We start from the raw sequence: 54819 nt of genomic DNA on the forward strand, positions 1-54819 counted from the left end.
CGGACACCGCGGTCGCCGACGCGGGCAACGACCTCGAACGCCGCGTCGCCGAGGTCTACGTCGAGTACCAGCGGCGGCTGAACCAGGCCAACGCGTTCGACTTCGACGACCTCATCATGCGGACGGTCGAACTCCTGCAGACCTTCCCGGACGTCGCCGAGTACTACCGGCGGCGGTTCCGGCACGTGCTGGTCGACGAGTACCAGGACACGAACCACGCGCAGTACACGCTGGTCCGCGAACTGGTCGGGACCGAGAAGAACGAGGCCGGGATCGAGCCCGCCGAACTGTGCGTCGTGGGTGACGCGGACCAGTCGATCTACGCCTTCCGCGGGGCGACCATCCGCAACATCGAGGAATTCGAACGCGACTTCCCGAACGCGCGGACCGTGTTGCTGGAACAGAACTACCGCTCGACCCAGACGATCCTGAACGCGGCGAACGCGGTCATCGCGCGGAACCCGAACAGGCGCGCGAAGCGGCTGTGGACCGATTCCGGCGACGGCGAGAAGATCGTCGGCTACGTCGCGGACAACGAGCACGACGAAGCGGCGTTCGTCGCGGGCGAGATCGACGCGCTGGCGGACAAGGGCGAAGCGGACTACTCCGACGTCGCGGTCTTCTACCGCACCAACAACCAGTCCCGTGTCTTCGAAGAGATCTTCATCCGCCTCGGCCTGCCGTACAAGGTCGTCGGCGGCGTGCGGTTCTACGAGCGGCGTGAGGTCCGCGACATGCTCGCGTACCTGAGGGTGCTGGCGAACCCGGAGGACACGGTTAGCCTGCGCCGGGTCCTCAACGTCCCCAAACGCGGCATCGGAGACCGTGCCGAAGCGGTCATCGCGACGTACGCCGAGCGGGAGCGCATCTCGTTCGCGCAGGCGCTGCGTGGCGCCGTCAACGGCGAGATCCCGTTGCTGAACCCGCGTTCCGCCAAGGCGATCACCGGTTTCGTCGAGTTGCTGGACGAGCTCGGCGAGGTCGTCCAGAGCGGCGCCGAAGTCGCCGACGTCCTCGAAGCTGTCCTGGAACGCACGGGCTACCGCGCGGAACTCGAAGAGTCCGACGACCCGCAGGACGCGTCGCGGGTGGAGAACCTGACGGAACTCGTCACCGTCGCGCGGGAGTTCACCGAATTCACCGCCGAGGTCGCCGGTCCGGACGGCGAACTGCCCGAGCCCGACCCCGGTGTGCCGGAGCCGGGCTCGCTGCCCGCGTTCCTGGAGCGGGTCTCGCTGGTGGCGGACGCGGACTCGATCCCCGCGGCCGACGGTGGCGACAGCGAAGACGGCGACGGGCACGACGCGGGAGTGGTCACGCTGATGACCGTGCACACCGCGAAGGGCCTGGAGTACCCGGTCGTCTTCGGCACGGGCTGGGAAGACGGGATCTTCCCGCACATGCGCGCGCTCGGTGACCCGACCGAACTGGCCGAGGAACGCCGGCTCGCCTACGTCGCGATCACGCGGGCCAGGAAGCGGCTGTACGTCTCGCGTTCGATGGTCCGCTCGGCCTGGGGGCAGCCGCAGATGAACCCGGCTTCGCGGTTCCTCGACGAGCTGCCCGCCGAACTGGTCGACTGGCGCAGGCTCGCGCCTTCTTCCTCCTCCGGCGGTTTCGGTTCTTCGGGCGGCTCGCCTCGGGCCGCGACGACGTGGGGAAGCCGCGGTGGCGGCTCGCCCTCGGCGTCGAGGACGGCGAGCACGAGCCCGTTCGGCAAGGGCTGGAAGGACACCGTCGCGCTCAAGCTCGACGTCGGCGACAGGGTCAGCCACGACAAGTACGGGCTCGGGACGGTCGTCGCCTGCGACGGCGTCGGGCCCCGTGCCACGGCGACGATCGACTTCGGCGCCTCCGGCAAGGTCCGGCTGATGCTCATCGGCAGCGTCCCGATGGTCAAACTGTAGCTCTGACCTGCGGTTTCCTCGCCGCCTTCGAAAACTGTCGGACCCTTCCCGTATACCTGTGCCATCGAACACGAGTTCGATGCGCTGGGGTATGCTGGACAAGCCGGTGTACCCCGATCAGGGGAGGGGGCGCACGGTGTGGACGGGGTCTTGTTTGGGGTTCTCTCGAGTGGGGTACTCGAGTACCTGCGGGGTGTTGAAAAAGGGGCGGGGCCGGATCGGGGTCCGGAACCGCCGGAAGTGCTCAGGCTGGTCGCGGCCTGGCGCGCGTTACTGCGGACGCACGAACCGGACGGGGCCGGACGGTGCGTCGTATGCGGGCACGCGCGGCGATGGCTGTTCGGGCCGCGGCCAGCCGGGTACCGAACTCTTCCACGGGGATTTCTCGGGGGACTTCTCGCCGGATGGCGGCCGATCGAACGGCGCCCGGCGGGCCTCTGCACCGTCTGGCAGATCGCCGTGGGGTACTTCATCCGGAAACTGCCCGACGGCGTCGCGTGAGGGCGTTCAGGGCCCGGAAATCCACCCGCGCTCCGAGCCGGAGGACCTACGACGCTTCCCGATGTCCTCGAAGGGGGAAGCGGAGGGCCTGAAGGCGCGCCAGAGCGTCATTGCCCGGCGCGCCCTGGGAGCGGGCGGGATCACCGGTGTGGTGAAGGGACTGCACGGTGGAAGACAACGCGACGAAGCGAAGGGCTTCGGTGAGCGGAAAGGCGAGGCTCGATCAGCCGACGTTGACGCCGCGGGCGGCGAGCCACGGGCGCGGGTCGATCTTCTTCGTGCCGTTCTGCCACACCTCGAAGTGCAGGTGCGGGCCGGTGCTCTGACCGCGGTTGCCGACCTCGGCGATCTCCTCGCCGCACTTGACCTTCTGGCCTTCGCGGACGGAGAACGAGTTCATGTGGCCGTAGACGTGGACCGTGCCGTCGGAGAGCTGGACCTTGACCCAGAGGCCGAAACCGCTGGCCGGGCCGGCTTCGATGACCGTGCCGTCGGAGGCCGCGACGATCGGGGTGCCGATCGGGGCGGCGAGGTCGATGCCGAGGTGGCTCGTGCCCCACCGGGCACCGAAGCCCGAGGTGAAGGTGCCCTTGGCCGGCATGCAGGTCTTGGGCCGCTTGGCCTCTTCTTCGGCCTTGCGGGCCGCTTCGGCCTCACGCTTCACGCGGGCCTGGGTGATGCTGTTGTTGTCCGAGAGCTTCTGGGCCTCGGCCGAGGCGTTCGCCGACTGGCTGGTCGGCAGGAGTTCGGGAGCGCCACCACCGGCTCCGCCACCGAGGGCGAACGAGGCGCTCGCGTCCTGGGTGCTGGCCAGCGGGGTGACGGCGGCGTCGGAGGAATCCGAAACGGACTTCAGGGTCTGCCCGGCAGCGGCGGCCGCGAAGGCGCCGGCGGCGACGGCCGCGACCACGACACGGCCGCGAAGGGCCGAGGACGGGGGCGACAGTCGGTGCGAGCCCCGGACGCGAACGACCGCACCATCGAGTGCGTTCTCGAGCGCCGGGGAAGGAGCTTGGCCGCCGGGGGAGCGGTGTGAAGCCAAGACGGGGCCTTCCGTGTTCGGGGAGTCGGATCAAGAGCCCGGGCGGGGGAACCCGGTGAAGAACCTCGGGGGTGGTTCGTTCGGTGCTCTCATTCGTGATCTGACTGTAATGGGGACCCGGGGACAGTAACGAAGCGGCACCCCGGTCAGCAAGATCTGGCGGCGCTCTCGGCCGATCGGGCGACGGTGATCTGGCCGTTATCCAGTGAAGATTACCCAAAGTTAGAGGATGTTTACTCTTAACCTTGTGATTTGCGTTACAAGATCATGCGGCCGTTCGGGGGTACCGGAGGGCCGGAAAGGAGGCAGACGAGGGAAATAACCGGTTGCCCGGTGATGTTGAAGGACGCTTGCCCGCTCTCGGCCGTCTCCGAGGCCGCTGGCGCCCCTGCTGGCGGGCCCTGCCGGGTCCGGCTTGCTAGCGTCGCCGTCGATGACTTCGCGCTCACGGCACCCCGGCGCAACCGCCGGGCAGGCCGTCCCCGGGACCGCGTCCGCCGAACTTCTCCGGAGCGAACCGGGCGCCCGCCCGCGAGCGCTCCTGCTGTCGGCGGGGCTGGTGTCGGCCGGTGCGGTCGCGCTGGCGGTCGGCTCGCTGATGCCCGCCGTGCGGGGTGGTTCCCCCGGTTTCACGTCCGCTCCGTTGCTGGTCGTACTGGCCTTGGCGCCCGCGGTGGCCGTGCTCTACGCGGTGACGACGGGACGTCCCGGTCTCGCGGCCGGGCTGGTGCTCGGCCTGACCGCGCTCGCGCCCGGACGGCTGCTGCTGGACCTGCAGTTGCTCGCGGACGGATCCCTGGCGTCGCGTCCGGAACTGTTCCTCGCCGACAGGCTGCTCACCTTGCCTCCGGCCGGACCCGGGTTGTGGCCGCTGGTGGCGGGCCACCTGCTCACGCTCGCCGCCGGGGTGTTCGCCGCCGGGACCGCCCGCGACGAGGCGGAGCTGGCGGGCGAACTCGACGGACGGCGTCGGTGGCGGCTGCTCGGGCCCGTGCTCGGCGTGGCGGCCGGGGTCGGCCTGCTGCTCGCGCCCCTCGGTTCGGGCAACGCGTACCTCCTGGCCAAGAACGCTTTCGAGGGGCCGACGGTCGCCATGGCCGGTTACCTGCTGCTCGCCGCGATGCTGCCGCTGACCGTGCTCGTGGCGGTGAGCTCGCCCTCGGCCGGGGTCGGCAAGGGCGGATTCGCCGGAGCCGGGCTGGCGGCGCTCGCGGTCGGCGTGCCGCCGGTGGTCGCGGGGCTGGTCGTGGACCGGCTCTCGATCGCGCCGGGTTCGGTGCTGGTGACGGTCGCGGGCCTGGTGCTGGTCGGGCTGGCCTTCACCCGGTTCGACGTCGTGGAAGCGGACGACGAGGTGACCGGCGACCTGGCGGGCGAGGCCAGGCTGCCCGGGCTGTTCTGGTGGCGGCTGGCCACCGGCGGGCTGGCGTTGCTCGCCGCCGCGGCCGCGGCGGCCGGCGCGCTGACCCCGGTGTTGAAGGCCAACGGTCCGACGCCGGTGCCCGAGACGCCGTCGCGCTGGCTGCTGCTCGGAGCCGCCGTCGTGCTCGCGGTGCCCGCGCTGTTCGTCTTCGTGCCGCGGCTCTCGGCGTTCGCCAGGGGAGTCGTCGCGGCGACGTGGGCGGGTGTCGTGCTCGCGGGGGCGGCCGTGCTGAGCGCGGCCCTGTCCGTGACCGAGGACAAGGCGGTGGACCCGGCGTCGTTCGGTGTCGACCTGCCGCTGCCGTTGCCGGACAAGGTCGGCTTCTCGGCGGGCCAGGGCGTCACGTGGACGTTCATCGCGCTCGCGCTGGCGGCCGTGGCCGCGCTCGCGGCCGTGGTCACCGGAGTCGTGGAACGCGACGTCAGCGACGAAGCCGCCGGGATGGACGTCGAGTCGGACGGGTCACGGGCCGACGGCGCCGTGCTGACCCCGGTCGTCGCGGCGGCGGTGCTGGCGATCGCCGCCTTCGGCACGCCGGTGTTCACCGCGCCCGGCTACACCGCTCCCGGCCTGTGGTCGAACTTCGGCGCGGCGTCGTGGGGCCTGCTCGGCGCGCTCGCGGTCGTCCTCGGCCTGTACGCGCTGGTCCCGCGTTCGCGGCCGGCCGCCTCCGCGGCCGCCTTGGCCGGTGCCGCGCTGGTGCTCGGCCTGCGCGCGGCGGAACTGCCGCTCGTCGGCCCGGGATACGAAGGCTCGTCGGCGGGGATCGGGTTCTGGCTCGCGCTGGGCGCCGCCGTGGTCTCCCTCGTCGCGGGCGGCATGGCCGTCGCGGGCTCACGGCGGTCCGCGTGACCCGTCGTCTCCTTCGCGTCGTGCTGGCCGAGTTCGATGTCGAAGAAGGCGCGTCGGTCGCGCTCGGGAGAGCGCTGCGCGACGACGGCGTCGAGGTCGTCTACGCCGGGCGTCTCGAAACCGCCGAACAACTGATCCGGACGGTCGAACAGGAGGATCCGGACATCCTCGGCGTCGTGCGCGGCGCGAGCGAACCGGAGGGACTCGCCGGAACGCTCCCGGGCGTCCTTCTCTTCGCGGTCGGTAACGGCCCGAGCGGATTCGAGAACGCCTTCGAAAGCCTGGAAGAGGCGTCGAACTGGGTCTCCGGTGTGCGGTCTCACACCGTGGAAACACCGTCTGACCGCGTACGGTGACCGACTTCACCAGGTGCGGAGTCCCCTGCTTCTGCGCAGGTCGCTAACCTCGACTGGTCCGACAGCGCGGTCCGGCAACGGACCACCACAGTGGCGTGTCGTCAGGAGACTGGAGTAGTGGACCTCTACGAGTACCAGGCGAGGGATCTCTTCGCCGCCCACGGAGTACCGGTTCTGCCGGGTGCCGTGGCAAACACCCCCGAAGAAGCCAAGGCCACCGCCGAGAAGATCGGCAACCAGGTCGTCATCAAGGCGCAGGTCAAGACCGGCGGCCGCGGCAAGGCCGGCGGCGTCAAGCTGGCCCAGACGCCGGACGAGGCCGCGGAAAAGGCCGAGGCGATCCTCGGTCTCGACATCAAGGGTCACATCACGCGTCGCGTGCTGGTGGCCGAAGCCTCGGACATCGCCGAGGAGTACTACTTCTCCTTCCTGCTGGACCGTGCGAACCGCACCTTCCTCGCGATGGCCTCGGCCGAAGGCGGCGTGGAGATCGAGCAGCTGGCCGTCGAGCGTCCCGAAGCGCTCGCGAAGATCCCGGTCGACGCGATCGTCGGTGTCGACAAGGCGAAGGCCGTCGAGATCCTGACCGCGGGCAAGTTTCCGGAGAACGTGGTCGACGAGGCCGCCGACGTCGTCGTGAAGCTCTGGGAGACCTTCGTCTCCGAGGACGCGACCCTGGTCGAGGTCAACCCGCTGGTCCGTGACCCGCAGGACAAGATCATCGCCCTCGACGGCAAGGTCACCCTCGACGAGAACGCCTCGTTCCGTCAGCCGGGCCACGAGGCCCTGGTCGACAAGGACGCGGAGAACCCGCTCGAAGCCAAGGCCAAGGCCAAGGACCTCAACTACGTCAAGCTCGACGGCGAGGTCGGCATCATCGGCAACGGCGCGGGCCTCGTGATGTCCACGCTGGACGTCGTGGCCTACGCGGGCGAGAAGCACGGCGGCGTCAAGCCCGCCAACTTCCTCGACATCGGTGGCGGCGCTTCGGCCGAGGTCATGGCGGCCGGACTGGACGTCATCCTCAACGACACCGACGTGAAGAGTGTCTTCGTCAACGTCTTCGGTGGCATCACCGCTTGCGACGCGGTCGCGAACGGCATCGTCGAGGCGCTGAAGATCCTGGGTGACGAGGCCACCAAGCCGCTCGTCGTGCGGCTGGACGGCAACAACGTCGTCGAGGGTCGCCAGATCCTCGCCGACGCGAACCACCCGCTGGTCACCGTGGTGGACACAATGGACAACGCGGCCGACAAGGCCGCCGAGCTCGCCGCGGCAGGTGCGTGAGATGTCGATCTTCATCAACGAGAACAGCAAGGTCATCGTCCAGGGGCTCACCGGCTCCGAGGGCATGAAGCACGCGACCAAGATGCTGAAGTCCGGCACGAACATCGTGGGTGGCGTCAACGCCCGCAAGGCAGGCCAGACCGTCTCCATCGAGGGCAAGGACCTCACCGTGTTCGGCACGGTCGAGGAGGCCATCAAGGAGACCGGCGCCGACGTTTCGGTCATCTTCGTGCCGCCGAAGTTCGCCAAGGACGCGGTCATCGAGGCGATCGACGCCGAGATCCCGCTCGCCGTGGTGATCACCGAGGGCATCCCGGTGCACGACTCGGCCTACTTCTGGGCGCACGCCGTCGCGACCGGCAACAAGACCCGCATCATCGGGCCGAACTGCCCCGGCGTGATCAGCCCCGGCAAGTCGAACGCGGGCATCATCCCGGCCGACATCACCGGCGCCGGCCCGATCGGTCTCGTGTCGAAGTCCGGCACGCTGACCTACCAGATGATGTACGAGCTGCGTGACATCGGTTTCTCGACCGGTGTCGGCATCGGCGGCGACCCGGTCATCGGCACCACGCACATCGACGCCCTCGAGGCGTTCGAGGCCGACCCCGAGACCAAGGTCATCGTGATGATCGGCGAGATCGGCGGCGACGCCGAAGAGCGCGCCGCGGCCTACATCAAGGACAACGTGACGAAGCCGGTCGTCGGCTACGTCGCGGGCTTCACCGCGCCCGAGGGCAAGACCATGGGCCACGCCGGCGCCATCGTCTCCGGTTCCTCCGGCACGGCCGCCGCCAAGAAGGAGGCCCTCGAGGCCGCCGGCGTCAAGGTCGGGAAGACCCCGAGCGAGACCGCCGTCCTGGCACGCGAGCTGTACAACAGCCTCTGATCTTCGGAGACTGAGCTTTCCCCGGCGGGCCGGGCACCACACCGGTGCCCGGCCCGCCTGCTTCTGCCCCCACCGGATCGCGTTCAGCCCGCTAAACGCAGTCCGGGGCCGCGTCGACTTTCGCGGGCTAATCGCGATCCGGCGGGCGGGTCGACTTTCGCGGGCTAATCGCGAAGTGGGGCTTCGCGAGGGGTTTCGTGGGGAACCCGATCGGGTGTACAGACGTCTCAGAGCCCGAGGCGTGGGGTGACCGCGTGTGCGCTAGCGTTCGAGCATCACAGCCGCCTCGTTTGTCCCGGGAGTTCCGCGCGCCCCGGGGTGCCGGTCGAACGACAGGAGAGCATTCGGATGTCCTATCCCAGCGGTGGGCCCGGCTACCCCCAGCAGGGTGGCGGCCAGCAACCCCCTCAGTCCCACCCCGGCTCGGGAGCCTTCCCACAGCAGCAGGCGCCGTCGGCCCAGCCGGCGCCGCTGAACCTGGCGCTGCTGCTCGCGCTCGCCGTCACGGTCCTCGGCCTGGTCCAGTTCTTCATCGGCTTCTCCGACGAGGCCGACGCCGCCGGGCAGGTCTCGGTCTTCCTCCTGGTCAGTGGTCTGCTCGCGGCACTGCACGCGCTGCCGCGCGGCCCGAAGACCCTGCCGTTCGCGGCGCTGTTCAGCGTCCTCGGCGCGTTCGGCGCGCTGGACCTGATCATCGGCTACGGCAGCGGTCGTTCGGAGGTCTCGGTCCCGGGCATCCTCACCGTGGTGCTGATTCTCGGCATCCTGCAGATGCTGGTCGCGGTCGCGGCGCTGCTGTTCGAGCACGACGTCATCAAGCTGCCCGCCGCGAAGCCGCAGCAGCAGGCGCCGCAGGGCCCGTACAGCCAGCAGTTCCCGCAGCAGGCCCCGCAGGGACCGTTCGGTCAGCAGGGCCAGCAGGGTCCGGCCGCCACCCAGGTCCAGCCGTTCCCCGGCGCGGGCCAGCAGGGGCAGCAGGCCCAGGGCGAGCCGTCCGGCCCGTTCGCGCAGCCCGGCGGATTCCAGCCGCCGGTCACGCAGCCGCCGGGCCAGCAGGCCACGACGTACGCGCCGCAGCAGGGGCAGTTCTTCCAGCAGCCGCCGTCCTCCTCTCCGGAGCCGGGCCAGAACCCGGGTACGCCGCCGGGTGGTTTCGGCCAGCAGAGCTGATCTTTCAGACCTGAAAACACCCGCTGTGACTCTTCGTGTCACAGCGGGTGTTTTTGCTTTCCGGGTTACCCGACCGGGTGGGTTGGGCCACGTGCGCCGTTCGGCGGCGGCGTGCCTCACCCGGACGGAGCAGCACGGATGTCATGGTGCGGATCATGAAGATGCTCACCCGCGACGAACGCCCGCCGGGCGAAGAGCCGGTGAGCGACCTCGTCCCCGAGCCGGAGGTGTCCAGGGCGAAGCGGGTTCGGGTGTTGCTCGCCGCGGCCTGCTCACCGCTGCTCTTCTCCTTCACCGCCGTCGCGTTCGTCCTCGCGGTGGTCGCGTTCACCGCCGACCGGGCCCGGTTCTCCGCCACCGGCGCCCTGCTCGCCGCCGGGCCGGGCTGGCTCGCCTCGTGGCAGGTGGAACTCGACCTCGGCGGGCATACGCTCGGCGTGCTGCCGATGCTGCCGACGCTCGTCGTCGCGTGGCTCGTGGCGCGGTCGGCCGCGCGGGCCGTCCGCCGGATCGGTGGCCGGACCCCGGCGGACGCCGTCCCGGTGGTGACGGTGATCGCCGGGGCGCACGCGCTGTTCGGCGTGCTCATCGCCTTGCTGACCGGCGGATCGCCGATCGGGGTCAATCCGCTGACCGCCTTCTGCGTCCCGGGACTGTTCGCCGGGCTCGCCGCCGTCGCGGGAGTCGCCAAGGTCTGCGGGCTGCCGGCCACGGTGCGGGACCGGTTCGACCCGGTGGCCGTCCACGGCCTGCGGGCGGGCGCGCTCGGCCTCGCCGCGCTGATCGCCTGCGGCGCGGTGGTGTTCACCGCGGCCACCGCGCTCTCTTGGTCCACTGTGGACAGTTTGTTCGAGCCGGGCTTCGGTGCGAGCTTCGGCATGTTCGTGCTTTCCGTCGCCTACCTGCCGAACGCGGTGGTCGCGGCGCTTTCCTTCGCCGCGGGGCCGGGCTTCTCCGTCGGTTCGCTGACCGTCGGGATGTTCGGCTATCAGGAAGGACGGCTGCCGGGAGTGCCGGTGCTGGCGGGGATCCCGTCGCACCACGCCGTGTGGTGGCCGGCGTTGCTGCTCCTGCCCGCGCTGGTCGGGGCGCTGGTCGGCTGGCGGATCCGCGCGATCGACGAGGATCCGATGCTGCGGATGCGGGCGGTCGCCGTCGCGGGCGCGCTCGTCGCGTTCGGCTGCGTCGTCCTCGGGACCCTCGCCGGCGGCAGGCTCGGCGACGGGCCGTTCGACCCGGTCAGCGTGCCGGTCGGGGTCGCGTCGGTGATCGCCTTCTGCTGGATCGTGATCCCCGGCGGGTTCGTCGCGTTCTTCGCCGGAGCACACGAGCCTCCCGAACCGCCAGGGGAGCCCGGGGTCGAGATCGTCGCCGAAGCCGATGAAGACGTCGTCGAGCCCGAAACGGACGAAGCGGCGGAAACCGAGGAAGACGCCGAAGCCGAACTCTCCGAGGAAACCGAGGAATTCGACGACGAGGCCGAGGCGGAACTCGCCCGCGAACTCGGTGAGGACCTCGACGAGCCCCCGGCGGAAGAAAGGCCCGAACCCGAGCCCGAGCAGGACGTCGCTGTGACCGAGTCCACCGAGGGGTCCGGCGACGAAAGCGCGCCCGGCGGCGACCGTTAGGGTTGTCGCGACCAGGTGAAGCGCCGTACGCCCGAGTGCGTACCGCCGTGGCAAGGAGCCCGTTCTGGCTAGTCGGTTGGACCTGCCCACTCCGGTGAAGCTCGTCGTCCTCGCGTCCGGTTCCGGCACGCTGCTGCAAGCCGTGCTCGACGCGGTCGAAAAGCCGAATTTCCCGGCGAGAGTGGTCGCCGTCGGAGCGGACCGCACCGGGATCGAAGCGCTCACGCGCGCCGAGCGCGCCGACGTGCCGTCGTTCACCGTGCGGATGGCCGACCATCCGGACCGCGCGGCGTGGGACAAGGCGATGACCGAAGCCGTCGCCGCCTACCAGCCGGACCTGGTCGTCTCGGCGGGGTTCATGAAGATCCTCGGCGCCGAATTCCTTGCGCGGTTCCCCGGCCGCGTGATCAACACGCATCCGGCGTTGCTGCCGTCGTTCCCCGGCGCGCACGCCGTGGCCGACGCGCTGGCGATGGCGGTCAAGGTCACCGGGTCGACGGTGCACTTCGTCGACGCCGGAGTCGACACCGGGCCGATCATCGCGCAGGAGCCGGTGATCGTGGAGTCCGACGACGACGAACACGTCCTGCACGAGCGGATCAAGGCCGTGGAACGCAGGCTCCTGGTGGAAACGATCGAGAAACTCGGCCGGAGCGGGTGCTCGGTCGAGGGACGAAAGGTGAGGTTTTCGTGAGTACCGCACAGGGACAGCGTCCCGTCCGGCGCGCGCTGATCGGTGTCTCGGACAAGGCCGGCCTGCTCGAACTCGCCACCGGGCTGCACGCGGCCGGCGTCGAGATCGTGTCGACCGGAGGCACGGCGAAGGTCATCGCGAACGCCGGCGTGCCGGTGACGCCGGTCGAACAGGTCACCGGGTTCCCCGAGTCCCTCGACGGCCGGGTCAAGACGCTGCACCCGCGCGTGCACGCGGGCCTGCTCGCCGACCGCGACCGCCCGGAGCACGTCGAGCAGCTGAAGCAGCTCGACATCGCGCCGTTCGACCTGCTCGTGGTCAACCTGTACCCGTTCACGCAGACCGTCGCCTCGGGCGCGAGCCCGGAGGACTGCGTCGAGAACATCGACATCGGCGGCCCGGCGATGGTGCGTGCCGCGGCGAAGAACCACAACAGCGTCGCCGTCGTGGTCGACCCTTCCCGCTACGAGTGGGTGCTGGAGCGCGTCGCCGCCGGCGGTTTCGAGCTGACCGACCGCAAGCGGCTCGCCGCGCAGGCCTACGCGCACACGGCGGCGTATGACACCGCCGTCGCCGCGTGGTTCGCCAACGTCTACGCGCCCGCGGACGACTCCGGTTTCCCGGACTTCACCGGCGCTTCGTGGGAGCGCGGCGACGTGCTGCGCTACGGCGAGAACCCGCACCAGAAGGCCGCGCTGTACAAGCACTGGCGGCCGGGCCTCGCGCACGCGGAACAGCTGCACGGCAAGGCCATGTCGTACAACAACTACGTCGACACCGACGCCGCCCGCCGCGCCGCCTACGACTTCGACGCCCCGGCCGTCGCGATCATCAAGCACGCCAACCCGTGCGGGATCGCGGTCGGCGAGGACATCGCCGAGGCGCACCGGAAGGCGCACGCGTGCGACCCGGTCTCGGCCTACGGCGGGGTGATCGCGACCAACCGGCCGGTGACCCGCGAGGCCGCCGAACAGATCTCCGAGGTGTTCACCGAGGTCGTCCTGGCGCCGGACTTCGACGCGGAGGCGCTGGAGATCCTGCAGCGCAAGAAGAACGTGCGGCTGCTGAAGCTGCCCGCGATCACGTCGCCGGATCCGATCGAGTTCCGGCCGATCTCCGGCGGCATGCTGGTGCAGACCGTCGACACGATCGCGGCCGAGGGCGACGACCCGGCGAACTGGACCCTCGCGACCGGCGCGCCCGCCGACGAGCGGACGCTGGCCGACCTCGAGTTCGCGTGGCGTTCGCTGCGCGCGGTGAAGTCGAACGCGATCCTGCTGGCGAACGACGGCGCGACCGTCGGTGTCGGCATGGGCCAGGTCAACCGCGTCGACTCCTCGCGGCTCGCGGTCTCACGGGCGGGCGACCGGGCGAAGGGCTCCGTCGCCGCTTCGGACGCCTTCTTCCCGTTCCCGGACGGGCTCGAGGTCCTGCTGGAGGCCGGTGTCCGCGCCGTTGTCCAGCCGGGCGGATCGATCCGCGACGCCGAGGTCATCGCCGCCGCCGAGGCCGCCGGGGTCACCCTGTACCTCACCGGCACGCGCCACTTCGCCCACTAGCCCCGCGACCTCCGTTTAGCGGGCTGATCGCGATCTGGAGACGGATCGAGTTCAGCCCCCTAATCGCGATCCGGGGGTGCCCGCGGACCGCACTGTGGGCATTCCCGGTGCCCGGCCCCGGTCGCCGTGCCATGCTGACCGCGTGTCGCCTTTAGCGGGCTAATCGCGATGCGGAGCGTACGCAAGGGATCGGTAGGAGGATCGGTGCACCAGCCGCCGCAGGGGTATGGCCAGGGGCCGGGGTACGGGCCGGGAGGCCAGCCTGGCTACGGGCAGCAGCCGGGTTACGGACCGCCTCAGCCAGGCGGGCCGGGCCACGGCCAGCAGCCCGGATACGGCCAGCAGCCCGCGTACGGTGCGCCTCCCGGTTACGGCCCGCCGCCCAAGAAGAAAAAGACCGGGCTGATCGTCGGCCTCATCGTGGGCGGCGTGGTGCTGCTCGGCCTGGGCATCCCCGGCGGCATCTTCGCGTCGGAGTACTACTCGTCGGTCGGCAAGGCGCCGGTCTCCGAGCAGCCGCCCGCCGAATGCGCGATCTCCCCGGAGGTCCTGAACAAGACGCTCATGACCAGCTTCCAGGGCTCCCGCGAGAACGAGATCAAGGCGCTCGAGATCGTCACCAAGCAGCGGGGTTGCTCCTGGCTGGCGCCGGACGGCGACAACGTCCACGATCGCGCCCTCCAGGTCACGATCTATCGCCACGAGGGGCCGGACGCCGAAAAGCGCGCGGCGGAGTCGTCGACCGGATCGGCCGCGCCGTCCGAGCGTCAGCAGCAGGTTCAGGGCATCGGGGAGAAGGCGGTCCTCGTCTCCCTCGACACCGACAGCGCCTTCAGCGGTGCCGAACTGCGATACACCCAGGGTGTGTACGTCGTCATCGTCACCTACAAGGGCTGGGACAAGGGGTTCTTCACGAACTCGCCGATCCCGCCGGCGGAGTCCGCCGAAGCGGCGAAGTCCGTCGGCGCCGACATCGCCAAGAAGCTGCCCCGCTAGGCGTACAGGCCGTTCAGCCAGGCCGTCCACGCCTCCTCGGCCTTGTCCGCTTCAGCGTCTTCGGCGAACAGGTGGTGCCCGATGCCGACAGGCCAGCCCCAGACGTTCCGGCCGTAGAAGCGGTACAGCGCGTCTTCGGTCCGGAGGCCGATGAAGGCCGACGTCAGGTAGTCGACGACGCCTTCGATGGTGTCGACGCCCGGCACCTCGAAGCGCGCCTGGCCGCCGGCGACCGTCGCGCCGATCGCCGTCCGCACGACCTCGAACGCTTCGGGAGCCTTCGACGCTTCGGGCGCGTCGGTCTTGAAGTACTTCGCCTCGCGCCGGTTGAAGTGCGTCAGGTACTCGCCCAGCGAGTGGTAGTAGAACGCCGTGTGCCGCTTGCACGCGTCGTACTCCACGTCGTCGAGCACCGTGTTGTGCTCGTAACGCAGGTACGTGCCGCCGTCCTTCGGTTCGAGGACGTATTCGAGCGTGTTGAACCAGCCGCTCTCGTCTTCCGCGTAGGTGACGAAGCGCTGTGACGGTTTCCAGACGGTCACCATCCCGCCGTTCGGGGTGAGGCCGGACTCGGCACCGCCGTCGCGCGGTTCGTACCGGATCGGCCAGAGCCAGCCGCCGCTGCCCGTGGTGATCGCGGCCCAGGTGTCGGCGGGAGTGGTGGGCATGAAGCCCTCGAAGCGGACCTCGGATTCCTTCGCCATGTCTGTCCTTTCTCGTGTGCCTTCACAGACGCGACGCCTGGCCAGGGCCCGTTTCGACAAACAGATCGAGATTTGCCCGCGAAAGTCGAAGTGACTCAGGTCACATTCCGGGGTGTCGAGGTGGGCGGGACAGCGGCGTCCCTGGGGTGTCCGCGAAGAAAGCGACCCGAGGAGAGCGACATGCAGCAGAGCGTGATCGACGAGATCCTGAACCGCCCGCTCAGCCAGGAGCTCCTGGCCCGTGACCTGGCCCGGCTGGCCTACACCGCGCTCGACGGCACGCCGCGGTCGATCCCGATCGGCATCCACTGGAACGGCCGGGAGATCGTCATGTGCACCCCGACGAACGCGCCGAAGCTGCCGTCGTTGCGCCGCAACCCCGCCGTCGCCCTGACCATCGACACCGAATCGCACCCGCCGAAGATCCTGCTCCTGCGCGGCACGGTCGAGCTGGACTACGTCGACGGCATCCCCGACGAGTACATGCAGTGGAACGGCACCTACGAGATGACGCCCGAACAGCGGGTCGAGTGGGAAGCGAACGTCCGGTCGCTGTACGACGGCATGGTGCGCGTCGTGATGACCCCGACCTGGGTCAAGCTCATCGACTTCGAGAACACCCTGCCCACCGCCGTCGAAGAGCTCCTGCAGCGGCAGGCAGCGCGTCAGAACGCCTGAAAGGAACCCGTCATGAAGCTCGAACACGTCGGCGTCGTCGTCCACGATCTCGAAGCGGCCAAGGCCTTCTTCACCGCACTCGGCCTCGAACTGGAAGGCGAGGCATCCCTCAAGGGCGACACGGTCGATCGCCTCACCGGTCTCGAAAAGGTCCGGACGGACATCGCCGTGCTGCGGCCGCCGGACGGTCACGGAGGCGTGGAACTGATCAAGTATCAGTCGCCGAGCCGCGACGGCCATTCCCGCGTGCCGATGAACACGCCCGGCATCCGCCACTTCGTGTTCTCGGTCGAGGACATCGAGGACGTGCTGGAGCGCTCGCGGGCGCACGGCGGCGAGCTCGTCGGCGAGTTGGTGCAGTACGAGGACAGCTACCGGCTCTGCTACGTCCGCGGTCCGGAGGGGATCACCGTCGAGCTTGCGGAGGAGCTCGTACGCCGGGAAGCGTAGGCGAGAAGCCGCGTCTCGACGGATTCCCGCGAAGTCCCGCGCTGCCAGCATTTCCGTCATGACGCTGACAGGAATCCTGGCCGCCGCGCTGATCTTCACCGGCGCTCCCGCCCTCACCTCGGACGACGTCCGGGTGCACACCGGAGTGATCGACGGCGCCCGGTACCGGGTCGAGGTGCCGCCGAACTGGAACGGCAAGTTGTTGCTGTACAACCACGGGATCTACCCGCCGGGCTACGTTCCCGAGGTGGTCGAGCTCGCCAACCGGGAGGAGGCGAAATCCGTTCTCCTCGGCGAGGGGTACGCGCTGGCCGCGTCGCTCTACAGCAAGCCGAACGGCTTCTCGGCCCGCGAAGCCGTGCAAGACCAGACAGCGCTCCTGTCCTGGTTCGACCGCAACGTCGGCCGCCCGGCGCAGGTGCTCACCTGGGGAGCCTCCGGCGGCGGCCTCAACGCGGTCCTGCTGTCCGAACGGCTTCCGCGGCGGATCGACGGCGTGCTGGCGATGTGCGGCCCTGTCGCGGGCGGCGCCGCGCTGTTCGGTCAGGCGCTGGACCTCGGTTTCGCGGTCCGGACACTGCTGGCGCCCGAGCTGGAGGTCGTCCGGATCGCCGACCCGCCGGCGAATCTCGCGAAAGCCCATCAGGTGATAGCGAAGGCGCTGGAATCACCCGATGGACGGGCACGGCTCGCTCTCGCCAACGCGTTCGCCGACGTCCCCGGCTGGTCGACGGCGCTCCGTCCGCGCTCCGCCGACGTCGTCGAGCAGGTCCGTCAGCAGACGGAGTTCGTCCAGGCGGTCTACGACCAGTTCGCGTGGGGCGCTCATCGGGCCGACCTGGAGGCGCAGGCCGGTGGGAACCCGACCGGGAACATCGGAGTGGACTACCGCGGCCTGCTCGCGCGGTCGAGTGAACGCGACCTCGTGAACCAGGCTTACCGTGACGCGGGCCTGGATCTCGGCGCCGATCTCGCCAAGCTCGCCGTCGCGCCCCGCGTCGAGGCCGACGGCGCCGCCGCCCGATGGCTCGCCCGCATCGGAACGCCGACCGGACACGGCCGCCAGCCCGTCGTCACGCTGCATCCGATCGGGGACGGCGTCGCCCCCGGACACGAACGGAACTACGGCGACCGCGTCGATTCCGACCGGATCCGGCAGGTGTTCGTGAACCGGGGCGGGCATTGCCAGCACACCGCCGCCGAGGAGCTGACGGCGTTGCGGGTGCTGCGGGATCGCGTCGAAACCGGCCGCTGGTCGTCGACGTCGCCGGAGCGGCTGAGCGCCGAGGCGAACCGGTTCGGGCCGGAGCTCCACTTCCTTCGCGACTGGTTGCACGGTGACCAGGGCACCACCGCGCCCGCTTTCCGGCGGCACCACCCGGCTCCGCTGCCGCGCGTGGCTTGACGCCTCAGCCGTCGACGGGATGGCTCGCCTGGAAGGCCAGCCTCCCGTCGGCGTCCGCCGCGATCCGGTCGAGCAGGTCGTCCAGCGCCAGGAAGACCTCCCACGACGGCTGGCCGCTCGCGGCGGCCAACCGGTCGACCAGCAGCTGTTCCAGGTCGGTGACCCGCTTCGCCTTCCACACCTTGTCCGCGACGCTCACGAGCAGATCCTCGACGCCGACGTCCGCGCCCAGGCGGCGTGCGTCCGCGCGAACCGGGCCCGGTTCGCGTCGATTCCTTGGGAGACAAGGAGTTCGTAACCGGCCTGCTCATGCGCGGAGCCGGGGCCGGACAGCTCTTCGCGGTGGATCGTCTTGCCGACGTCGTGGACGGCCGCGCCGAACAGGGTCGCTTCGCGGTCGAAGGCCACGTCCGGGTGCTGCTTCTCCATCCAGCCGGCCAGCGAACAGGCCACCTCGTGGACCGCGCGCAGATGCGCGGCGAGCCGCGGGGGAGCGGACAGTTCCTCCAGCAGTTCGCTCACTTCGTCCGGCAGGGGACGGAGCGGCGGCTCGCCGGGATCGGTCAGGGCACGGCGCAAAGCAGGCGAGGGCATGACGTCCAGAATGACAGAAACCGCCGATCATTCCCCGTGATAGCGCAGGCCTGTGCGCTTCAGGACGACCCAGTGCTCACCGGGCCGGTCCACGACGACCGGATACCACCTCGGGGCGACGGCGGCGGTCAGTTCCTCGCCGCGGTCGACGAGCGAACTCACCGCGGGTTCACCCACCACGATGAGCGCGGACCAGTCGACGTGCGCCAGTAGGTTGTCCTCGGTGACCCCGAAGCGGTCGTCCAGGACGGTGACCAGGTCGTGCCCGGTGTCCGGACCGGACCGGACTTCCTCGACGTCGGGCACTTCGTCGATGTCGACCTCTTCGCACTCTTCATCCTCGTCCTCTTCGTCGTCTTCGCGTTCTTCGGACCACACGTGGTGGTCGAGCCGCGAGATGGCGTTGCTCAGGTCGAAGGCCTGCTCGTCGGTCATGCACAGGGTCACGGTGTGCCCGTCGGTCAGCGTGAACGTCAGTTCCGCCTCCGGGTAGCCACTGGTGCCGGGCTCCGCTTCGACCATGCCGGCGACGGTCCCGGCCAGCGCCGTGGGCGCCGGGCTCGTGTGCCAGTCGAGCGACGGCAGGTTCGCGGCCATCTCCAGGACGCAGGTCGCGGCGGTCCAGAACGCCTCCTTGTCCCGGAAGTCCTTGCGGGTGCCGGTCAGGGTCCGCCCGCTGCCCAGCGGTTCGGTGCGGGCGTCGATCCGGCCCCGGCCGGTCCCGTTCTCCCAGACCGCGGTGACCGTGACCCGGTTGGCCAGCCGTTTGCGGTAGTTCTCGATGTGGCCCTCCCTGGCGAGTTCCCAGCCGTTCACCGTCTCGGGCCAAGCGTCGTTCACTGCGGACTTTCCTTTCCGGCGAGGGGATTCCCGGCCTCGGACGTGACAGGTCCGGTGATCGTTCCCACCTCGCTTGACAACCGTCGCGGGACCCGGTCTACTGGAGTTATCGAACAAGCGTTCGAAGTGCCGCCTTCCCCGTGGCGCGTCCTGTTCCGTCCATAAAGGACGGTCTAGATGTCGTGGGGAGGCTGGTCCGTGACAGCGGAGGTGGTCGAGGCACGGGCCTTGCCGTTGGCGAGGCTGGCGGCCTTGCCGGGAGTGAGCACGGCCAGTGGCGTGGCTTCCGCGGCCGAACACGCGAGGACGACGGGAAGGGTGCTCCCGGTGTCCCCGGCGTTGTCCGGTCTGCTGCCCGCCGCGGGGCTCCGGCGCGGGAGCACCGTATCGGTGCTGGGGTCCACGTCACTGATGCTCACCCTGCTGGCCGCCGCGACCGCCGGCGGTGCGTGGGCGGTCGCGGTCGGCCTGCCCACGCTCGGGGTGGTCGCCGCCGCGGAACTCGGGGTCGAGGTGGGCAGGCTGGCGCTGGTCCCTCGTCCTGGCCCCGAGTTCCCGGCGGTGACCGCGGCCCTGCTCGACGGCTTCGATCTCGTGGTCGTCGGTCCGGGGCTCGCCCGGCCCGACGTGGCGAGACGGCTGTCCGCCCGCGCGCGCAACCGCGGTTCGGTCCTGCTCTCACTGGGTTCGTGGCCCGGTGCGGAGGTCGAACTGAGCTGTCGTCGCTCGCGCTGGACGGGTTTCACCGGTGACGGCGCGGGCTACCTGCGCGCTCGTGAGGTGGAGGTACGGACGGGTGGCCGGGGCGCGGCCGCCCGGCCGAGGTCGGTGTTGCTGCGGTTTCCCGGCGAGGGCGAGGTCCGGAAGGCCGACTTCCCCACGCCGGCCCCGGCGACCGTGGCGAGGTGGGGGACGGCGTGAACCCACCTCTGCGCATGCTGGTCTTGTGGTGCCCGGACTGGCCCGCGGTCGCCGCCGCGGCCGTCGCGGGCGAGGCCGTCGGCCGCCCGGCCGCGGTCTTCTCGGCGAACCGCGTGGTCGCCTGCACCGCGGTCGCCCGAGGGTATGGCGTCCGGCGCGGGATGCGGCGGCGTGAAGCCCAGTCGTGCTGTCCGGAGCTGGCGGTCTTCGGCGAGGACGACGGCCGTGACGCCCGGCTCTTCGAGTCGGTCGCGCGGGCGGTGGAAGAGCTGGCCGTCGGCGTCGAGGTGGTACGCCCGGGGATCGTCGCCGTCCCGGTCGACGGCGCGGCCGGGTACTTCGGCGGTGAACACGGTCTCCTCGAACGGCTGGTGGACGAGGTGTCCGTGGCGGCGGGAGTGGAATGCCAGGTCGGCGTCGCCGACGGCCTGTTCGCCGCGACGCTCGCCGCCCGTCGTTCGACGCTGGTCGATCCCGGTGGGACGGCGGAATTCCTGGCCCCGCTGCCCATCCGCGAACTCGACCAGCCCGAAGCAGGCCGAACCGGACTGGTCACTTTGCTCAAGCAGCTCGGCCTGCGCACGTTGGGCGCCTTCGCGGGGCTCGACGAAAGCGACGTCTCCGCGCGGTTCGGCATGGAGGGCGTGCTCGCGCACCGGCTGGCACGAGGGCGGTCCGAACGTCCGCCGTCGCGCCGTCGGCCGCCACCGGAACTCTCGCTCGCGAAGGCGTTCGACCCGCCGATCGACCGGATCGACGCCGCCGCGTTCGTGGCGAAAGGACTCGGCGAGCGCTTCCACGCCGGGCTTGCCGCGCACGGGCTGGCCTGCACCCGCCTCGGCATCTACGCCACCACCGAGACCGGTGAACAACTCGGCCGGGTGTGGCGCTGCGCCGAACCGCTGACCCCGCTCGGCGTCGCGGACAGGGTGCGCTGGCAGTTCGAAGGCTGGCTGAAAGCCCGGGACACCTCGGCGCGGCCTCGATCCGGTGTCGTCCGGCTGCGGCTGGAGCCGGAGGAGACCGTCGAAGGCCGGTCGCTGCAACTCGGGCTGTGGCAAACGGGTGCGACGGGCACGCTGCGCCCGGCCACCGAGGACGAGGGGCTGTCCGGCGAGCGGGCCGGCCGCGCCCTGGTGCGGGTGCAGGGGTTGCTCGGTCCGGAGAGCGTCTTCACCGCGGTGCTCGACGGCGGTCGCGATCCCGCCGAGCGCGTCCGGCTGGTGCCGTGGGGCGACAGACGGGAGAAGTCCGCGCAGGCGGACGCGAACTGGGCCGGGAGGCTCCCGTCGCCCTCCCCGGCGACGGTGTTCGCCCGGCCGGTTCCCGCTCAGGTGCTGGACAGGAACGGCCGCGTCGTGGAGATCACCGCGCGGCGCCGGGTCACCGCCGCGCCGTTCGTCGTGAGTTTCGAGGGCGAGGAGCCGCGCGAGGTCCTCGCCTGGGCCGGGCCGTGGCTGGTCGGTGTCCGGGCCGGTGCCGGTCACGCGCGGTCGGGGACCCGGATCCGGTTGCAGGTGCTGCTGGCCGACGGGCACGACGCCGAGGAGGCGGTGCTGCTCCGCTTCGAACACCACAGGAATCCGATGTGGACACTGGAAGGGAAGTACGACTGAACATGGACGAGGAGTACACGCGGCTGGTGCGGCGCTGGCTGGAGGAACCGGCCATCCCGGTGCAGCGTGCGGAGCTGGACACGGCCTGGGCGGCGTGCGTCCCGCGAGCGGAAGTGTTCGTCCCCGCGCCGAGACGTTCGACCGAGAACCGGTGATCCGATGGGCTGGGACAATCCTCCGCGGCCGTGGAGGGACCTCGCCCGCGAGCTCGCGGGCGAGGTCCACCCCGGAGACGGCGGTGACAGCCCTGCGTGGAGCGCCAAACGGGAGGGCTACCAGCGGCCCCCGGACCTGACGGGGCGGATCGGCGAGGACGACGGCGCCACCTCACACCGGGTGCCGTACGCCGAACTGCACTGCCATTCGAACTTCAGCTTCCTCGACGGCGCGAGCCATCCCGAGGAGCTGGTGGAGGAGGCCGCGCGGCTGGGTCTGGACGCGATCGCGCTCACCGACCACGACGGCATGTACGGCGTGGTGCGCTTCGCCGAAGCGGCCAGGGAGCTGGGTGTGCACACCGTCTTCGGCACGGAGCTCAGTTTCGGCCTGTCCGGGCCGCAGAACGGGGTCGCCGATCCCGAGGGCGAGCACCTTCTCCTGCTGGCCAAGCAGAAGGACGGCTACCTGAGCCTGAACCGCGCCATCACCGCCGGACAGCTGTACGGCTTCGACAGGGAGTCGTTGTCGCCCAAGGAAAGGGCGGAGAAAGGCAGGCCCGTCTACGACCTGCGCGCGGTCGCCGAAGAGGTCGACGGGCAGTGCGTCGTGCTCACCGGCTGCCGCAAAGGCGCCGTGCGCAAGGCGCTCGTCACCGAAGGCCCCGCCGCGGCCGTCGAGCGGCTGAAGGAGCTCATCGACTGCTTCGGCAGGGAAAACGTCTACGTCGAGCTCATCGACCACAGCCTTCCCCTGGACAGCACGCACAACGACCTGCTCAGCGAGATGGCCCACGAGTTCGGGCTCCCGACTGTGGCGACCACGGCCGCGCACTACGCCCGGCCGGAACGGGCCCCGCTCGCCGACGCGCTCAGCGCCATTCGCGCCCGGCGCGGGCTGGAGGACATGGAGGGCTGGCTGCCCGCCGCGGGGACGGCGTTCCTGCGGTCGGGGGAGGAGATGGCCGAGATCTTCAAACGCTATCCGGGCGCGGTGCAGCGGGCGGCGCTGCTCGGCCGGGAGTGCGCGTTCGAACTCCACCACATCGAGCCGAAGCTGCCGCCGTTCAAGGTGCCGGCGGGGCACACCGAAGCGTCCTATCTGAAGGAACTCACCCTTGAGGGCGCGAAGGAGCACGAGAAGAACAAGAGCAAGAGGTACCGGGACAAAGCGCGCAAGCTGATCGAGCACGAACTGGGGATCATCGAAGAACTGGGCTTCCCCGGCTACTTCCTGATCGTCTGGGACATCGTGCGGTTCTGCCGGGAGAACAACATCCTTTGCCAGGGCCGGGGTTCGGCCGCGAATTCGGCGGTCTGCTACGCGCTCGGCATCACCAAGGTCGACGCCGTGCGCTACGGCCTGCTCTTCGAACGGTTCCTCGCCCCGGATCGCGACGGCTACCCGGACATCGACCTCGACATCGAATCCGATCGCCGCGAGGAGGCGATCCAGTACGTCTACGGGAAATACGGGCGGCTGAACACCGCGCAGGTGGCGAACGTGATCACCTACCGGGCGCGGTCCGCGGTCCGGGACGCGGCGCGGGGGCTGGGGTACTCGCCCGGCCAGCAGGACGCGTGGAGCAAGCAGATCGACCGCTGGGGCGCGTTGCGGGCCACGGAGAAGGACCACGACCACGACATCCCGGAAGAGGTCGTGGAACTCGCTTGCGCGCTCGAAGACTTCCCCCGGCATCTCGGCATCCATTCCGGCGGGATGGTGATCTGCGAACAACCGGTGAGCGAGGTCGTGCCGATCGAATGGGCGCGGATGGAGAACCGCAGCGTCGTGCAGTGGGAGAAGGACGACTGTGCCGCCGCGGGATTGGTCAAATTCGATCTGCTCGGACTCGGGATGCTGTCGGCCCTGCACTATATGATCGATCTTGTCCGCGAACACAAAGAGAAAGAGGTCGACATCTCCGAATTGGACCTCAAGGACCAGAACGTCTACGAAATGCTCTGCCGCGCGGACGCGATCGGCGTCTTCCAGGTGGAGAGCCGCGCTCAGCTGGCGACCCTGCCTCGGTTGCGTCCCAAGAAGTTCTACGATCTGGCGGTCGAGGTCGCGCTCATCCGGCCCGGCCCGATCCAGGGCGGTTCGGTGCATCCCTACATCCGGCGCAAGAACGGGCAGGAGAAATGGGATTTCGACCATCCGAAGCTGGCGGGTGCGCTGGAAAAGACCCTCGGCGTCCCGTTGTTCCAGGAACAGATGATGCAGATCGCCCTCGACGTCGCCGATTTCACCCCGGCGGAAGCCGACCAGTTACGGCACGCCATGGGCGCCAAACGTTCCGAAAGGAAGATGGAACGGCTCAAACTGCGCTTCCTCGAAGGCGCCGCGAAGAACGACATCGAGGGTGAGCTCGCCGAGAAGATCTTCGGCAAGCTCAAGGCGTTCGCGAATTTCGGCTTCCCGGAGAGTCACGCGCTGAGCTTCGCCCTGCTGGTGTTCGCGAGCGCGTACTTCAAGTACTACCACCCGGACGCGTTCCTGGCGGGCCTGCTGCGTGCCCAGCCGATGGGGTTCTACTCGCCGCAGTCGCTGGTCGCCGACGCGCGGCGGCACGGGGTGCGGGTGCTCGGTCCGGACATCAACGCGAGTCTCCCGCACGCGACCCTGGAACCCCTGCCGGAAAAGGGAGAACTGCTCGCCGTGCGGGGCGGCCTGTCCACCGTGCGGATGATCGGCGAGAACCTGGCGAAGGAGATCGTCGAGGAGCGGGAACGCGGCGGCCCGTTCGCGGATCTGCCCGAGGTCGCCCGGCGGGTGCGGCTGACCACGTCGCAGGTCGAGGCGCTGGCCGCGGCCGGCGCGTTCGGCTGTTTCGGCGAGAGCAGGCGAAGCGCGCTCTGGGCGGCGGGCGCGGTGGCCGACGAAAGCCTGGAGAAACTGCCGGGGCTCACCACCGGGGCCAAGGCGCCGATGCTGCCGGGGATGGACGCGATCGACGTCGCGGCCGCGGACGTCTGGGCCACCGGGGTGTCGCCGGACAGCTTCCCGACCCAGTTCGTCCGGGAGAGCCTCGACGAACTCGGTGTCGTCACGGCGGAAGGCCTGCGCGAGATCCCTCACGGCGCGCGGGTGTTGACAGGCGGTGCGGTGACCCATCGCCAGCGGCCCGCGACCGCGGGCGGCGTCACCTTCATGAACCTCGAAGACGAGACCGGGATGATCAACGTCATCTGCACGGTGGGCGTGTGGCAGCGCTATCACCGGGTCGCCCGCGGCAGCCCCGCGCTGCTGGTCCGCGGCGTGGTCGAGCGCACCGGCGAGGTGGTGAACGTCCTCGCCGAACAGATCCGGCACCTGCCGCTGCGGATCACCGCCAAGTCCCGTGACTTCCACTGAATCCTCTTGACGATCACCCGGGGACCATGCTGAAGTTCCTCCAGCGTCGCAGTGCACCCGGCAAAGAGACCGTCGCGGGCATGGAGGCGCCGGACCATGGGAAATCATGGAAACCCCTTCTCGGACGGACGGCCGGTTGACGGCGTTCGGAAATCAACTCGTTCAGGTTCACAACTGGTTGCGTAAAGAGCTGGCCATGCTGCACGACGACCTCGAGTCGGTCGCGGAGGGGCGTGCCGAGCGGCTGCGCGACCTCCGGGCGCATTGCCTCACCTTCTGCTCGGCGCTGACCAGGCATCACACCGGCGAGGACGGCGGCGCTTTCCTCGTACTGGCGGACGAATTCCCCGGATTGCGGCCGTCGCTCGAAGAGCTCGCGCACGACCACGGGGTGATGACCGGGATCATCGAACGGCTCGAAGAACTGGTCGACGGTGTCGGCCCCGGGTCGACTCAGGACGAGATCCTCGACGTCTAGCGGGAACTGGACGGCCTCACCGCGATCATGGAGACGCATTTCCGCTACGAGGAGAAGCGGATCGTCGAGGCGCTCAACTCACTGGACATGCCGGAGTGGCGGGAAACGAAGCCCTCTTTCCTGCTGAAATCGCATTAGGACAAGAGCCGTCCCCTACGGGCGTGATCCTTCCTCGTGCGCGCCGGATGAACGACCCGAAGGTCATCGAGGCCATGGACCACGTGGCGAGCGCGAAGATCATCCCGAATCGCTGACTTCGGTAGGGTGGTGTTCGCGACGCGGAGGTGAGCCGGTGGAGCACCACCCACTCCGGGGCAACCCCGGGGAGTACGAAGACAGCGAGACGAGGCGCCCCGCGCGAGAGCGGCATGCTTCGCGTGCGGGTTCGCGCGGATGACAGGAGAAAGAGTCACCTCCGCGTCGCTCATCGGACCCATGCCGGTCTGGCGATGGCAGGTCGCCCGCTGGGCGACCTTCGAGGACTGCGCCGCCGCGCTCGACCTGACACCCGGCGAACTTTCCTGGTTCGCCGACGCGAAAGGCTGGAACAGGCGCGCGGCCGGGCCGGTCCGGCACTACGGCTACCGCTGGATCCCGACGGCGTCCGGCGGGGTGCGGCTCATCGAGCGGCCGAAGCCGCGGATGGCCGAACTCCAGCGCCGGATCGTGCGGCACGTCGTCGAGGCGCTGCCGGTGCACGAAGCCGCGCACGGGTTCCGGCGCGGACGTTCGCCGATGACCTGCGCCGCGCCGCACGCCGGTCGGCGGACCGTGGTCAGGATGGACCTCGAAGGGTTCTTCCCGACGGTGTCCGCGCGCCGGATCTCGGCACTGCTCGCGCTCGCCGGATATCCGCCCGCCGTGGCGGAGGCGCTGGCGGGCGTGCTCACCACGGCCGTCCCTCCCGACGTTCTCGCCACGGCACCTGGGGGACGGCGGGATCCGGCCCGCGTGCGGCTGCTGAACAACCTGGCGGCGACCCACCTGCCGCAGGGCGCGCCGTCCTCGCCCGCGGTCGCGAACGCGGTCACACATCACCTGGACCGGCGGCTCGACGGCCTCGCGCGGGCACTGGGCGCGACCTACACGCGCTATGCCGACGACCTGGCGTTCTCCGGGGATTCCCTGCCGCTGCACCGCTTGCTGCCCGGTGTCCGGCGGATCGTGACCGACGAGGGCTTCCGCCTGCGGGACGACAAGACGTCGGTCGCCGCCGCGCATCAGCGGCAACGGGTCGCGGGCCTGGTGGTCAACAGCGCGCCCGCCGCGACGCGCGCCGACTACGACGCGTTGCGCGCCCTGCTCCACAACTGCGCCCGCACCGGTCCGGAAGCGCAGAACCGGGCCGCGCATCCGGACTTCCGCGCTCACCTGCTCGGCCGCGTCGGCTGGATCGCCGCTTCCTCGCCGGCGCGGGCGGCGAAGCTGCGCGCGTTGTTCGACGGGATCACCTGGCCGTAGACCGGTGTGCGATCCTGGACGGGTGATCGAGACCGCCGAAGACTATCGAGAAGCCGTCCTTTCCCAGCAGTGGTGGGAAAAACGCAGTTTCGTCGGCTGTGATTTCACCGAAGCCGACCTGCGTGGCCTGCGCACCCAGGGCTGCACCTTCGACCAGTGCGACTTCACCAAGGTCGACTTCGAAGGCTCGCGCCACGAGGCGTCGGCGTTCCGGTCATGCACCTTCGACCGCAGTGTGCTCTCCGGCACCCGGTGGAGTTCCTGCTCGATGCTCGGATCATCCTTTGTGGACTGCCGGTTCCAGAAGATCGCGTTCACCGAATGTGATCTCTCGCTGGTCTCGCTGAGCCGTAATCGACTGTCCAAAGTGGATCTCTCCGGGCTGCGGCTGCGCGAGGCCAACCTGACCGAGGCGGACCTCACGGGCGCCGATCTGCGCGGTGCCGACCTCACCGGAGCCCGGCTGGCGGGCGCGAAACTCGACGGCGCCGACCTGCGGGGAGCGCGGATCGACGCCAACGGCCTGGTGCAGGCGAACCTCTCCGGCGTGCACGTGGACACCGAGACCGCGATCGCCTACGCCGCCGCGCACGGCCTCGTCATCCACTGACCGGTCCCGGATGTCAGGAAAGGGTCGTTCCTGACGAAAAACGTCAGGAACGACCCTTTCATGACACTTGAAGGCTAGTCGATCGGCGGTTCGCCCGGGTCCAGTTCGATGAGGTCGCCCTCGGCGAGCAACTCCTCGATGGACGCCGGCAGCAGGTACGCCGACCCGCCACCGGGCTGGTTGAACCACGGGATCGCGACACCGGCGAGCGCTTCGAGCGGCCGCTGCACGCGGTACACGTGGTACGGCCGGTTCACCCACTCCGGCACGAGCGAGCGCTCCTCGAACGGCGTCCCGGCCGCGTAGGTCAGGTTGCCGTTCGGGCCGCCGAAGCGGTCCAGTTCGCTGCCCGCGGGCAGCTCGCGCAGCTCCTTGCCGCGGAACAGCGTCAGCGGCGGTTCGCCGCCGAGCGGCGAGATCGGCCAGTTCTGCTTGGCGTCGGGGCCCCCGGCGTTCGCCGCGGCGGGCGGACGGGACGGTTCCTCGCGTCGCATCGGCGGCTGAGGCGGCGGCGCCACCGGCGGTTCGCGGCGCGGCGGGGCGGGCGGCGGGCTCGCCAGCACCGGGTTCGGCCGCCCCGGGGGCGCGGGCGGGACCGGCGCGGGCTCGTCGTCCAGGTCGTCCCCGAGCAGCTCCTCGGCCGTCGTGAACGCCGTCTGCTCCTGGGCCGGGATCGCCTCCCGCGGCGGCACCGGATGCGAACCGGTCGCGACCTCGGGGGACAACGTCGCCAGCACGGGGCGAGGCGGCGGCAGTTCCTCGGCGGGCGGCTCTTCGGCGACGGGCTCCTCCTCGAAGACCTCGTCCTCGGGCGGAGCACCGTTCGGGTTCAGCAGGACCTTGCCGAGCATGAACGCGGCCGCGTCCTCGGCGTCGCCGAACACGGCCGGGTTGGTCAGCTTCCCGTCGTACCAGCCGACCCGCCAGCCGCCGCCGTCCACCTGCTCGACGCTCCAGCCGTGGTCGGCGGGGCCACCGATGCGGTAGACGTCGTCGGGCACGTCGAGGTCGTCGAACTTCGCCTGGAGCTCGTTCAGCACCGGCACGGGGTGCTCGGCGCGGCGGGGCGCTTCCTCGCGACGCGGTTCGGGCTCCGGGCGGGACATCGGCACGGGGGCGGCCGCGGCGGCAAAGGTCCCCCGCTCCTGCGGCGGGGCGTCGACCTGCGTGACCTCGGAGTCCGACGGCGGCGGCACGTTCGGTTCCGCGTCGTGCGTCAGGAGGGGCAGCTCAGGACCGGCGTCGGCCTGCTCGACCGGCGTGTACCCGGTGGTCGTCTCCCCCTCGGGAGACTCGAACGGCTGGTTCTCCTCCTGCTGGGTGTAGGCGTCCTGCTCCTCCTCGTGAGGCTGCTCGTACGCGTCGACCTGCGCGGGCCGCGCGTACGTGGTGGCCTCCGGGTCGGCCGCCTGCGGCGCCGGTTCGGGCTCGGCGAGCTGATGCGACGCCTCGTCCTGCCGGTCTTCGTCGGCGTAGACGTCCTGTTCGGACTCGTGGAACTGCGCCTCGTCGTGCGCGTACGGATCCTGGTAGCCGTCTTCGTACTGCTGCTCGGCGGCGGCTTCGTGGAAGTCCTGCGCCTGATAGTCCTGAGTGTCGTAGTCCTCTTCGTACCGCTGGGCCTGCTCGGCCTGATCCGGGATCGTGGACTCGACGGCGGGAACGGCCGCCGCGGCGGCGACCGGTGCGGCGGCCGCGGCCGCTGCCGCCGCCGGGTCCGGGCCCGGCTGATGCGGCGGCGGGACGGGCGGCTGCGCGGCCTGGTTCGGGCCGGGACCCGCGGGGCCACCGGGACCGTGGGGGCCGGGCTGGTTGACCGCGGCCTGCTGCGGCGGCACCGGGCCGTTCTGGGCGAGGCCGTTCTGCGGCGGACCCTGCGGAGGCGGGCCGGCGGGAGCGCCGTTCGGTCCACCCGGGCCGTTGGGGCGCTGCTGCGGGGGCTGATTCCCCCTGGTGAGGTACCCCGCCGCGGCCTGCAGCGTCGGGGCGTCGACCTCGGGGAGCGCGAAGTCGTTCTGCCGGACGTGCTCGATCAGGTCGAGCTCCGGCGAGACGCCGTATTCACGCAGGTAGAAGTTGACGGCGGCGGGCCAGATCCACAGCCCGTCGCTGTGGAAGGCGACCGGGACGGTGGCCTCGGGGGTCTGCGCGAGCCGGTCGATGTCGTAGCCGCGTTCGGTGACCACCAGCGGCGCGTGATCGAGGTAGTCGAGCAGCCTGTCCTGCTCCTCGATCTCCAGGTCGGGCCGGTTGATCACCGGGCGCCCGGCCGGGCCGATGGTGTCGAAGATGCGGGCGATGCGGAAATGCGGTCCGGGCTGCTCCGGGCCGAGACCGGACATGCGCCGGATCAGCCATTCGGGCACGTTCTCCTCGGAACGGGGGAACATGCGCAGCTCGTCGGAGAGCGCCTGCGGAGGCGGCGCGAGGCGCCACTGGGGCTCGTCGCGGTTGTACTCGAGGTTGTAGCTGGACGGGTGGTCGAGCTGGTAACGGGCGTTGAACCAGGTGCCGCGGCCGTCGCGATACATCCCGGCGCGGAGCCTGCCGAACAGCGTCGCGATGTCGTGCGTCGCGACCCACTCGTGCGCCGAGCCGTCTTCGGTGATGATCTCGCCGGTCATCTCGTGGTACCTGCCGACGGCTCGGTACTCGGCGGTCACCTTCCGCCAATCGCGCGGCGCGGCCCGCAGCAGGGCGAGGCCGATCTGTTTGACCAGGGTGTCCTGCTCGGTCGCGTTCAACTGAGTCGTCGGTTGTGCCACGGTCACATTTTGACCGTATCCGCGCTTGTGTGCACCCCGCATGTGGGTTTTGCCGCTCTTGACAACCCGGAATAAGCCCTGACCTGCTGCCGCGTCACTCACCCGGGATACTGGACGGCGTGAACCGAATTGTCCGCGAGACCGTGAAGGACGAGGACTGATGGCGGTGGCCGGACAGCGGCGTGACCGTGGGGCACTGCTCCATCACCTGCCGTTCCTGCTGGTGATGCTGGTGGTGGCCGTCGCCGCCCTGCGGATCGGGCAGTACCACTGGCGGCAGGGTGCCGCGCTCATCGGCGGGGCGCTGCTGCTCGCGGGCCTGCTCCGGGCGGCGCTGCCCGAAGCCAAGGCCGGTCTGCTGGCCATCCGGGGCAAGCCGGTCGACGTCCTGACCTACGGCGCGCTGTCCGTGTTGATCCTGTTCATCGCCTTCACGATCACCGGTGGCCCGCTGTCCTGAGTGGTCAGGAGGCCATGGCGGGGGTGAGCCGTGCCTCGCGGCGGTCCAGGCCACCGGAGACCACGGCCAGCGAGAGTCCCAGCACGGCCAGCGACGCGCCGACCCAGTTGGGCGCGACCAGGCCGAACCCGCCCGCGATCACCAGGCCGCCCAGGTAGGCGCCGATGGAGTTCGCGATGTTGAACGCCGACTGCACGGCGGCGGAGACCAGCGACGGCGTCCCGCCCGCCTTCTCCATGATCCGGGCCTGCATCATCGGGCCGATCATGAACCCGGCGAGACCGACGAAGAAGATCGTCACCGCCGCGCCGACCTTGCCGTTCGCGGTGAAGGTGAAGATCGCCAGCACCGTGGCCAGCCCGAACAGCGAGACGTAGAGGCTCGGCATCAGCGCCTTGTCGGCGAGCCTGCCGCCGAGGATGTTGCCGATCGTCATGCCGACCCCGGCCAGCGAGAGCAGCAGGGTGACGTTCGACGGCGAGTAGCCGGTGACGTCGGTCAGCATCGGCGCGATGTAGGACAGGCAGGCGAACACGCCGCCGAGTCCGAAAGTGACGATCGCGAGCGCGAGCCACACCTGCGGGCGGCGGAACGCGCCGAGTTCGCCGCGCAGCGAAGGCTCGACCGGTTTGCCCTGGTGGGGGACCAGTTTCGCGATCGCGGCCATGGCGAGCAGGCCGATCACGGCGACGACGCCGAAGGTCGCGCGCCAGCCGACCTTCTGGCCGAGCAGCGTCCCGAGCGGCACGCCGACGACGTTGGCCAGGGTCAGGCCCAGGAACATCATCGAGACGGCCTTCGCGCGTTCGCCCGGCTTGGCCAGGCTGGACGCGACGACCGCGCCGGCGCCGAAGAACGCTCCGTGCGGCAGGCCGGCGAGGAAGCGGAAAGCGACGCCGAACTCCTGGTTCGGCGAGAGCGCGAAGAGGGTGTTGCCGAGCGTGAACAGGCCCATCATCGCCAGCAGCATGGTCTTGCGCGGCAGCCGGACGGCGGCGGCGGTGAGCAGCGGGGCGCCGACCACGACGCCGAGGGCGTACCCGGAGATGAGGTAGCCCGCGGACGGGATCGACACGCCGAAGTCGGTGGCGGCTTCGGGCAGCACGCCCATCATGACGAATTCGGTGGTCCCGATGCCGAAGGCACCGATGGCGAGCGCGAGCAGCGCGACGGGCACGGCTCTCCTTCCGGGGTCGTACGTGAGTAAACGATTACTCGCCCAGCGTCGCGGATGGGAGAGCTGAATCGATTTAGGTCTCGGACACAAAAGAAGACAGCGCGTGCCGTCTCGACGTCGACGAGCTGTCCGGTGTCCAGTTCAACGGATCGAGGGGGCCTTTGTCATCCCGGTTTCGGGTGAGGCTGCCCACCCTCAGCGGCGGGCGGCGAGCACTCCTTGGAGCAGGCCGGGGAAGAGCTCGTCGAGATCGTTGCGGCGCAAGGAGTTGTAGCGCGCGGTGCCCTGCTGGCGGCCCATGATGATGCCCGCTTCGCGCAGGGTGCGCAGGTGATGGGTGAGTGTGGACTTGGTCACGGCGACGGCGAAACCGCTGCACGAGATCTCAGTGCCGGGTTCGGCCAGCTGGCGGACCATGTCGAGCCGCACCGGGTCCGCGAGCGCGGCGAGGACCGCCTCGATCCGGATCTCGTCCCGATCGGGGTAGGTGTACTGCTGAGTGGTCGCGGCCATCCGTCCATAGTACGACGCCCCTCGAACTTCTCGCGAGTACGTAGTACGGTCTCCATCGAACTACGACAACCATCGAACAACGACCCCCGGTGTCGACTTTCGCGGGCTAATCGCGATGCGGCGCGGACTCGAGTTTCGCGGGCTAATCGCGATCGCCGGGGGTCTGGAGCTGGGGAGTCATGACTTTCGCACCACCCAGGACCGCGGTGCTGGCGCTCGGTACCTTCGCGGTCGGCACCAGCGGGTACGTCGTCGCCGGGCTGCTGCCCGCGCTGACCGGCGAGCTCGCCGTCTCCGAGACGGCCGCCGCCCAGCTGGTCACCGCCTTCGCCATCGCGTACGCGGTCGGTTCGCCCCTGTTCGCCGCCGTCACGGGCCGCTGGGAACGGCGCACGCTCCTGGTCGCCGCCCTCGTCGTCACCGCCATCGGCAACGCCCTCGCCGCCCTCGCGCCGGGCTACGTGACCCTGCTCCTCGCGCGGGTCGTCACCGCGATCGGCGCCGCGGTCTTCACCCCGGCCGCGAGCGCCGTCGCCGCCGAGCTCACCGCGCCGGAACGCCGGGGCCGGGCGGTCGCCCTCGTCTTCGGCGGCCTGACCATCGCGACGATCCTGGGCGTCCCGCTCGGCAGCGTCCTTTCGCAGAGCGTCGGCTACCAGGCCGTCTTCGCGCTCGTCGCGGCCTTCTCGCTCCTCGGCGCCTTCGCGGTCCGGCTGGTCCTCCCCGCCGTCCCGGCGCCGCCCCCGGTCCGGCTCGCCGAACGGTTCACCGTCGCCAAGGACCCGCGCGTACTCGCCATGCTCGGCGCGACCGTGCTCGGCTGCCTCGCCGCGTTCTCCGTCTACACCTTCATCTCGCCGGTCCTGTCCGCCACGGCGGGCGTCCACGGCACGACCGTCAGCCTGCTGCTGTTCGTCTACGGCGCGGGCGGCGCGCTCGGCAACGTCCTCGGCGGCCGCGCGACCGACCGCTGGGGCGCCAGGGGACCGCTCTTGATCGTGTTCGGCGGGATCACCGTGGTGCTCGCGATGCTGCCGCTGGTCGCGACCACCGTCGCCGGCGCGGCCGTCATCCTGTTCCTCTGGGGCCTGGCCACCTGGTCGATCAACCCGCCGATCCAGCACCGGCTGATCGAGCTGTCCAAGCAGAACGCCGGGCTCGTCCTCTCGCTCAACGCGTCCGCGATCTATCTCGGCGTCGGGCTGTCCGGCCTGGTCGGGGGAGCGGTGCTCAGCGGCGGCGGTCCGCTTCTGCTGCCCGAGATCGCGGCGGTGCTGACGGCGCTCGGAGCGGCCGTGGTCGTGGTGGGCTGGCGGAGCCGCGTGAGGCAGCCCGCGCTGGCCGACTGACGCCTATTCGGCGCGCGTCTGGACTTCGCAGTCGGGGCCGGGGAACACCAGCCCTTCGTGTCCGTCCGCGAACCGGACGAGATACGGCGGGCCACCGTGTTCGCCGCGTACCTCGAGGATTTCGCCGCGCTGCTCGGCCGAGCCCACCGTGCGTCCGTGCACGTGGATCTCGTCTCCGACGGTCGCCTGCATGAGAACCACCTCCGACGTTTCAAGGTTAGGAGCGTCGGAGTGATCCCGCTACGGCATGGGCATGATCCTCGAAATCCCTTGCGGCGTCCGGTTCGCGCGCACCGGGTGCCCGCGCGATCGCCGTACTCGGCCATGAGCAGCAAGGCATTCCGCCGAAAGCGCTCGACATTCGGTCTCGTGCCGTACAAATTGGCGGGCTTGTCGTGACCGTCGCCGATAGGCTGCCCGGATGACCGACGTACTCGACACAGTGGCCGGGAAGAGCGGCGAATTGGTACTCCGGCAAGCGGGGGACGACTTCGAGGTCATCGCCAACGGCGTCTTCCTGATGGACACCCGGAACGGTGAATCGGAACGGTTGCTCGTCTCGGTGGCGGCGGACCTGGTGCCCGGCAAGGCGCGGATGCTGATCGGCGGCCTCGGTGTCGGCTACTCGCTGCGCGCCGCGCTGGACCACCCCGGTGTCGGCGAGATCGTGGTCGTCGAGCGCGAGCCCGCCGTGATCGGGTGGAACCGCGAGGGCCCGCTCAAGGACGTCCACGACGACGCCCTTTCCGACGATCGGGTCACCGTCGTGGAGGCCGATCTGGTGAAGTGGTTGCGCCGGACGGAAGAGCGGTTCGACGCGCTGTGCCTCGACATCGACAACGGTCCTGAGTGGACGGTCACCGACGGCAACGCGAAGCTGTACCAGGAGGACGGGCTCGACATGCTCGCCGCGCGGCTGCGGCCCGGCGGCGTGCTCGGGGTGTGGAGCGCCGAGTCGGTGCCGTCGTTCGCGAGGCGGCTGCGAGCGCGGTTCGGCGAGGTCCGGGAGCTGAAGATCCCGGTGCCGCAAGGCGAGCCGGACGTGCTGTGGTTCGCGCGGAGGTAGCCGACGCCGCGCGGGTCAACGCCCGCTGGTGCGACACGGTGTGCGGAACGGGCACTTTCGCCGCCCGCGTCTGGAAGTCGGCGTGTCGGACACCGCCGCTGTACCCGGACGCGATGACCTTGACGCCGGACGCGACAGTCGAAGACGTCTTGGACGGGATCGACCTGTCACCGGGTTGTGCGGTGAAGGACAGCTTCGGTTGCCTGGATCTTTCGCAAGCGGGCTTCGAGGTGCTCTTCGAGGCCACGTGGATCACTCGGACGGCTCGGATGCCGCTCGAACCAGGCTGGTCCCGAGTCGACGACGAGTTCGGCGACCCGGCCGTCGCCGTGTGGTCCGACGGAGTTTCGGGCGTGACCGCGAATCGCGACGGCGGCTTCGCCGGACTGTCCAATTTGTACACTCACGGCGACCTTGACGACGCCTGGCGCGGCGCGACCTCGGCCGGCGCGGCGAGCTTCCCCGGTCTGCCGATCACCGGCTACGAACGCGGCGAGGACCTCGACGCGGCCCTGCGGAACGGCTACACGGCACTGGGACCATTGCGGGTCTGGCTGAAATGATCGCCGCATGGAGATCACGACCTGGCACCTCGAACAGACCTCACCGGACGACCTGAGCGCGGCGAAACCGCCCGCCGTCCCGGTGACGGTCAAGCGCGCCGAGCTGGTCAGCCCGGAGCTGAACCGCTACCTGTACACCGCCGTCGGCGGCGACTGGTTCTGGATCGACAGGCTCGGCTGGACCTGGACGCGGTGGATCGAGTGGCTGGACAGGCCGGGCGTCGAGACCTGGGTCGCGTACGCGCAGGGGACGCCGTGCGGCTACTTCGAACTCGACGGCGCCGTTGACGGCGAGGTCGAGCTCGCCTACTTCGGGCTGATGTCGTCCTTCGTCGGGAAGGGCGTCGGCGGGCACCTGCTGACCGTCGCGCTCCGGGAAGCTTGGGCGCTCGCGGAGCGCTGGCCTGGCAAGACACCGGCACGCCGGGTCACGGTCCACACCTGCACGACGGACGGCCCGGCCGCGCTCAAGAACTACCAGGCGCGCGGCTTCCGGGTGTTCCGCACCGAGGTCGAGCAGGCCGAACTGCCCGCCGAGACGCCGGGACCGTGGCCGGGGGCCGGCAAGAAGTAGCTACTTCGCCGCGGCCTTCGCCGCCTTCTTGAACGCCCGCACCTCGCCGAGGGTCTTCGCGTCGACGACGTCGGCGATCGAACGCCGGGAGCCGCGGTCGCCGTACGAGCCGGTGGCCGCGCGCCAGCCCTTGGGGTGAATGCCGAGCTGTTTGCCGAGCAGCGCGAGGAAGATCGCGGCCTTCTGGTCGCCGAAGCCGGGCAGCGCCTTGAGTCGCTTGAGGACTTCGGGGCCGTCCGGTTTGGGGCGTCCGGCGGTCCAGATCCCGGCGGCGTCACCGTCGTGGACCTCGACGACGTGCTGGGCCAGATCCTTCACCCGCCGGGCCATCGAGCCGCCGTAGCGGTGGATCGCGGGCGGGACCACGCAGAGCTCGACGAAGGTCTCGGTGTCCATCGCGTGGATCTTCTTGATGTCGAAACCGTCCATCCGGTCCGCGATCTTCTGCGGGCCGCGGAACGCGTGTTCCATTGGGAACTGCTGGTCGAGGAGCATCCCGACGAGCAGCGCGAACGGGTCCTCGGTCAGCAGCCGGTCCGCTTCCTCGTCCCCGACCAGGTGCAATGCGCGCGTCATGCGCCCAGGATCTCACGACCGGGCCGCCGCGCGCGTCCTCATCCGTGTGGGTCGACGAGCAGGTCCGCGGCCGCCGTGGTGACGGCGGCCGACACCGCCGCCAGCGCGGGGGAGTCGAGTTTCCACTGCTGCCAGAACAGCGGTACGTCGATCGGGTGGTCCGGGTCGAAACCGACGAGCCTGCCGTCGCGCAGCCGGTCGCCGATCTGCGCGAGCGGCACCATGCCCCAGCCCATCCCGGCGGTGACGGCGTCGAAGAACCCCTCGGACGACGGGACGTAGTGCCGCAGCGAACTCGCGGTCGTGCCGCGTTCGCGGGCGAAGCGGTCCTGAAGGTCGTCACGACGGTCGAAGACGATGACGGGTGCTTCGGCGAGGTCCAGATCCGTGCCGAGCGCCGGGCTCACGACGGCCAGGTAGCGCATGTGCCCGAGCCGGTGCACCGAACATCCCGCGACCGGATCCGGCGACGACGTCACGGCGGCCATCACCAGGCCCTCCCGCAGCAGCGTCGTGGTGTGGTCCTGATCCTCGCGGTGCAGCTCGAAGCAGATCTTCTGCTCGGGCGGCACGCGGGTGAGGGCCGGCAGGAACCATGTCGCCAGCGAATCGGCGTTCACCGCGATCGGCAGCCGGACCGGTTCGTCGCCGGCGGTCAGGCCGAGTTCGGCCCGGGTGTCGGCCTCCAGCAGGGCCAGCTGGCGGCCGAAACGCACGACGGCTTGCCCGGATTCGGTCAGGCGTACCGGTTTCGTGCGGATCAGCAGCACCCGGCCGGTGCGCTGTTCGAGCGCCTTGACGCGCTGGCTGATCGCCGACGGCGTCACGTGCAGCGCCGACGCCGCCGCGTCGAACGTGCCTTCGTCGGCGACAGCCAGCAGCGTGCGGACCAGGTCGAGAGGCAGATCGGTCATCATGAGCGCTAATGTTACGTAAGAATCTTTAGCTGTACTGTTGACGATCCGCTTCCTAATGTCCTCCGTATGGGAGACGTTCTGTTCAGCGCGGGCGCCGGATTCGGCGCCACCATGGCCCTCATCGTCGCGATCGGCGCGCAGAACGCGTTCGTGCTGCGGCAGGGGATCCGGCGCGAAGCGGTGCTCGTGGTGGTGCTGATCTGCATCTTTTCGGACGCCGTCCTGGTCAGCCTCGGCGTCGGTGGGGTCGGCGCGCTGATAGGGGCTTCGCCCGAAGCGCTGACCGTCGTCGCGTTGGTCGGCGGCGCTTTCCTGCTGTGTTACGGCGCCCTCGCGGCCCGTCGCGCGTTCAAACCGGCCGCGCTGGAAACCGGTGGACCGGAGACCGGCGGATCGCTGCGCCGCATCGTGCTGACGACGCTGGCGCTCACCTGGCTGAACCCGCACGTCTATCTCGACACCCTGCTCCTGCTCGGCGCCATCGCGGCGGGACACGGCGGCGGGCGCTGGGCGTTCGGCGTCGGTTCGGTGCTGGCCAGCGTGATCTGGTTCCTCGTGCTCGGCTTCGGCGCGAGGCTGCTCAGCGGGTTCTTTCGCAAGCCGTCGTCCTGGCGGGTGCTGGACGGCCTGGTCGCCGCGACGATGATCGCCCTCGGGGTGACATTGGTGGCCAGCGCCTGAGCGTCTTGTGATCCGTCACAAGACGCGACGCGCAAGTCTGGTTCTTCTCCTGGTTCCGACCGTCGGTTTGTGACGCATGATGACTCGCATCACATACTGACGAGTAACCGGAGGCAGGGATGCGGGCTCGGGTCACCAACGGCGGTGCCACGAAGGCCAGGAAGATCCTCACCACGCTTGTCGCGGCTCTGACGTTCACGATCGCCGTCCCGGCGGTGGCGAGCGCGGCGCCGTCGAGCGGCTGGAACGACTGGTCGTGCAAGCCCAGTGCGAACCACCCCGAGCCCGTCGTGCTGGTGCACGGCCTCGGCGGCAACGCGACGACCAACTGGTTCTATCACGCGCCGAAGCTCAAGAACGCGGGCTACTGCGTCTATTCGCTGACCTACGGCGGCACCGTCCTGGGTGGACAGTTGTTCGGCGGAATGGCCTCGATGCGGAAGAGCGCCGTCGAACTCGGCGCGTTCGTGGACCGCGTGCGGTCGAGCACCGGCGCGGACAAGGTCGACATCGTCGGGCACTCCGAAGGCACGACGATGCCCGCGTACTACCTCAAGTTCGAGGGCGGCGCGAAGAAGGTGAAGCACTTCGTCGGCTTCGGCTCGAACTTCAAGGGAACGTCGCTCAACGGCCTTTCCGGGCTGGCCAAGGCCGTGCTTTCGCTGCCCGGCATCGACCTGCTCGCCGACGGCGTATGCGGCGCGTGCCGCGAATACCTCGCGCCGTCGGCCTTCCTCGACGATCTCGCCCGCGGCGGGGTGAGCGTGCCGGGGCCGACCTACACGAGCATCGTGAGCCGCCACGATCGAGTGGTCACGCCGTACACCAGCGGTGTGCTCGGCGAGCCGGGCACGACCGACATCGTCTTGCAGGACAAGTGCGGCGTCGACGTCTCCGGGCACTTGAGCCAGGCGATCGACCCGAACGTGACGGGCCTGATCCTCAAGGCGCTCGACCCGGAAGGCGCGCCCGCGCCGAAGTGCGTGCCGTTCTTCGCACCGCTGTAGGACGCTGCAGGGATCAGGGTTTGGTCGCGTGCACCACGAACACCGACCGGACCCTGTCCTCGGACTCGACGTCGAGGCGCTTCACGGTCACCTCGGTGAAGCCCGCTTCGGAGGCCAGTTCCGCCGCGTCGTCCTCGGTTTCCGGCAGTTTCAGGTCGGTGGGGACGATCGCGGCGAACGCCTCCGACGGCCGGAACGCCGACGCCAGCGGCAGGCTGAAGCCGACCCGCCCGCCCGGGCGCAGCGCCCGCAGCCAGTCGCGAAGCGCGGCCGCACCCAGGAAGTGCAGCGAAGACGCGCACAGTACGGCGTCGGCGCCTTCGTCCTCGACAGGTGACGGAACCGCCGAAGCGACCTGCCAGGTGATGACCTTGCCGGGATCGCGAGTCGCCGCCTTCGTCTCGGCCTGGGCGATCATGCCCGGCGAGATGTCGATCGCGAGCACTTCGCCCGGCTCCAGGCGCAGCGCGACGAACGCGGCCACGCCGGTGCCGGTCGCGACATCGAGAACGCGTTCGGGAGCCGTACTGCCGAGGCCGTCGACGAGCGCTTCGGCGACAAGGCCGTGAAAGGTGTCTTCGTCGTAGTGTGCGGCGATGCCGTCGAACAGGCCGGCCGCGATCTCCTCGGTCACGGCGGCGACCCTATCCGGGAGGCGGCGGCGACCGGCGAAACCCAGGTCGACACGGTGATACCAGCACAGCTCGGGATCGCCTTCGAGCCAGCACAGCAGGACGTCGACGCCGTCGAGTTCGGCGGGGAAATCGACCAGGAGCGGGGCGAAACCCTTCAGCTCCGCGCCGGTCCGCTGGACGGTGGTCATCAGATCGTCCAGCCGGGCCTGCGCGGCCTTCCACTCCGGCATCCCGCCGAGTCCGGTCTCGCGCCCGCCCGGGCGCAGGGACGCGGCGAGTTCGGCCGCGTCGGCGCGGAGGCGGACGAGCTCGTCGAGCACGGGGCGTAGCCGGGCGAGCTCGGCGCGGGCTTCAGGAACGGTGAACAATCCCATGCGCCGATGGTCCCAGCCCGCTCAGCGGCGCCGCCGGGCGAGTCTCGACGCGAGGCCCGCGCCGACCAACAGGAAGCCCGTCCCGAGCAGGCCGCCGATGAACAGCCAGCTCGTGACGCCGTAGGTGACGTCGTTCTGTGGCAGGTACTTCATGAGCCGGAAGCCCCATTCGGGGACCGCCGCGGCGGCCACGCCGGGTGCGACGCCCCAGACGAGACCGCCGAGGATCGGGCCGGTCGCCGAGAGCGCGCCGAGCAGGCCGACCGCCAGCAGCAGGATCCCGCCGCCCGCCAGCAGGCTGATGCTGAGGACGTCACGCTGGGTGCTCAGCGTCGCTTGGATGAGCATCTGCTGCCGCAGGCCGCCCCAGGACAGCAGACCGAGGGCGACCGGCGTCAGGATCAGGCCGCCCGCGCCGCTGAGGACGCGACGCACGCCTCGGCCCGCACGGGGGTCTTCGGTCTCCACGTCGTCTTCGAAGGGCTCGTACGGTTCGTACGACTCGACGTCCTCGTACGGCCTTCGCGGGTCCTTGGGCTGCTCGTACTCGCCGTACTCCTGGTAGTCCTCGTCGTCGTACTTGGCGACGTACCGATGCGATGACATGGGCGGGCCACCTCCCTGAAGCGGACTACGGACGTGAGGCCCCTTCGGTTCACTTCGATCTTCGCGGATCGCGTTTAGCCCGCTAAACGCGATTTGAGCGGCGCCGGGTCAGGGTCCCGACCAGGCCCGCGCCGATCAGCAGGAACCCGCTTCCGAACAGGGCGCCCATCACCAGCCAGGTCACCAGGCCGACGCCGAGTTCGCGACCGCCGACGTCGTACATGGTGCTCATGACGCTCGTCCCGCCCAGGAGTGTGGTCAGTCCCGGAATCACTCCCCAGATCAGCCCGCCGAGCACCGGCCCGAGCCCGGACAGCACGCCGAAGAGCGCGACGCCGAGCAGGAGCAGACCACCGACGATCAGCAGTGCCAAGCCCAGCGGGTCCTCGCCGACGGTGTAGGCCTGCGCGTACGTCCGCTGCAGCCGCGAGCCGCCGTAGATCACCAGGCCGAGCGCGACCGGCGTGAGAAGGAGACCGCCGAGCGCGCTGATCACCCGGGGCACGGCGCGGCCGCTTTGCCTAGGCTGCAGGTAAGGCTCCGGCGTCGACGGTTGTTCGTGCGGCGGCACGGCGTAGGGGTTGGTGGACATGGGGGGACCGCCCTTCCGGTGGCCGGCTGAGTGATGCGGTTCGATGATGGCGCGGTCTCCGGGGATCCCGTGACGGCCGGATGGCCGTCGTCCGACCGGGTGACGTCGGTCACAACGGCCTCGTGGAGACTTGATACCGACCACTACTGGAACCATCCAGGACCGTAAAGCAGTACGCTTGTACCGCTACCGGAGAGACTGAAGAAGAACGCGAAGATCCGCGGAAGGAGCACCGCTGCTCATGGCCAAGATCAAGGTCCAGGGCACCGTCGTCGAGCTCGACGGCGATGAGATGACCCGCATCATTTGGCAGTTCATCAAGGACAGGCTGATCCACCCGTACCTGGACGTGGACCTGGAGTACTACGACCTGGGCATCGAGGAGCGGGATCGCACCGACGACCAGGTCACCATCGACTCCGCCAACGCGATCAAGAAGCACGGCGTCGGCGTCAAGTGCGCCACCATCACGCCGGACGAGGCGCGCGTCGAAGAGTTCGGCCTGAAGAAGATGTGGCTCTCGCCCAACGGCACGATCCGCAACATCCTCGGCGGCGTGATCTTCCGCGAGCCGATCGTCATCCAGAACATCCCGCGTCTGGTCCCCGGCTGGACCAAGCCGATCATCATCGGCCGTCACGCGCACGGCGACCAGTACAAGGCGACCAACTTCAAGGTCCCCGGTCCCGGCACGCTGACCATCAGCTACACCCCGGACGACGGCTCCGAGCCGATGCAGTTCGACGTCGCGAAGTTCCCCGAGGGCGGCGGCGTCGCCATGGGCATGTACAACTACCGCAAGTCCATCGAGGACTTCGCGCGCGCCTCGCTGCAGTACGGCCTCGACCGGGAGTACCCGGTCTACATGTCGACCAAGAACACCATCCTCAAGGCCTACGACGGCATGTTCAAGGACGTGTTCGAGGAGATCTACCAGGCCGAGTTCAAGGCCGACTTCGACGCCAAGGGCATCTCCTACGAGCACCGCCTGATCGACGACATGGTCGCTGCGGCGATGAAGTGGGAGGGCGGCTACGTCTGGGCCTGCAAGAACTACGACGGTGACGTGCAGTCCGACACGGTCGCGCAGGGCTTCGGCTCGCTGGGCCTGATGACGTCCGTGCTGCGCACCCCGGACGGCAAGACCGTCGAGGCCGAGGCCGCGCACGGCACGGTCACCCGGCACTACCGTCAGCACCAGCAGGGCAAGCCGACCTCGACCAACCCGATCGCGTCGATCTTCGCGTGGACCCGGGGTCTCGAGCACCGCGGCAAGCTGGACTCGAACCCGGAGCTGATCGGGTTCGCGAACAAGCTGGAGCAGGTCGTCATCGAGACCGTCGAGAGCGGCAAGATGACCAAGGACCTCGCCCTGCTGATCAGCAAGGAGCAGGCGTTCCAGACCACCGAGGAGTTCCTCGCGACGCTGGACGCCAACCTGGCGAAGAAGATCGCCCAGGGCTGAGTCTCTTAGCGCCTGAAGGCCTCCTTCCCTGGTGGAAGGGGGCCTTCTCGCGTTGTGACGGTGGGTAGTACGGCCGCTTCCCGGTTGGCGCCTCCGGGTGGTTGGCAATCCGGGATCTGGGCGGCCGCCCCGGCTTCTGCCACTCTGGACCGGACAGAAAACAATTCCCTTGTTCGAGGAGTGACCATCATGGCCATCTCGAAACCGGTCTTGTTCCTCGGCGCCGGCGCGGCGCTGATCGTCGTCGTCGCCATCTCGGGACAGGACAGGGAGTCGAGCGCATCGAGCCCGACCGGTTGCCAGGTCGTGGTGACGGCCGACGTGCTCAACGCGCGCGACATCCCCGGCGGACAGAAGATCGTCGGCAAGTACGTCAAGGACGCGAAGATCGACGCGCAGCCGGTGGTCGAGAACGGCTTCCGCAAGATCGCGGAAGGCAAATGGGTCTCGGCCCAGTTCGCGCCCCCGGTCGAAGGCTCCAAATGCGGGCCGTGACCTGCGGCTTCGAGTTTAGCCCGCTAAACGCGACGTGCCCCTGACCTGCGGGATCGCGATTAGCCCGCGAACCTGAAGTGAGTGCCTTCCTCGGCCGCGAGGACCTCGCCCCGGAACTCCTCGCGCGCCTCGGCGACCGAGACCGCGCGGTCGGAGCCGGGCCAGAAGTGGGTCAGCAGCAGCCGCCGGGCACCTGCGCGCTCGGCCCAGTACCCGGCCTCGCCCGCCGTCGACACGAGCCGCGGCGTCTCGTCGGGGGACGGGCCCTGCAACGTCGCGTCCGCGATGAGCAGATCGGCGTCGCGCGCCAGCTCGGCCAGGATCGGGCTGGGCCCGCTGTCGCCGGTGTACGCGACGGTCAGCCCGGGCGCGCTCAGCCGGACCCCGTGATTCGGCACGTGGTGCGGCAGCAGGAACGTCGTCATCCGGAACGGCCCGACCTCGCGCGGCGGGCTGAGGTCGGACACATCGAAGATCGTCGTCGGATGCGGCCGGGGTTCCATCGCCTCGAGCCGCCGCACCGTGCCCGGCGTGCAGTGCAGCGGGATTCTCGGCTCGTCCGGCAGCCCGTAGGCGCGCGCACGGCCGAGCGCGCTCACGTCGGCGCAGTGATCGGGATGTTCATGCGTCACGACCACCGCGTCGACCCGGCCCTCGGGGGCGTGTTCGAACAGCCGTGACGCGGCCCCGTAGCCGAGGTCGAGCACCAGCTTGAAACCGTCGTGGACCAGGAGGAACCCGGCGCAGGCCCGCCCCGGTTCCGGCCAGGCGCCGCAGCTGCCCAGCACGGTCAGCTCGCTCATGCGCGCAGTCTCGCAGAGCGAACTCGCCGATGGTTCTGTCGGACCCTCCGGGTAGCGTGCGATGGGTGCTGACCGTCTCCACTGTGAATGTCAACGGCCTCCGTGCCGCCGCGAAAAAGGGCTTCGTCGAGTGGCTGGGCTCGACGAAGGCCGACGTCGTCGCCTGCCAGGAGGTCCGGGCCGAGCTCAAGGAGCTGCCGGCCGGCGCCGCCGCGCCCGAAGGCTGGCACGTGGTGCACGCGCCCTCGGCGCAGAAGGGGCGCAACGGCGTCATGCTCTTCAGCCGGGCCGAGCCGGACGAGGTCCGCATCGGTTTCGGCGAGCCCGAATTCGAGGACAGCGGCCGCTACGCCGAGATCCACCTGCCCAACGTCGTGGTCGCGAGCCTGTACCTGCCCAGCGGCGACGTCGGCACCCCGCGCCAGGACGAGAAGGAGCGCTTCATGGCGGCGTTCCTGCCGTATCTCGTCGACCTGCGCGCCAAGGCCGAGGCCGGTGGCCGCGAGGTCGTCGTCGTGGGGGACTGGAACATCGCCTACGAGAAGACCGACCTGAAGAACTGGCGCGGGAACCAGAAGAGCTCCGGCTTCCTGCCGGAGGAGCGGGAGTGGCTCGGCCGCGTGTTCACCGAGGCGGGGTACGTCGACGTGCAGCGCAAACTCGACCCCGAAGGCCCCGGTCCGTACACCTGGTGGTCGTACCGCGGGAAGGCGTTCGACAACGACTCGGGCTGGCGCATCGACTGCCAGATCGCTACCCCCGGCCTGGCCGAGCGGTGCACGTCGATCGTGGTCGAGCGCGCCGAATCGTACGATCAGCGCTGGTCCGACCACGCGCCGGTGACGGCGACGTACTCCGGCTGACCCGCCGGGAGACCTGGGGGCTGCGATGGAGACGAACGAAGCCAGGCGGATCGAGGCGACCAACGCCGAGCGCTACGCGATGTCCGGCCAGTACGGGTGGGAGTTCAGCCCGGACGCGCCGAACCTCCTGGAGCGCTGGACGGTGCTGCCGTTCAATCAGCGCGGCGACAAGCGGATGGCGTTCGGCGCGCTGAGCGGCGTGTACAACGGGCTTCGGTTCAGCGTCTTCGACTACCACCGCCGCCCGACGGTCACGAGCGTGCACACGCGGTGGACCAACAAGAAGGTCAACGAGCTCGACACGATCTCCATCGACACGGTCTGGGTGGTCACCCTGCCCGCGCCGATGCCGAACTTCCAGATCGTGTCGAGCATCGAAGCCGCTTGGGACGTCGACCAGTACCCCGAGCCCGCCACGGCGGACCGGAAGTTCAACCGCTGGTACAAGCTGATCGACACCGATCCGAACGTCGCGGCCGGCGTGCTGACGCCACAGGTCGCCGCCGCGATGCGGTCGTCGAAGCTGCACAGCTGGTCGCTGGTGGGCGCGGAACTGGTCTACGTCGAGAATCCGACGTTCGGCCGGACCAAGCCGGACGATGTCCTCTTGACGCTGGGACATCTCGGGAACCTGGTGTCGCTGCTGCCGTTCCACCTCGGTGGCGGGCAGCCCGCCGCGCCACCGCCGTATCCGCCGCAGAACCCCGGGTATCAGCAGCAGTACCCGCTCCAGCCGCCTTATCCGCAGCAGCCCGGATATCCACCGCCCCAGTACCCGCAGCCGCAGTATCCGCACCCCCAGTACCCGCCGCAGTATCCGCAGCCCGGGTATCCGCCTCAGGGTTATCCGCAGCCGGGGCCGTACGGGCCGCCGCCGGGATATCCGCCGCGCGGTTACTGACGGGACTTCGCGGTCTCCGTCCACACTGGACTTTCGACGAAGTGGTTGTCGAACTTTTCCTGGCTGTCCAAGAGATCCTGGACGGTCGCCTTGCCGTGGCCGACTTTCTCCAGCAGGCGGAAGTAGTCGAACCGCTCCACGCCGGGGATGAACACGATCAGCACGTCCGCGGCTGAGTCCATGGTCGCGCGGAACGCGTGTGTCATCAGCGGGGGGACGACGAGCATGTCGCCCTCGGAAACGGTGACGATCTCTTCTCCCACAAGGACTTCCAGCTTTCCGCCGAGCATGAAGAACATCTCGGACGAGCCGGTGTGGTAATGCGGCGTGGCGCCGTCGGCGCCGACGCCCAGTCGTGTTCTCGCGCTGCTCATGACCCCGCCCGTCGTCGAGACGTCGGCGAGCAGGGTGACGAGGGTGGGCGCCGCGCCGACGGTCTCGGCTTCGGCGGCGCGGACGAGGACGGGTTCGCGGGTTTCGATGCTCTGTGTCATGACTTGATAGTTCCACCGCTGATAGTTCGCTGTCAAACTATCTTCCGTCGAATAGACTGCCGGATGTGAGTGAAGAGCGGAACGCCGACGCGATCGACGACGTGGTCGGCGCCTGGCGGCGGGAACGACCGGAACTGGACTTGACCGCGATCGGGGTCGCCGGACGACTCGGTCGCGTGACGATGCTGACCACGCCGATGGTGGAGGCCGTGTTCGCGAAGCACGGCTTGAAACAGGGCGAGTTCGACGTGCTCGCGGCGCTCAGGCGATCTGGGAAGCCGTACACGCTGATCCCGTCGGAGCTGTCCGCGACGCTGATGATGTCGCGGGCCGGGATGACCAGCCGGATCGACAGGCTGGAGTCGGCCGGCCTGGTCGAGCGGGCGCTCGACCCCGAGGACCGGCGCAGCTTCCGGGTCACGCTGACCGAGCGCGGGTTCGAAGTCGTCGACGCCGCGATGACCGAGCACGCGGCGAACGTCGCGACGCTGCTCTCGCCGCTGGGTGGTGACCTCGAAGTCCTGGATGGGGCGCTGCGGAGGCTCCTGGGCTCTCTCGAATGACGAAGGGGCCCTTCGCCGCGTCAGCTGCGGCGAAGGGCCCCTTCATTTCCTGAACGGGGTCAGCAGGACAGGTTGCCGCCGGGGTCGACGCCGAGGATCCCGGTGAACTGCTGGTACTTGCTCACGCGGCTCTGCACCTGGCCGGGGTTGCCGCCGTTGCACTCGATGCTGCCGTTGATGCTGCGGATGGTCTCACCGAAGCCGCGGCCGTTGACCATCGCGTCGTGCGGGGTCATCGTGCCCGGTCCGTTCTGGGTCATCCAGTACCAGATGCCGGTCTTCCAGGCGACCGCCGCGTCGTTCTGCACCAGCCACGGGTTGGTCAGCAGTGGCAGGCCCAGCGCGTCGCCGGCGGCCTTGTAGTTGAAGTTCCAGCTCAGCTGGATCGGGCCGCGGCCGTAGTACGCGGCGTTGCCCGCCGGGCAGCCGTAGGACTGGCTCGTGTCGCAGTAGTGCGGGTAGTTGGCTTCGTTCTGCTCGACGATGTAGACCAGGCCACCGGTCTCGTGGCTGACGTTCGCCAGGAAGGCGGCCGCTTCCTGCTTCTTCACGGTGTCGCTGCCCGTGCCCGCGAAGGCCGGGTACGCGCTGAGGGCGGTGACCAGGCCGCTGTAGGTGTAGAAGGAGTTCCGGCCCGGGAACATCTGGTTGAACTGTGCTTCGCTGACCACGAAGGCGGACGGGTTCGGCGGGTTGGTCGTACCGCCGCCGCAGGCGCCCTGATCGGACCAGACCTGCGCCGTACCTGGGGTTTCGTTCTGCGTCCACCACTTCGCGGACCAGTTGTGCCCGTTGTGCGAGGCGGTGTTGCCGCCCTGGTAGACCGAACTCGCGTTCCACGGCGTCGTGCAGGTCGCGGCGGAGGCGGACTGGGCCGGGACGACCACGGCGACCGCGGTGGCCGCGAAGGTGGCGGCGACCGCCGCGAGAATACGTCGAAGAGACATCGGTGGCTCCTTCGTACGAGGGGACCATGCAGGGAGATATTGGTCTATACCTTTTAAGGGGTATGGCCAACAGGTATAGACCATTGCGCACAAGAAACCAACCGGGGAAAGTCGGATCGTGCCTGTTCGGCCGTGTGGTGACATCCGAACGGCCTAACCCTGTCCGGTTTTGTCAGAAACCGTTTCCGCGCACGGCAACTCAGAGGAGAGGGGTGCTCGAAAGATCCCCCCTGTGAGGGGCTAGTCTCGTGCCCCGAGTTGATCAGAACCCACAGGTCTTGACACGCTCGGTAGTTTTTTGACCAGCAGCCTGGAAATGCTCACTCTTTCGGGTTAGCGTTCCGGTTCGGCAAAGTCACGTCACGGGAGGCACTCCGGTGCGGAACCCAGTTCATCTCCTGATGCGCTCGGCCCTGCCCGCGGCCAGGGCCGCGTCGGTCATCGCGATCCCGATCGCGCTGCTCGTCGCGGGCGCTGTCCCGGCGTCGGCCGCGGAAGCGACGTCGCGCTCGGAGATGGCGTTCGGTCTTCTGGGCCCGGTCGGCCTGGTCGCCGTCGCGCTCGGCGTCGTCGGCATGGCCTTCGGTGTGTTCCGTCAGCGCCGGAAGGCCCGCACGGCCGCTGCCGCCCCCGCTCCCGCCGCCCCGGTCCAGCCCGCCACCCCGCACGTCGCAGCCATGGCGGAGGCCGTCCTCACCGACGACGCCCTCGCCCGCCAGCAGCGCCCCTGACCTGCACTCCCACGCCCCGACTCGCGTTTAGCCCGCTAAACGCGCTTCGGTCCCCGGATCGCGATTAGCCCGCGAAAGTCGCTCTGGCCTCGGAGCCTCCGGATCGCGATTAGCCCGCGAAAGTCGGGTCCGCGCCGGGGGAGGGCGGATCGAGATTAGGCCGCGAAAGTCGACGCGGCGGATTTCTTGGGTAGGGACACCTAGTCCGGCCCGGATTGTTTAGGCGGGCGGCGATCGCCACGCTCGGGTGCATGACGGTGACGCAACGTCGCAGCCGGCCCGGTGATCCTTTCCCCCGGGCCCTGGACCAGGCGATAGCGGACAGCGGCCTCGGACTCGACCGGATCCGCCACCGGCTCGCCCAGCAAGGCGTCCGGATCAGTGTCGCGACCTTGAGCTACTGGCGGACCGGAAGAAGCCGCCCCGAGCGGTGCGACTCCCTGAAGGCGGTCGCGCTGCTGGAGCGGCTCTTCGAACTTCCGCACGGTTCGTTGCTGAACCGGCTGGGACCGCGCCGCCCCAGGGGGCGGTGGGGCGACGCGGGAACCGGGTCAGACTCCGGCGTTGCTGCGGATCCAGCTGCGGAAGTAGGGGACGTCCACGTAGATCGACGGCCCGGTCGCGCAGGTGCTGCTGTTGTTCCCGGCGCGGCTGGTGGCGCCGATCAGCTGCCAGACACCGTTGACCTGCTTCACCTGCGGGCCGCCCGAGTCGCCGTAGCAGGCGCCCTTGTTCCCACCGGGGTTGTTGGTGCAGATCTCGCTCGCGCCGCTGATCCCGAGGCACTTGTTGTCGGCGACGATCGAGGTGTCCAGCTGCTGCAGGGTGACCGGGGCGCCACAGCCGCCCTGCGGGGCGCAGGTCTGGCCCCAGCCGATGATCCGCGTCGCGGTGCCGACGGCCCCGGACGAGTCGGCGATCGTGACCGGCGCCTGCGAAACCGACGACGAGAGTCGCAGCAGCGCCAGGTCGGCGCTCGGGTGGGCGATCCGCTGGGCCACGCGGGCCACGGTGCCGCCGCTGGTGCGGTTCGTGGTCCCGACGCGCACCTGGGCCGGCGTGCCACAGTGCTTCGCGGTGACCACCCAGGTCGAGCTGATCAGTGAGCCACCACACTGGTGCCCACCGGAGCTCGACTGCTGGGACACCATGAACGAGTAGACCTGGGTCGCGTTGCCGCCGCCGACGATGTTCGGCTGGACGCCGCCGGTGGGCTCGGCCGCCGTCGCGACGCCGGGGAGCGTGAACACGGCCGCAGCCGCGATGGCCAAGCCCATCAGCAGGGATCGTGCCTTCATCTGGGTTCTCCTTCGGTGTGGCCGGAAGATCCGGTGCCATGAACGCTAGGAATCGGACACCGAGCCCATAACCGTCGGAAGTATGTGGCGTTTAACCGTTTAGACCGTTCGGCGGGAGTGACCTCCGATGACCCGCCACGACGCGGCCTGACAGAATCCGGGCGTGTCCGACGAACTGAAGCGCCCGCGTGTGCTCTCCGGGATCCAGCCGACCGCCGACTCGTTCCACCTGGGCAACTACCTGGGTGCGCTGCGGCAATGGGTGCGGCTGCAGGACACCCACGAGACCTTCTACATGGTCGTCGACCTGCACGCGATCACCGTCGAGCAGGACCCGAAGGTGCTGCGCGACCGCACGCGCCGCTCGGCCGCGCAGCTGCTCGCCCTCGGCGTCGACCCGGCCCGCAGCGCGCTGTTCGTGCAGAGCCAGGTGCCCGAGCACGCCCAGCTGAGCTGGGTGCTGGAGTGCCAGACCGGGTTCGGCGAGGCGAGCCGGATGACGCAGTTCAAGGACAAGGCCGCGAAGCAGGGCACCGACCGCGCCAGCGTCGGCCTGTTCACCTACCCGGTCCTGCAGGCCGCGGACATCCTGCTGTACCAGGCGAACGAGGTCCCCGTCGGTGAGGACCAGCGCCAGCACCTGGAGCTGACGCGCAACCTCGCGCAGCGCTTCAACAACCGCTACGGCAAGACGTTCACCGTGCCGGAGCCGCACATCGTCAAGGACACGGCGAAGATCTACGACCTGCAGGACCCGACCGCGAAGATGAGCAAGTCCTCGTCGACCGGCAACGGCCTCATCGAGCTGCTCGAAGACCCGAAGAAGTCGGCGAAGAAGGTCCGGTCGGCGGTCACCGACACCGGCCGCGAGATCGTCTTCGACACCGAGAACAAGCCGGGTGTCTCGAACCTGCTGACGATCCTCTCCGCGCTGACCGACCAGCCGGTCGCCGAACTCGTCACCGCCTACGAGGGCAAGGGCTACGGCGACCTGAAGAAGGGCGTCGCCGAGGCGTTCGTCGAGTGGGCCACGCCGGTGCAGGAACGCGTCCAGTCCTACATGGACGACGTCGCCGAGCTCGACAAGGCGTTGGCGCTCGGTGCGCAACGGGCGCGGGAAGTCGCCTCGGTGACGTTGCGGAACGTCTACGAGAACATCGGGTTCCTTCCCCCGGCAGGCTGATTCGCGCTGCGGTGCCGCCCAGGCGTGGTTAGCGTTTGACGGTGGCGAAAGATGACGGCGCGAAGCCGGAAGAGGACAAGCTGTTACCGCGCCTGAGGCGGAAGTACGGCTGGCTCGATCACCTCATCCGGGCCAACGACGCGTTCACCGAGCGCTACGGAAACCACTACGCGGCCGCCATCACCTACTTCAGTGTGCTTTCGGTGATCCCGATCCTGATGGTCGCCTTCGCGATCATCGGGATGGTGCTCCGGGGCGACACCGTGGTGACGAACCAGCTCGTCGACGGCATCAAGAAGTCGGTGCCGGAGGGGCTGAGCGATCTGGTCGGCAGCATCATCCAGGCCGCGCTGGACTCCGGCGGCGGCATCGGGGTGTTCGGCCTGCTGCTCGCCCTGTACTCCGGCATCGGCTGGATGTCGAACCTGCGGGACGCGCTGACCGCCCAATGGGGCCAAGAAAAGCAGAAGCTCCCGCTGGTTTCGACGACCATCAAGGACTTGCTTTCGCTCGTCGGCCTCGGTCTCGCGCTGGTGGTGTCGTTCGGCCTCACCGCGGCGGGCAGCGGCGTCGGACGCTTCCTGCTCGAACTGGTCGGCTTGGAGAACCAGGGCTGGGCCAGGTTCCTGCTGAAGGTCGCGACGATCCTGCTCGGCCTGCTCGCGAACACCCTGGTGTTCCTGTGGGTCATCGCGAGGCTGCCCCGTGAGCGCGTCGCGTTGCGCAGCGCGGTGAAGGGCGCGATCTTCGCCGCCGTCGGCTTCATCGTGCTCCAGCAGGCCGCGACCGTTTACCTCGGCAGCGTCACGAAATCGCCGGCGTTCACCCTGTTCGGACCGGTGATCGGCCTTCTCGTGTTCGCGAATCTGGTTTCGCGGTTCCTGCTGTTCGTCACCGCGTGGACGGCGACGGCGAAGGAGAACATGAAGACGGTCATCGAACCGCCTGCCCCGGTGCTGATCCACCCGAGGGTGACCGTTCAGCAGGGGCCGGGGCTCGGCGCCGTCGGCGGGGCCTTCGCGACCGGAGCGCTTCTGGGCTGGTTCGGCCGCCGGAAGTCCTGATCGCCTATTCGCCCGCCATGGCCTTCTTGCGCTGGTGGCCGATGACGAACGACGCCACGATGATCAGGAAGACGACCAGCGTGATGATCCAGCCGGTCACCCCGAACGGGTCGTCCGCGGCCGCGGCGGCACCACTGTTCGACGCGTTGTCGGCGTTCGGAGCGGCAGACGCCTGGCCCGCGTCCACGGCTTCCGCCGCCTTGTATTCGATGCGCCCGACCGATTCGGCCTTGGCCTCGCGCAGCGCGATGCCGTAGTCGAGCAGCTTCGCCGCCTGTTCGACGACTCGCGTCGGACGCTGTTCGGCGCGGAGCATCACGACCGCGACCCGGTGCCCGTTCTGGAGCGCGCCGCCGACGTAGGTGTGCCGCGCGTCGTCGGTGAAGCCGGTCTTGCCGCCGATGAACCCCGGGTAGGAGCCGAGGAGCTTGTTGTCGTTGTAGATCGTGATGACCGGCTTTCCCGCGGTGGGCGGGATTTCGAAGCTCTTGGTCTTGACCACCTGCGCGAATTCCGGCTTCTTCATCGCGTAGTGGAAGATCAGGCTCATGTCGTAGGCCGAGGTCGACATGCCCGGGCCGTCGAGTCCGGACGGTGTCGCGGCGCGGGTGTCGGTCGCGCCGATGCGGGCGGCCAGCGCGTTCATCTTCGCGACCGTGGCGTCGGTGCCGCCGAGCACGGTGGAGAGCGCGTGCGCCGCGTCGTTGCCGGAGTGCATCAGCAGCCCGTGCAGCAGCTGGTCCACTGTGTACTGACCGCCGGCGGCGATGCCGACGCAGGTGCACTCCTGCTCGGCGTCCTCTTTGGTCGGAGTGATGACCTTCTCCGGCGGGAGTTCGGTGACGACGACCAGTCCGAGCAGGACCTTGATCAGCGACGCCGGCCGCTGACGGGCGTGCGGGTCCTTCGCCGCGATGACGTCACCGTTGTCGAGATCCTGGAGCACCCACGCCGCGGAGGTGTCGCCTTCCGGCGGGTTCAGGGCACGCTTCGGGAGCACCAGCCCGCATTCGGCCATCCGGTCGCCGCCCACCGGGACCGGCGGGACCGGCAGCGGCGCCGGTACCGCCTCGCCGGGTCGCGGCTTCTCGGAGGTGTCGATCGGCGCGGGAGGCGTCGTCTTGTTCGCGCACGGCTGCGCCTGGGCTGGTGGCTTCGGAGCGGCTGTGGCCACCGGCGTCACCGCGAGGGCGAGCACACCGGAGACGAGGACCAGGAGCGACCGGGAGATAGCGCTGTGCACCCGAGCAATGTAGCGTCGCCGGGCTCGCTGCATACTCAGGGGCATGCGCATTTCGCGAGGTACTTCGATGTTCCTGCTGGGTTTCGGCGTGTGGTCGTGGATCATCTGGATCACGTTCGCCAAGAACCTCTGGGACAGCGACCGCGCCTGGGCGGCAGACGGCTCGCCCACCGCCTACTTCATCGTGCACGCGGTGCTGACGGTCGTCTCGTTCGTGCTCGGCACCGTCATCGGCCTGATCGGTTTGCGCACGCTTCGTGGCGCCAAGTCACGGAACGCGGAAAAGGCTGACGCCTGATCCGGTTTGTCGTCCTTTTGACGGTGGTGGGCGGGCTTCCGCTCGCTTAGGTTCACTCCACCGAATCATGGAGGTGGAATGTCCCGGATCAGACGCCTGCTCGTTCCCGCGCTCGTCGCGGCGGCGGCGGGAAGTGTGTTCGTGGCCCCGTCGGCGAGCGCCGCGCCCGCGCCGCAGTGCGACACCGCGAGCGCGCCGTTCAACTACGTGGTGCTCTACAACCCGCGTACCCCGGAGCGCAAGGTCGACACCGAGCTGCGCGCCAAGTGCGGCGAGAAGGTCGCGTACTACCCGGAGATCGGGGTCGCGGTGGCGACCTCGCGCAACGCCGACTTCCAGGAGAAGATCGGCGTCTTCCGCGCCTACTCGGGCGGCCGTGACGTGGCGTTCCCGCCGGCGGCCTCGTCCCGGTCGACCCGCTCCGCCGTGGTCGACACCAAGGAGAGCGAAGAGACCACCAGCGTCGCGGCCGAAGAGGACCTCTCGGCCCAGCAGTGGGACATGCGGGCCATCCAGGCTCCCGAGGCGAACAAGGTCTCCGGTGGCAGCCGTTCGGTGACCGTCGGCGTGCTGGACTCGGGCATCGAGCCCACCCACCCCGCGCTGAAGGCGGCAATCGACCCGAAGGCGTCCGCGGGCTGCAACACCGGCGCGCCCGACACCACGCCCGCCGCGTGGGCGCCGACGAACTCCGACCACGGCACGCACGTCGCCGGCACCATCGCGGGCAAGGACACCGCACGCGGCTTCACGGGCATCGCGCCCGGCGTCAAGCTGGCGTCGGTGAAGGTCGTGAACGACGACGGCCTGATCCTCCCCGAAGCCGCCGTGTGCGGGTTCATGTGGGCGGCGAAGCACCGCTTCCAGGTCACGAACAACAGCTACTACATCGACCCGGGCATGTTCTACTGCTCGAAGGAGCCGGGCGACGCGGCCGCGTACGAGGCCGTCCGCCGCGCGGTGGCCTACTCGACCGGCCGTGGCGTGCTGAACGTCGCCGCCGCGGGCAACAGCGGCTTCGACCCGGACAAGCAGACCACCG

Annotated in this window: 56 protein-coding genes (2 of these 56 only partly in view); 37 read left to right on the top strand and 19 right to left on the bottom strand. The window is 69.6% G+C overall.

Annotation, left to right across the window (positions count from 1 at the left end):
* Positions 1–1907 carry the 3' portion of a DNA helicase PcrA gene (gene pcrA / locus AB0N89_RS15745; RefSeq protein WP_364204890.1) on the top strand. It extends 508 nt beyond the left edge of the window, so 1907 of the gene's 2415 nt are visible here — the last part of the coding sequence; its start codon lies off the left edge, out of view; it ends in the stop codon at positions 1905–1907.
* Between the two features lie 724 nt (positions 1908–2631).
* On the opposite strand, the gene AB0N89_RS15750 is transcribed toward pcrA, so the two are convergent.
* Positions 2632–3318, bottom strand: a complete 687-nt coding sequence (locus tag AB0N89_RS15750; RefSeq protein ID WP_364204892.1) for a M23 family metallopeptidase — start codon at positions 3316–3318, stop codon at positions 2632–2634.
* Positions 3319–3883: 565 nt separating this feature from the next.
* On the opposite strand from AB0N89_RS15750, the gene AB0N89_RS15755 reads away from it, so the two are divergent.
* The 9 genes from AB0N89_RS15755 to AB0N89_RS15795 all read left to right on the top strand — a co-directional run bounded on the left by AB0N89_RS15755 (position 3884) and on the right by AB0N89_RS15795 (position 14304).
* Positions 3884–5725, top strand: coding sequence for a hypothetical protein (locus tag AB0N89_RS15755; RefSeq protein WP_364204894.1), 1842 nt, complete (start codon positions 3884–3886; stop codon positions 5723–5725).
* A complete protein-coding gene (locus AB0N89_RS15760) occupies positions 5722–6081 on the top strand; it encodes a hypothetical protein (RefSeq protein ID WP_364204896.1) in 360 nt (119 codons plus the stop codon). The genes AB0N89_RS15755 and AB0N89_RS15760 overlap by 4 nt, the downstream gene beginning before the upstream one ends.
* A gap of 117 nt (positions 6082–6198) precedes the next feature.
* A complete protein-coding gene (gene sucC / locus AB0N89_RS15765) occupies positions 6199–7368 on the top strand; it encodes an ADP-forming succinate--CoA ligase subunit beta (protein WP_020633416.1) in 1170 nt (389 codons plus the stop codon).
* Between the two features lies 1 nt (position 7369).
* Positions 7370–8257, top strand: a complete 888-nt coding sequence (sucD, locus tag AB0N89_RS15770) for a succinate--CoA ligase subunit alpha (protein WP_005165134.1) — start codon at positions 7370–7372, stop codon at positions 8255–8257.
* 348 nt (positions 8258–8605) lie between these two features.
* Positions 8606–9427 carry a DUF5336 domain-containing protein gene (locus AB0N89_RS15775; RefSeq protein WP_364204898.1) on the top strand — a complete coding sequence of 274 codons (822 nt, stop codon included), beginning with the start codon at positions 8606–8608 and terminating at the stop codon, positions 9425–9427.
* Between the two features lie 143 nt (positions 9428–9570).
* On the top strand, positions 9571–11055 hold the full coding sequence (locus AB0N89_RS15780) for a DUF6350 family protein (RefSeq protein ID WP_364204900.1): 1485 nt from the start codon (positions 9571–9573) through the stop codon (positions 11053–11055).
* A 76-nt stretch (positions 11056–11131) separates the two neighbouring features.
* Positions 11132–11749 (top strand): phosphoribosylglycinamide formyltransferase, encoded by a 618-nt coding sequence (gene purN / locus AB0N89_RS15785; protein ID WP_364204902.1) that lies wholly within the window; start codon positions 11132–11134, stop codon positions 11747–11749.
* On the top strand, positions 11746–13308 hold the full coding sequence (gene purH, locus AB0N89_RS15790) for a bifunctional phosphoribosylaminoimidazolecarboxamide formyltransferase/IMP cyclohydrolase (protein ID WP_364204904.1): 1563 nt from the start codon (positions 11746–11748) through the stop codon (positions 13306–13308). Before purN ends, purH begins: the two co-directional genes overlap by 4 nt.
* A 204-nt stretch (positions 13309–13512) precedes the next feature.
* On the top strand, positions 13513–14304 hold the full coding sequence (locus tag AB0N89_RS15795; RefSeq protein WP_364204906.1) for a hypothetical protein: 792 nt from the start codon (positions 13513–13515) through the stop codon (positions 14302–14304).
* Here the strand turns inward: AB0N89_RS15795 and AB0N89_RS15800 are convergent.
* Positions 14301–15008, bottom strand: a complete 708-nt coding sequence (locus tag AB0N89_RS15800; RefSeq protein ID WP_364204908.1) for an SRPBCC domain-containing protein — start codon at positions 15006–15008, stop codon at positions 14301–14303. The genes AB0N89_RS15795 and AB0N89_RS15800 overlap by 4 nt on opposite strands.
* Positions 15009–15188: 180 nt before the next feature.
* Between AB0N89_RS15800 and AB0N89_RS15805 the strand changes: the two genes are divergently transcribed.
* From AB0N89_RS15805 to AB0N89_RS15815, 3 genes are read left to right on the top strand one after another with little or no spacing between them, the layout of a single operon-like run.
* Positions 15189–15686, top strand: a complete 498-nt coding sequence (locus AB0N89_RS15805) for a pyridoxamine 5'-phosphate oxidase family protein (RefSeq protein WP_364204910.1) — start codon at positions 15189–15191, stop codon at positions 15684–15686.
* A gap of 12 nt (positions 15687–15698) precedes the next feature.
* On the top strand, positions 15699–16136 hold the full coding sequence (locus tag AB0N89_RS15810; protein ID WP_364204911.1) for a VOC family protein: 438 nt from the start codon (positions 15699–15701) through the stop codon (positions 16134–16136).
* A gap of 58 nt (positions 16137–16194) precedes the next feature.
* The gene (locus AB0N89_RS15815; protein ID WP_364204913.1) at positions 16195–17541 is read left to right on the top strand and encodes a hypothetical protein; all 1347 of its coding nucleotides are present in this window, start codon (positions 16195–16197) and stop codon (positions 17539–17541) included.
* A gap of 4 nt (positions 17542–17545) precedes the next feature.
* Here the strand turns inward: AB0N89_RS15815 and AB0N89_RS15820 are convergent, their stop codons facing one another.
* The 3 genes from AB0N89_RS15820 to AB0N89_RS15830 are packed head-to-tail and all read right to left on the bottom strand — an operon-like array spanning position 17546 to position 18975.
* Positions 17546–17740, bottom strand: coding sequence for a hypothetical protein (locus AB0N89_RS15820; protein ID WP_364204915.1), 195 nt, complete (start codon positions 17738–17740; stop codon positions 17546–17548).
* Positions 17737–18135 (bottom strand): HD domain-containing protein, encoded by a 399-nt coding sequence (locus tag AB0N89_RS15825; protein WP_364204917.1) that lies wholly within the window; start codon positions 18133–18135, stop codon positions 17737–17739. Before AB0N89_RS15825 ends, AB0N89_RS15820 begins: the two co-directional genes overlap by 4 nt.
* Positions 18136–18162: 27 nt before the next feature.
* Entirely contained in the window at positions 18163–18975 is an 813-nt protein-coding gene (locus AB0N89_RS15830; RefSeq protein WP_364204918.1) for a hypothetical protein, read from the bottom strand.
* 198 nt (positions 18976–19173) lie between these two features.
* On the opposite strand from AB0N89_RS15830, the gene AB0N89_RS15835 reads away from it, so the two are divergent.
* From AB0N89_RS15835 to AB0N89_RS15865, 7 genes are all read left to right on the top strand, one after another.
* On the top strand, positions 19174–19896 hold the full coding sequence (locus AB0N89_RS15835) for a hypothetical protein (RefSeq protein WP_364204920.1): 723 nt from the start codon (positions 19174–19176) through the stop codon (positions 19894–19896).
* A gap of 14 nt (positions 19897–19910) precedes the next feature.
* Positions 19911–21512, top strand: a complete 1602-nt coding sequence (locus AB0N89_RS15840) for a DNA polymerase Y family protein (RefSeq protein ID WP_364205006.1) — start codon at positions 19911–19913, stop codon at positions 21510–21512.
* A gap of 2 nt (positions 21513–21514) precedes the next feature.
* Positions 21515–21667 (top strand): hypothetical protein, encoded by a 153-nt coding sequence (locus AB0N89_RS15845; RefSeq protein ID WP_005161922.1) that lies wholly within the window; start codon positions 21515–21517, stop codon positions 21665–21667.
* Positions 21668–21671: 4 nt separating this feature from the next.
* Positions 21672–25025, top strand: coding sequence for an error-prone DNA polymerase (locus AB0N89_RS15850; RefSeq protein ID WP_364204922.1), 3354 nt, complete (start codon positions 21672–21674; stop codon positions 25023–25025).
* Between the two features lie 106 nt (positions 25026–25131).
* Positions 25132–25503 carry a hemerythrin domain-containing protein gene (locus AB0N89_RS15855; protein ID WP_364204923.1) on the top strand — a complete coding sequence of 124 codons (372 nt, stop codon included), beginning with the start codon at positions 25132–25134 and terminating at the stop codon, positions 25501–25503.
* Between the two features lie 393 nt (positions 25504–25896).
* Complete coding sequence (locus tag AB0N89_RS15860) at positions 25897–26964, top strand: reverse transcriptase family protein (protein ID WP_364204925.1); 1068 nt, start codon at positions 25897–25899, stop codon at positions 26962–26964.
* A 22-nt stretch (positions 26965–26986) separates the two neighbouring features.
* The gene (locus tag AB0N89_RS15865; RefSeq protein ID WP_364204927.1) at positions 26987–27574 is read left to right on the top strand and encodes a pentapeptide repeat-containing protein; all 588 of its coding nucleotides are present in this window, start codon (positions 26987–26989) and stop codon (positions 27572–27574) included.
* A gap of 74 nt (positions 27575–27648) precedes the next feature.
* Here the strand turns inward: AB0N89_RS15865 and AB0N89_RS15870 are convergent, their stop codons facing one another.
* Complete coding sequence (locus AB0N89_RS15870) at positions 27649–30345, bottom strand: glycohydrolase toxin TNT-related protein (RefSeq protein ID WP_364204929.1); 2697 nt, start codon at positions 30343–30345, stop codon at positions 27649–27651.
* A 154-nt stretch (positions 30346–30499) separates the two neighbouring features.
* On the opposite strand from AB0N89_RS15870, the gene AB0N89_RS15875 reads away from it, so the two are divergent.
* Complete coding sequence (locus AB0N89_RS15875) at positions 30500–30799, top strand: DUF3017 domain-containing protein (protein ID WP_007032100.1); 300 nt, start codon at positions 30500–30502, stop codon at positions 30797–30799.
* 4 nt (positions 30800–30803) lie between these two features.
* Here the strand turns inward: AB0N89_RS15875 and AB0N89_RS15880 are convergent, their stop codons facing one another.
* Both AB0N89_RS15880 and AB0N89_RS15885 read right to left on the bottom strand, forming a co-directional pair.
* Positions 30804–31976 carry an MFS transporter gene (locus tag AB0N89_RS15880; protein ID WP_364204931.1) on the bottom strand — a complete coding sequence of 391 codons (1173 nt, stop codon included), beginning with the start codon at positions 31974–31976 and terminating at the stop codon, positions 30804–30806.
* A gap of 195 nt (positions 31977–32171) precedes the next feature.
* Positions 32172–32489 (bottom strand): metalloregulator ArsR/SmtB family transcription factor, encoded by a 318-nt coding sequence (locus AB0N89_RS15885; RefSeq protein WP_364204933.1) that lies wholly within the window; start codon positions 32487–32489, stop codon positions 32172–32174.
* 179 nt (positions 32490–32668) lie between these two features.
* On the opposite strand from AB0N89_RS15885, the gene AB0N89_RS15890 reads away from it, so the two are divergent.
* The gene (locus AB0N89_RS15890) at positions 32669–33838 is read left to right on the top strand and encodes an MFS transporter (protein WP_364204935.1); all 1170 of its coding nucleotides are present in this window, start codon (positions 32669–32671) and stop codon (positions 33836–33838) included.
* 3 nt (positions 33839–33841) lie between these two features.
* Here AB0N89_RS15890 and AB0N89_RS15895 read toward each other — a convergent pair whose 3' ends face one another.
* The gene (locus AB0N89_RS15895) at positions 33842–34030 is read right to left on the bottom strand and encodes a DUF1918 domain-containing protein (protein ID WP_005166504.1); all 189 of its coding nucleotides are present in this window, start codon (positions 34028–34030) and stop codon (positions 33842–33844) included.
* Positions 34031–34259: 229 nt separating this feature from the next.
* On the opposite strand from AB0N89_RS15895, the gene AB0N89_RS15900 reads away from it, so the two are divergent.
* Genes AB0N89_RS15900 through AB0N89_RS15910 form a run of 3 tightly spaced genes read left to right on the top strand, consistent with a single transcriptional unit; the run spans position 34260 to position 36041 of the window.
* On the top strand, positions 34260–34904 hold the full coding sequence (locus tag AB0N89_RS15900) for a spermidine synthase (protein ID WP_364204937.1): 645 nt from the start codon (positions 34260–34262) through the stop codon (positions 34902–34904).
* Positions 34886–35467 (top strand): hypothetical protein, encoded by a 582-nt coding sequence (locus AB0N89_RS15905; protein WP_364204938.1) that lies wholly within the window; start codon positions 34886–34888, stop codon positions 35465–35467. The genes AB0N89_RS15900 and AB0N89_RS15905 overlap by 19 nt, the downstream gene beginning before the upstream one ends.
* Before the next feature lie 7 nt (positions 35468–35474).
* The gene (locus AB0N89_RS15910) at positions 35475–36041 is read left to right on the top strand and encodes a GNAT family N-acetyltransferase (RefSeq protein WP_364204940.1); all 567 of its coding nucleotides are present in this window, start codon (positions 35475–35477) and stop codon (positions 36039–36041) included.
* Here AB0N89_RS15910 and AB0N89_RS15915 read toward each other — a convergent pair whose 3' ends face one another.
* On the bottom strand, positions 36042–36617 hold the full coding sequence (locus AB0N89_RS15915) for an HhH-GPD-type base excision DNA repair protein (protein WP_364204942.1): 576 nt from the start codon (positions 36615–36617) through the stop codon (positions 36042–36044).
* A gap of 38 nt (positions 36618–36655) precedes the next feature.
* Positions 36656–37534, bottom strand: coding sequence for a LysR family transcriptional regulator ArgP (locus tag AB0N89_RS15920; protein WP_364204944.1), 879 nt, complete (start codon positions 37532–37534; stop codon positions 36656–36658).
* Positions 37535–37600: 66 nt separating this feature from the next.
* On the opposite strand from AB0N89_RS15920, the gene AB0N89_RS15925 reads away from it, so the two are divergent.
* Both AB0N89_RS15925 and AB0N89_RS15930 read left to right on the top strand, forming a co-directional pair.
* Positions 37601–38215, top strand: a complete 615-nt coding sequence (locus AB0N89_RS15925) for a LysE/ArgO family amino acid transporter (RefSeq protein ID WP_364204946.1) — start codon at positions 37601–37603, stop codon at positions 38213–38215.
* 119 nt (positions 38216–38334) lie between these two features.
* Entirely contained in the window at positions 38335–39222 is an 888-nt protein-coding gene (locus AB0N89_RS15930; RefSeq protein ID WP_364204948.1) for an alpha/beta fold hydrolase, read from the top strand.
* 13 nt (positions 39223–39235) lie between these two features.
* On the opposite strand, the gene AB0N89_RS15935 is transcribed toward AB0N89_RS15930, so the two are convergent.
* The 3 genes from AB0N89_RS15935 to AB0N89_RS15945 form a co-directional block, all read right to left on the bottom strand.
* On the bottom strand, positions 39236–40231 hold the full coding sequence (locus AB0N89_RS15935; RefSeq protein WP_364204950.1) for a DUF2203 family protein: 996 nt from the start codon (positions 40229–40231) through the stop codon (positions 39236–39238).
* Positions 40232–40252: 21 nt separating this feature from the next.
* The gene (locus AB0N89_RS15940) at positions 40253–40837 is read right to left on the bottom strand and encodes a hypothetical protein (protein ID WP_364204952.1); all 585 of its coding nucleotides are present in this window, start codon (positions 40835–40837) and stop codon (positions 40253–40255) included.
* Positions 40838–40919: 82 nt separating this feature from the next.
* Entirely contained in the window at positions 40920–41429 is a 510-nt protein-coding gene (locus AB0N89_RS15945; RefSeq protein ID WP_364204954.1) for a hypothetical protein, read from the bottom strand.
* Between the two features lie 241 nt (positions 41430–41670).
* On the opposite strand from AB0N89_RS15945, the gene AB0N89_RS15950 reads away from it, so the two are divergent.
* Both AB0N89_RS15950 and AB0N89_RS15955 read left to right on the top strand, forming a co-directional pair.
* Positions 41671–42894, top strand: coding sequence for an NADP-dependent isocitrate dehydrogenase (locus tag AB0N89_RS15950; protein ID WP_364204955.1), 1224 nt, complete (start codon positions 41671–41673; stop codon positions 42892–42894).
* A gap of 189 nt (positions 42895–43083) precedes the next feature.
* Positions 43084–43389: an SH3 domain-containing protein gene (locus tag AB0N89_RS15955; RefSeq protein ID WP_364204957.1), complete on the top strand. Its 306-nt coding sequence runs from the start codon at positions 43084–43086 to the stop codon at positions 43387–43389.
* Positions 43390–43448: 59 nt separating this feature from the next.
* Here AB0N89_RS15955 and AB0N89_RS15960 read toward each other — a convergent pair whose 3' ends face one another.
* On the bottom strand, positions 43449–44192 hold the full coding sequence (locus tag AB0N89_RS15960; RefSeq protein ID WP_364204959.1) for an MBL fold metallo-hydrolase: 744 nt from the start codon (positions 44190–44192) through the stop codon (positions 43449–43451).
* A gap of 56 nt (positions 44193–44248) precedes the next feature.
* On the opposite strand from AB0N89_RS15960, the gene AB0N89_RS15965 reads away from it, so the two are divergent.
* Together AB0N89_RS15965 and AB0N89_RS15970 are read left to right on the top strand one after the other, a co-directional pair.
* A complete protein-coding gene (locus AB0N89_RS15965) occupies positions 44249–45055 on the top strand; it encodes an exodeoxyribonuclease III (RefSeq protein WP_364204961.1) in 807 nt (268 codons plus the stop codon).
* 25 nt (positions 45056–45080) lie between these two features.
* Entirely contained in the window at positions 45081–45956 is an 876-nt protein-coding gene (locus tag AB0N89_RS15970; RefSeq protein WP_364204963.1) for a hypothetical protein, read from the top strand.
* On the opposite strand, the gene AB0N89_RS15975 is transcribed toward AB0N89_RS15970, so the two are convergent.
* Positions 45950–46450 (bottom strand): cupin domain-containing protein, encoded by a 501-nt coding sequence (locus AB0N89_RS15975; RefSeq protein ID WP_364204965.1) that lies wholly within the window; start codon positions 46448–46450, stop codon positions 45950–45952. The genes AB0N89_RS15970 and AB0N89_RS15975 overlap by 7 nt on opposite strands.
* Positions 46451–46515: 65 nt before the next feature.
* Here AB0N89_RS15975 and AB0N89_RS15980 point away from each other — a divergent pair, with 65 nt between their 5' ends.
* Positions 46516–47013 carry a MarR family transcriptional regulator gene (locus AB0N89_RS15980; RefSeq protein ID WP_364204967.1) on the top strand — a complete coding sequence of 166 codons (498 nt, stop codon included), beginning with the start codon at positions 46516–46518 and terminating at the stop codon, positions 47011–47013.
* 59 nt (positions 47014–47072) lie between these two features.
* Here AB0N89_RS15980 and AB0N89_RS15985 read toward each other — a convergent pair whose 3' ends face one another.
* Positions 47073–47960, bottom strand: coding sequence for a glycoside hydrolase family 19 protein (locus AB0N89_RS15985; RefSeq protein WP_364204969.1), 888 nt, complete (start codon positions 47958–47960; stop codon positions 47073–47075).
* Between the two features lie 401 nt (positions 47961–48361).
* On the opposite strand from AB0N89_RS15985, the gene AB0N89_RS15990 reads away from it, so the two are divergent.
* Positions 48362–48691 (top strand): hypothetical protein, encoded by a 330-nt coding sequence (locus tag AB0N89_RS15990; protein WP_364205008.1) that lies wholly within the window; start codon positions 48362–48364, stop codon positions 48689–48691.
* 551 nt (positions 48692–49242) lie between these two features.
* Here the strand turns inward: AB0N89_RS15990 and AB0N89_RS15995 are convergent.
* On the bottom strand, positions 49243–49989 hold the full coding sequence (locus AB0N89_RS15995) for a serine protease (RefSeq protein ID WP_364204971.1): 747 nt from the start codon (positions 49987–49989) through the stop codon (positions 49243–49245).
* A 163-nt stretch (positions 49990–50152) separates the two neighbouring features.
* Here AB0N89_RS15995 and trpS point away from each other — a divergent pair, with 163 nt between their 5' ends.
* Both trpS and AB0N89_RS16005 read left to right on the top strand, forming a co-directional pair.
* Entirely contained in the window at positions 50153–51172 is a 1020-nt protein-coding gene (trpS, locus tag AB0N89_RS16000; protein WP_364204973.1) for a tryptophan--tRNA ligase, read from the top strand.
* Positions 51173–51213: 41 nt separating this feature from the next.
* Positions 51214–52236, top strand: coding sequence for a YhjD/YihY/BrkB family envelope integrity protein (locus tag AB0N89_RS16005; protein ID WP_364204975.1), 1023 nt, complete (start codon positions 51214–51216; stop codon positions 52234–52236).
* A gap of 4 nt (positions 52237–52240) precedes the next feature.
* On the opposite strand, the gene AB0N89_RS16010 is transcribed toward AB0N89_RS16005, so the two are convergent.
* The gene (locus AB0N89_RS16010) at positions 52241–53479 is read right to left on the bottom strand and encodes a D-alanyl-D-alanine carboxypeptidase family protein (protein WP_364204977.1); all 1239 of its coding nucleotides are present in this window, start codon (positions 53477–53479) and stop codon (positions 52241–52243) included.
* A gap of 43 nt (positions 53480–53522) precedes the next feature.
* Here AB0N89_RS16010 and AB0N89_RS16015 point away from each other — a divergent pair, with 43 nt between their 5' ends.
* Positions 53523–53777: a hypothetical protein gene (locus AB0N89_RS16015; protein ID WP_364204979.1), complete on the top strand. Its 255-nt coding sequence runs from the start codon at positions 53523–53525 to the stop codon at positions 53775–53777.
* 78 nt (positions 53778–53855) lie between these two features.
* Positions 53856–54819, top strand: partial view of a S8 family serine peptidase gene (locus AB0N89_RS16020; protein ID WP_364204980.1) — the 5' portion only. 449 nt of this gene lie beyond the right edge of the window; only the first 964 of its 1413 coding nucleotides appear in the window; it begins with the start codon at positions 53856–53858; its stop codon lies off the right edge, out of view.

This window comes from Amycolatopsis sp. NPDC089917 (assembly GCF_040684635.1).
Classification (GTDB): domain Bacteria; phylum Actinomycetota; class Actinomycetes; order Mycobacteriales; family Pseudonocardiaceae; genus Amycolatopsis.

What these genes read in the sequence shown, in the direction of transcription:
- AB0N89_RS15825 (WP_364204917.1), bottom strand. Translation starts at nt 18,135, where the DNA reads ATGCCCTCGCCTGCTTTGCGCCGTGCCCTGACCGATCCCGGCGAGCCG.
- AB0N89_RS15850 (WP_364204922.1), top strand. Translation starts at nt 21,672, where the DNA reads ATGGGCTGGGACAATCCTCCGCGGCCGTGGAGGGACCTCGCCCGCGAG.
- AB0N89_RS15815 (WP_364204913.1), top strand. Translation starts at nt 16,195, where the DNA reads ATGACGCTGACAGGAATCCTGGCCGCCGCGCTGATCTTCACCGGCGCT.
- AB0N89_RS15955 (WP_364204957.1), top strand. Translation starts at nt 43,084, where the DNA reads ATGGCCATCTCGAAACCGGTCTTGTTCCTCGGCGCCGGCGCGGCGCTG.
- AB0N89_RS15935 (WP_364204950.1), bottom strand. Translation starts at nt 40,231, where the DNA reads ATGGGATTGTTCACCGTTCCTGAAGCCCGCGCCGAGCTCGCCCGGCTA.
- AB0N89_RS15895 (WP_005166504.1), bottom strand. Translation starts at nt 34,030, where the DNA reads ATGCAGGCGACCGTCGGAGACGAGATCCACGTGCACGGACGCACGGTG.
- AB0N89_RS15885 (WP_364204933.1), bottom strand. Translation starts at nt 32,489, where the DNA reads ATGGCCGCGACCACTCAGCAGTACACCTACCCCGATCGGGACGAGATC.
- AB0N89_RS15925 (WP_364204946.1), top strand. Translation starts at nt 37,601, where the DNA reads ATGGGAGACGTTCTGTTCAGCGCGGGCGCCGGATTCGGCGCCACCATG.
- AB0N89_RS15945 (WP_364204954.1), bottom strand. Translation starts at nt 41,429, where the DNA reads ATGTCCACCAACCCCTACGCCGTGCCGCCGCACGAACAACCGTCGACG.
- AB0N89_RS15915 (WP_364204942.1), bottom strand. Translation starts at nt 36,617, where the DNA reads ATGACGCGCGCATTGCACCTGGTCGGGGACGAGGAAGCGGACCGGCTG.
- AB0N89_RS15995 (WP_364204971.1), bottom strand. Translation starts at nt 49,989, where the DNA reads ATGAAGGCACGATCCCTGCTGATGGGCTTGGCCATCGCGGCTGCGGCC.
- AB0N89_RS15875 (WP_007032100.1), top strand. Translation starts at nt 30,500, where the DNA reads ATGGCGGTGGCCGGACAGCGGCGTGACCGTGGGGCACTGCTCCATCAC.
- AB0N89_RS15845 (WP_005161922.1), top strand. Translation starts at nt 21,515, where the DNA reads ATGGACGAGGAGTACACGCGGCTGGTGCGGCGCTGGCTGGAGGAACCG.
- AB0N89_RS15755 (WP_364204894.1), top strand. Translation starts at nt 3,884, where the DNA reads ATGACTTCGCGCTCACGGCACCCCGGCGCAACCGCCGGGCAGGCCGTC.
- AB0N89_RS15890 (WP_364204935.1), top strand. Translation starts at nt 32,669, where the DNA reads ATGACTTTCGCACCACCCAGGACCGCGGTGCTGGCGCTCGGTACCTTC.
- sucD (WP_005165134.1), top strand. Translation starts at nt 7,370, where the DNA reads ATGTCGATCTTCATCAACGAGAACAGCAAGGTCATCGTCCAGGGGCTC.
- AB0N89_RS15860 (WP_364204925.1), top strand. Translation starts at nt 25,897, where the DNA reads ATGACAGGAGAAAGAGTCACCTCCGCGTCGCTCATCGGACCCATGCCG.
- AB0N89_RS15940 (WP_364204952.1), bottom strand. Translation starts at nt 40,837, where the DNA reads ATGTCATCGCATCGGTACGTCGCCAAGTACGACGACGAGGACTACCAG.
- AB0N89_RS15990 (WP_364205008.1), top strand. Translation starts at nt 48,362, where the DNA reads ATGCGCTCGGCCCTGCCCGCGGCCAGGGCCGCGTCGGTCATCGCGATC.
- AB0N89_RS15855 (WP_364204923.1), top strand. Translation starts at nt 25,132, where the DNA reads ATGGAAACCCCTTCTCGGACGGACGGCCGGTTGACGGCGTTCGGAAAT.
- AB0N89_RS15930 (WP_364204948.1), top strand. Translation starts at nt 38,335, where the DNA reads ATGCGGGCTCGGGTCACCAACGGCGGTGCCACGAAGGCCAGGAAGATC.
- AB0N89_RS16015 (WP_364204979.1), top strand. Translation starts at nt 53,523, where the DNA reads ATGCGCATTTCGCGAGGTACTTCGATGTTCCTGCTGGGTTTCGGCGTG.
- AB0N89_RS15970 (WP_364204963.1), top strand. Translation starts at nt 45,081, where the DNA reads ATGGAGACGAACGAAGCCAGGCGGATCGAGGCGACCAACGCCGAGCGC.
- AB0N89_RS15910 (WP_364204940.1), top strand. Translation starts at nt 35,475, where the DNA reads ATGGAGATCACGACCTGGCACCTCGAACAGACCTCACCGGACGACCTG.
- AB0N89_RS15900 (WP_364204937.1), top strand. Translation starts at nt 34,260, where the DNA reads ATGACCGACGTACTCGACACAGTGGCCGGGAAGAGCGGCGAATTGGTA.
- AB0N89_RS15780 (WP_364204900.1), top strand. Translation starts at nt 9,571, where the DNA reads ATGGTGCGGATCATGAAGATGCTCACCCGCGACGAACGCCCGCCGGGC.
- AB0N89_RS15985 (WP_364204969.1), bottom strand. Translation starts at nt 47,960, where the DNA reads ATGTCTCTTCGACGTATTCTCGCGGCGGTCGCCGCCACCTTCGCGGCC.
- AB0N89_RS15800 (WP_364204908.1), bottom strand. Translation starts at nt 15,008, where the DNA reads ATGGCGAAGGAATCCGAGGTCCGCTTCGAGGGCTTCATGCCCACCACT.
- AB0N89_RS15975 (WP_364204965.1), bottom strand. Translation starts at nt 46,450, where the DNA reads ATGACACAGAGCATCGAAACCCGCGAACCCGTCCTCGTCCGCGCCGCC.
- AB0N89_RS15960 (WP_364204959.1), bottom strand. Translation starts at nt 44,192, where the DNA reads ATGAGCGAGCTGACCGTGCTGGGCAGCTGCGGCGCCTGGCCGGAACCG.
- AB0N89_RS15805 (WP_364204910.1), top strand. Translation starts at nt 15,189, where the DNA reads ATGCAGCAGAGCGTGATCGACGAGATCCTGAACCGCCCGCTCAGCCAG.
- AB0N89_RS15950 (WP_364204955.1), top strand. Translation starts at nt 41,671, where the DNA reads ATGGCCAAGATCAAGGTCCAGGGCACCGTCGTCGAGCTCGACGGCGAT.
- AB0N89_RS15810 (WP_364204911.1), top strand. Translation starts at nt 15,699, where the DNA reads ATGAAGCTCGAACACGTCGGCGTCGTCGTCCACGATCTCGAAGCGGCC.
- AB0N89_RS15775 (WP_364204898.1), top strand. Translation starts at nt 8,606, where the DNA reads ATGTCCTATCCCAGCGGTGGGCCCGGCTACCCCCAGCAGGGTGGCGGC.
- AB0N89_RS15840 (WP_364205006.1), top strand. Translation starts at nt 19,911, where the DNA reads ATGCTGGTCTTGTGGTGCCCGGACTGGCCCGCGGTCGCCGCCGCGGCC.
- AB0N89_RS15920 (WP_364204944.1), bottom strand. Translation starts at nt 37,534, where the DNA reads ATGATGACCGATCTGCCTCTCGACCTGGTCCGCACGCTGCTGGCTGTC.